At 62.7% G+C, this 55394-nt stretch carries 57 protein-coding genes (1 of these 57 cut by a window edge); 33 read left to right on the top strand and 24 right to left on the bottom strand.

Features of this window, described 5'->3' with window-relative positions; translation table 11 throughout:
* Positions 1–83 precede the first annotated feature (83 nt).
* Positions 84–761, bottom strand: a complete 678-nt coding sequence (locus AC4D1W_RS07725; RefSeq protein WP_490898489.1) for a DUF6518 family protein — start codon at positions 759–761, stop codon at positions 84–86.
* Between the two features lie 2046 nt (positions 762–2807).
* Between AC4D1W_RS07725 and AC4D1W_RS07720 the strand changes: the two genes are divergently transcribed.
* The 3 genes from AC4D1W_RS07720 (at position 2808) to AC4D1W_RS07710 (ending at position 4303) form a co-directional block, all read left to right on the top strand.
* A complete protein-coding gene (locus AC4D1W_RS07720) occupies positions 2808–3323 on the top strand; it encodes a DUF4265 domain-containing protein (protein ID WP_490898341.1) in 516 nt (171 codons plus the stop codon).
* A 60-nt stretch (positions 3324–3383) separates the two neighbouring features.
* Entirely contained in the window at positions 3384–3821 is a 438-nt protein-coding gene (locus tag AC4D1W_RS07715; RefSeq protein WP_490898340.1) for a hypothetical protein, read from the top strand.
* Between the two features lie 194 nt (positions 3822–4015).
* Entirely contained in the window at positions 4016–4303 is a 288-nt protein-coding gene (locus tag AC4D1W_RS07710; protein WP_490898339.1) for a hypothetical protein, read from the top strand.
* Positions 4304–4832: 529 nt separating this feature from the next.
* Here AC4D1W_RS07710 and AC4D1W_RS07705 read toward each other — a convergent pair.
* Positions 4833–5354, bottom strand: coding sequence for a hypothetical protein (locus AC4D1W_RS07705; protein WP_490898338.1), 522 nt, complete (start codon positions 5352–5354; stop codon positions 4833–4835).
* Between the two features lie 801 nt (positions 5355–6155).
* Here AC4D1W_RS07705 and AC4D1W_RS07700 point away from each other — a divergent pair.
* From AC4D1W_RS07700 to AC4D1W_RS07650, 11 genes are all read left to right on the top strand, one after another.
* Positions 6156–6590 (top strand): hypothetical protein, encoded by a 435-nt coding sequence (locus tag AC4D1W_RS07700; protein WP_490898337.1) that lies wholly within the window; start codon positions 6156–6158, stop codon positions 6588–6590.
* A 156-nt stretch (positions 6591–6746) separates the two neighbouring features.
* Positions 6747–7586, top strand: a complete 840-nt coding sequence (locus AC4D1W_RS07695; protein ID WP_490898336.1) for a hypothetical protein — start codon at positions 6747–6749, stop codon at positions 7584–7586.
* 290 nt (positions 7587–7876) lie between these two features.
* Positions 7877–8278 carry a VOC family protein gene (locus tag AC4D1W_RS07690; protein WP_490898335.1) on the top strand — a complete coding sequence of 134 codons (402 nt, stop codon included), beginning with the start codon at positions 7877–7879 and terminating at the stop codon, positions 8276–8278.
* Positions 8275–8679 (top strand): mycothiol transferase, encoded by a 405-nt coding sequence (locus tag AC4D1W_RS07685; protein WP_490898334.1) that lies wholly within the window; start codon positions 8275–8277, stop codon positions 8677–8679. Before AC4D1W_RS07690 ends, AC4D1W_RS07685 begins: the two co-directional genes overlap by 4 nt.
* Before the next feature lie 255 nt (positions 8680–8934).
* Positions 8935–9291 (top strand): YciI family protein, encoded by a 357-nt coding sequence (locus tag AC4D1W_RS07680; protein ID WP_490898333.1) that lies wholly within the window; start codon positions 8935–8937, stop codon positions 9289–9291.
* 896 nt (positions 9292–10187) lie between these two features.
* The gene (locus tag AC4D1W_RS07675) at positions 10188–10358 is read left to right on the top strand and encodes a hypothetical protein (RefSeq protein WP_490898332.1); all 171 of its coding nucleotides are present in this window, start codon (positions 10188–10190) and stop codon (positions 10356–10358) included.
* Between the two features lie 3 nt (positions 10359–10361).
* Positions 10362–10565: a hypothetical protein gene (locus AC4D1W_RS07670; RefSeq protein ID WP_490898331.1), complete on the top strand. Its 204-nt coding sequence runs from the start codon at positions 10362–10364 to the stop codon at positions 10563–10565.
* A 128-nt stretch (positions 10566–10693) separates the two neighbouring features.
* A complete protein-coding gene (locus AC4D1W_RS07665) occupies positions 10694–11419 on the top strand; it encodes an ATP-binding cassette domain-containing protein (protein WP_490898330.1) in 726 nt (241 codons plus the stop codon).
* Positions 11420–11651: 232 nt separating this feature from the next.
* Entirely contained in the window at positions 11652–11882 is a 231-nt protein-coding gene (locus AC4D1W_RS07660) for a hypothetical protein (RefSeq protein ID WP_490898329.1), read from the top strand.
* Positions 11879–12010 (top strand): hypothetical protein, encoded by a 132-nt coding sequence (locus AC4D1W_RS07655; protein ID WP_490898328.1) that lies wholly within the window; start codon positions 11879–11881, stop codon positions 12008–12010. The genes AC4D1W_RS07660 and AC4D1W_RS07655 overlap by 4 nt, the downstream gene beginning before the upstream one ends.
* Before the next feature lie 758 nt (positions 12011–12768).
* The gene (locus AC4D1W_RS07650; protein WP_490898327.1) at positions 12769–13059 is read left to right on the top strand and encodes a hypothetical protein; all 291 of its coding nucleotides are present in this window, start codon (positions 12769–12771) and stop codon (positions 13057–13059) included.
* On the opposite strand, the gene AC4D1W_RS07645 is transcribed toward AC4D1W_RS07650, so the two are convergent.
* From AC4D1W_RS07645 to AC4D1W_RS07635, 3 genes are all read right to left on the bottom strand, one after another.
* Entirely contained in the window at positions 13046–14305 is a 1260-nt protein-coding gene (locus AC4D1W_RS07645) for a D-arabinono-1,4-lactone oxidase (protein WP_490898326.1), read from the bottom strand. The genes AC4D1W_RS07650 and AC4D1W_RS07645 overlap by 14 nt on opposite strands.
* A gap of 84 nt (positions 14306–14389) precedes the next feature.
* Positions 14390–15904, bottom strand: coding sequence for an L-arabinose isomerase (araA, locus tag AC4D1W_RS07640; protein ID WP_490898325.1), 1515 nt, complete (start codon positions 15902–15904; stop codon positions 14390–14392).
* Positions 15901–16632 carry an L-ribulose-5-phosphate 4-epimerase gene (locus tag AC4D1W_RS07635; protein ID WP_490898324.1) on the bottom strand — a complete coding sequence of 244 codons (732 nt, stop codon included), beginning with the start codon at positions 16630–16632 and terminating at the stop codon, positions 15901–15903. The genes araA and AC4D1W_RS07635 overlap by 4 nt, the downstream gene beginning before the upstream one ends.
* A gap of 292 nt (positions 16633–16924) precedes the next feature.
* On the opposite strand from AC4D1W_RS07635, the gene AC4D1W_RS07630 reads away from it, so the two are divergent.
* Positions 16925–18550, top strand: coding sequence for a xylulokinase (locus tag AC4D1W_RS07630; protein WP_490898323.1), 1626 nt, complete (start codon positions 16925–16927; stop codon positions 18548–18550).
* A 39-nt stretch (positions 18551–18589) separates the two neighbouring features.
* On the opposite strand, the gene AC4D1W_RS07625 is transcribed toward AC4D1W_RS07630, so the two are convergent.
* The 3 genes from AC4D1W_RS07625 to AC4D1W_RS07615 all read right to left on the bottom strand — a co-directional run bounded on the left by AC4D1W_RS07625 (position 18590) and on the right by AC4D1W_RS07615 (position 21401).
* Entirely contained in the window at positions 18590–19645 is a 1056-nt protein-coding gene (locus tag AC4D1W_RS07625; protein WP_490898322.1) for a LacI family DNA-binding transcriptional regulator, read from the bottom strand.
* 65 nt (positions 19646–19710) lie between these two features.
* Complete coding sequence (locus tag AC4D1W_RS07620; RefSeq protein ID WP_490898321.1) at positions 19711–20745, bottom strand: FAD-dependent monooxygenase; 1035 nt, start codon at positions 20743–20745, stop codon at positions 19711–19713.
* Positions 20742–21401, bottom strand: coding sequence for a cyclodeaminase/cyclohydrolase family protein (locus tag AC4D1W_RS07615; RefSeq protein ID WP_490898320.1), 660 nt, complete (start codon positions 21399–21401; stop codon positions 20742–20744). Before AC4D1W_RS07615 ends, AC4D1W_RS07620 begins: the two co-directional genes overlap by 4 nt.
* Positions 21402–21554: 153 nt before the next feature.
* Here AC4D1W_RS07615 and AC4D1W_RS07610 point away from each other — a divergent pair, with 153 nt between their 5' ends.
* From AC4D1W_RS07610 to AC4D1W_RS07600, 3 genes are read left to right on the top strand one after another with little or no spacing between them, the layout of a single operon-like run.
* Entirely contained in the window at positions 21555–23036 is a 1482-nt protein-coding gene (locus tag AC4D1W_RS07610; protein WP_490898319.1) for a DUF1538 domain-containing protein, read from the top strand.
* Positions 23033–23383 (top strand): P-II family nitrogen regulator, encoded by a 351-nt coding sequence (locus AC4D1W_RS07605; RefSeq protein ID WP_490891338.1) that lies wholly within the window; start codon positions 23033–23035, stop codon positions 23381–23383. Before AC4D1W_RS07610 ends, AC4D1W_RS07605 begins: the two co-directional genes overlap by 4 nt.
* 38 nt (positions 23384–23421) lie before the next feature.
* Positions 23422–23811, top strand: a complete 390-nt coding sequence (locus tag AC4D1W_RS07600; protein ID WP_490891336.1) for a CBS domain-containing protein — start codon at positions 23422–23424, stop codon at positions 23809–23811.
* 66 nt (positions 23812–23877) lie between these two features.
* Here AC4D1W_RS07600 and AC4D1W_RS07595 read toward each other — a convergent pair whose 3' ends face one another.
* The 6 genes from AC4D1W_RS07595 to AC4D1W_RS07570 all read right to left on the bottom strand — a co-directional run bounded on the left by AC4D1W_RS07595 (position 23878) and on the right by AC4D1W_RS07570 (position 30936).
* Complete coding sequence (locus AC4D1W_RS07595; RefSeq protein WP_490898318.1) at positions 23878–24852, bottom strand: AEC family transporter; 975 nt, start codon at positions 24850–24852, stop codon at positions 23878–23880.
* Positions 24853–24889: 37 nt separating this feature from the next.
* Positions 24890–26218 (bottom strand): enolase C-terminal domain-like protein, encoded by a 1329-nt coding sequence (locus AC4D1W_RS07590; RefSeq protein WP_490898317.1) that lies wholly within the window; start codon positions 26216–26218, stop codon positions 24890–24892.
* Positions 26215–27855 (bottom strand): aldehyde dehydrogenase (NADP(+)), encoded by a 1641-nt coding sequence (locus AC4D1W_RS07585; RefSeq protein ID WP_490898316.1) that lies wholly within the window; start codon positions 27853–27855, stop codon positions 26215–26217. The genes AC4D1W_RS07590 and AC4D1W_RS07585 overlap by 4 nt, the downstream gene beginning before the upstream one ends.
* A 35-nt stretch (positions 27856–27890) precedes the next feature.
* The gene (gene kdgD / locus AC4D1W_RS07580) at positions 27891–28838 is read right to left on the bottom strand and encodes a 5-dehydro-4-deoxyglucarate dehydratase (RefSeq protein WP_490898315.1); all 948 of its coding nucleotides are present in this window, start codon (positions 28836–28838) and stop codon (positions 27891–27893) included.
* A 136-nt stretch (positions 28839–28974) separates the two neighbouring features.
* Complete coding sequence (locus AC4D1W_RS07575) at positions 28975–29859, bottom strand: LysR family transcriptional regulator (RefSeq protein WP_490898314.1); 885 nt, start codon at positions 29857–29859, stop codon at positions 28975–28977.
* Between the two features lie 93 nt (positions 29860–29952).
* Positions 29953–30936, bottom strand: coding sequence for a 2-hydroxyacid dehydrogenase (locus AC4D1W_RS07570; RefSeq protein WP_490898313.1), 984 nt, complete (start codon positions 30934–30936; stop codon positions 29953–29955).
* A gap of 256 nt (positions 30937–31192) precedes the next feature.
* On the opposite strand from AC4D1W_RS07570, the gene AC4D1W_RS07565 reads away from it, so the two are divergent.
* From AC4D1W_RS07565 to AC4D1W_RS07540, 6 genes are read left to right on the top strand one after another with little or no spacing between them, the layout of a single operon-like run.
* Entirely contained in the window at positions 31193–32788 is a 1596-nt protein-coding gene (locus AC4D1W_RS07565; RefSeq protein WP_490898312.1) for an ABC transporter substrate-binding protein, read from the top strand.
* Between the two features lie 40 nt (positions 32789–32828).
* Positions 32829–33830 carry an ABC transporter permease gene (locus tag AC4D1W_RS07560; RefSeq protein WP_490898311.1) on the top strand — a complete coding sequence of 334 codons (1002 nt, stop codon included), beginning with the start codon at positions 32829–32831 and terminating at the stop codon, positions 33828–33830.
* 9 nt (positions 33831–33839) lie between these two features.
* Positions 33840–34826 (top strand): ABC transporter permease, encoded by a 987-nt coding sequence (locus AC4D1W_RS07555; RefSeq protein WP_490898310.1) that lies wholly within the window; start codon positions 33840–33842, stop codon positions 34824–34826.
* The gene (locus AC4D1W_RS07550) at positions 34823–35872 is read left to right on the top strand and encodes an ABC transporter ATP-binding protein (protein ID WP_490898309.1); all 1050 of its coding nucleotides are present in this window, start codon (positions 34823–34825) and stop codon (positions 35870–35872) included. Before AC4D1W_RS07555 ends, AC4D1W_RS07550 begins: the two co-directional genes overlap by 4 nt.
* Positions 35869–36969 (top strand): ABC transporter ATP-binding protein, encoded by a 1101-nt coding sequence (locus AC4D1W_RS07545; protein ID WP_490898308.1) that lies wholly within the window; start codon positions 35869–35871, stop codon positions 36967–36969. The genes AC4D1W_RS07550 and AC4D1W_RS07545 overlap by 4 nt, the downstream gene beginning before the upstream one ends.
* The gene (locus AC4D1W_RS07540) at positions 36966–37688 is read left to right on the top strand and encodes a sulfite exporter TauE/SafE family protein (RefSeq protein ID WP_490898307.1); all 723 of its coding nucleotides are present in this window, start codon (positions 36966–36968) and stop codon (positions 37686–37688) included. The genes AC4D1W_RS07545 and AC4D1W_RS07540 overlap by 4 nt, the downstream gene beginning before the upstream one ends.
* A 7-nt stretch (positions 37689–37695) precedes the next feature.
* Here AC4D1W_RS07540 and AC4D1W_RS07535 read toward each other — a convergent pair whose 3' ends face one another.
* The gene (locus AC4D1W_RS07535) at positions 37696–38718 is read right to left on the bottom strand and encodes a 2-hydroxyacid dehydrogenase (RefSeq protein WP_490898306.1); all 1023 of its coding nucleotides are present in this window, start codon (positions 38716–38718) and stop codon (positions 37696–37698) included.
* Positions 38715–40031: an enolase C-terminal domain-like protein gene (locus AC4D1W_RS07530; RefSeq protein WP_490898305.1), complete on the bottom strand. Its 1317-nt coding sequence runs from the start codon at positions 40029–40031 to the stop codon at positions 38715–38717. Before AC4D1W_RS07530 ends, AC4D1W_RS07535 begins: the two co-directional genes overlap by 4 nt.
* A 104-nt stretch (positions 40032–40135) precedes the next feature.
* On the opposite strand from AC4D1W_RS07530, the gene AC4D1W_RS07525 reads away from it, so the two are divergent.
* The 5 genes from AC4D1W_RS07525 to AC4D1W_RS07505 all read left to right on the top strand — a co-directional run bounded on the left by AC4D1W_RS07525 (position 40136) and on the right by AC4D1W_RS07505 (position 44859).
* Complete coding sequence (locus AC4D1W_RS07525; RefSeq protein WP_490898304.1) at positions 40136–41056, top strand: LysR substrate-binding domain-containing protein; 921 nt, start codon at positions 40136–40138, stop codon at positions 41054–41056.
* A 192-nt stretch (positions 41057–41248) separates the two neighbouring features.
* Positions 41249–42253 (top strand): Bug family tripartite tricarboxylate transporter substrate binding protein, encoded by a 1005-nt coding sequence (locus AC4D1W_RS07520; RefSeq protein WP_490898303.1) that lies wholly within the window; start codon positions 41249–41251, stop codon positions 42251–42253.
* A gap of 48 nt (positions 42254–42301) precedes the next feature.
* Positions 42302–42907, top strand: coding sequence for a tripartite tricarboxylate transporter TctB family protein (locus AC4D1W_RS07515; RefSeq protein WP_490898302.1), 606 nt, complete (start codon positions 42302–42304; stop codon positions 42905–42907).
* 24 nt (positions 42908–42931) lie between these two features.
* Positions 42932–44449: a tripartite tricarboxylate transporter permease gene (locus AC4D1W_RS07510; protein ID WP_490891327.1), complete on the top strand. Its 1518-nt coding sequence runs from the start codon at positions 42932–42934 to the stop codon at positions 44447–44449.
* Between the two features lie 8 nt (positions 44450–44457).
* Positions 44458–44859, top strand: a complete 402-nt coding sequence (locus AC4D1W_RS07505; RefSeq protein WP_490891326.1) for a universal stress protein — start codon at positions 44458–44460, stop codon at positions 44857–44859.
* 86 nt (positions 44860–44945) lie between these two features.
* Here the strand turns inward: AC4D1W_RS07505 and AC4D1W_RS07500 are convergent, their stop codons facing one another.
* The 4 genes from AC4D1W_RS07500 to AC4D1W_RS07485 all read right to left on the bottom strand — a co-directional run bounded on the left by AC4D1W_RS07500 (position 44946) and on the right by AC4D1W_RS07485 (position 47979).
* Positions 44946–45212, bottom strand: coding sequence for a glutaredoxin family protein (locus AC4D1W_RS07500; protein ID WP_490891325.1), 267 nt, complete (start codon positions 45210–45212; stop codon positions 44946–44948).
* 35 nt (positions 45213–45247) lie between these two features.
* Entirely contained in the window at positions 45248–45934 is a 687-nt protein-coding gene (locus AC4D1W_RS07495; RefSeq protein ID WP_490898301.1) for a FadR/GntR family transcriptional regulator, read from the bottom strand.
* Between the two features lie 40 nt (positions 45935–45974).
* Positions 45975–47108, bottom strand: coding sequence for an L-talarate/galactarate dehydratase (locus AC4D1W_RS07490; RefSeq protein ID WP_490898300.1), 1134 nt, complete (start codon positions 47106–47108; stop codon positions 45975–45977).
* Positions 47109–47172: 64 nt separating this feature from the next.
* The gene (locus AC4D1W_RS07485; RefSeq protein WP_490898299.1) at positions 47173–47979 is read right to left on the bottom strand and encodes a carbon-nitrogen hydrolase family protein; all 807 of its coding nucleotides are present in this window, start codon (positions 47977–47979) and stop codon (positions 47173–47175) included.
* A 68-nt stretch (positions 47980–48047) separates the two neighbouring features.
* Between AC4D1W_RS07485 and AC4D1W_RS07480 the strand changes: the two genes are divergently transcribed.
* Complete coding sequence (locus AC4D1W_RS07480) at positions 48048–48545, top strand: DUF427 domain-containing protein (RefSeq protein WP_490898298.1); 498 nt, start codon at positions 48048–48050, stop codon at positions 48543–48545.
* Positions 48546–48548: 3 nt separating this feature from the next.
* On the opposite strand, the gene AC4D1W_RS07475 is transcribed toward AC4D1W_RS07480, so the two are convergent.
* Positions 48549–49661, bottom strand: a complete 1113-nt coding sequence (locus tag AC4D1W_RS07475; protein ID WP_490898297.1) for an alanine racemase — start codon at positions 49659–49661, stop codon at positions 48549–48551.
* Between the two features lie 101 nt (positions 49662–49762).
* On the opposite strand from AC4D1W_RS07475, the gene AC4D1W_RS07470 reads away from it, so the two are divergent.
* Entirely contained in the window at positions 49763–50497 is a 735-nt protein-coding gene (locus AC4D1W_RS07470) for a SurA N-terminal domain-containing protein (RefSeq protein WP_490898296.1), read from the top strand.
* A gap of 62 nt (positions 50498–50559) precedes the next feature.
* Here AC4D1W_RS07470 and AC4D1W_RS07465 read toward each other — a convergent pair whose 3' ends face one another.
* The gene (locus AC4D1W_RS07465) at positions 50560–51849 is read right to left on the bottom strand and encodes an adenylosuccinate synthase (RefSeq protein ID WP_490891318.1); all 1290 of its coding nucleotides are present in this window, start codon (positions 51847–51849) and stop codon (positions 50560–50562) included.
* A gap of 268 nt (positions 51850–52117) precedes the next feature.
* On the bottom strand, positions 52118–52369 hold the full coding sequence (locus AC4D1W_RS07460) for an Hsp20/alpha crystallin family protein (protein ID WP_490898295.1): 252 nt from the start codon (positions 52367–52369) through the stop codon (positions 52118–52120).
* Positions 52370–52511: 142 nt separating this feature from the next.
* Between AC4D1W_RS07460 and AC4D1W_RS07455 the strand changes: the two genes are divergently transcribed.
* Positions 52512–53378 (top strand): DUF72 domain-containing protein, encoded by an 867-nt coding sequence (locus tag AC4D1W_RS07455; protein WP_490891316.1) that lies wholly within the window; start codon positions 52512–52514, stop codon positions 53376–53378.
* Between the two features lie 95 nt (positions 53379–53473).
* Here AC4D1W_RS07455 and AC4D1W_RS07450 read toward each other — a convergent pair whose 3' ends face one another.
* Complete coding sequence (locus tag AC4D1W_RS07450) at positions 53474–54634, bottom strand: heparan-alpha-glucosaminide N-acetyltransferase domain-containing protein (RefSeq protein ID WP_490898294.1); 1161 nt, start codon at positions 54632–54634, stop codon at positions 53474–53476.
* 229 nt (positions 54635–54863) lie between these two features.
* Between AC4D1W_RS07450 and AC4D1W_RS07445 the strand changes: the two genes are divergently transcribed.
* Positions 54864–55394: the 5' portion of a response regulator transcription factor gene (locus AC4D1W_RS07445; protein ID WP_490898293.1), read on the top strand. The gene runs 240 nt beyond the window's last position; only the first 531 of its 771 coding nucleotides appear in the window; its start codon is at positions 54864–54866; its stop codon lies beyond the right edge, outside the window.

Below are 55394 nucleotides of genomic sequence, written 5' to 3'. Positions count from 1 at the left end.
ACGCCACTGAGAGACTCCGCTGCCTACGTAGATCCGGGGTGTCGCTCGTCTACATCAACTTTCTGAGCAGGATCACATCAGGGCTAGATGACAGTCCTGTACAGCAGGAGGAATGTCGCGGTACCGACGGCAGTGAGCCCGACGCTGAGGAGTATCGGAGCCAGCGCGCGTAACCGGAGGAAGCTCACCGTCGCTACGAATGCAGCCGCGACGATCATCGAGAGTATCCAATACACAGGGCTCGTCGTTTCGGCCACGTCCGTCAGGCCGTAGATGCCCTCACCGATAAGTACTGCAGGTACTGCTGAGGTTGCTATAGCAACAATCCATGTAGACCGGCTGCGCATCCACGCAGCAGCGAGCCCGATGGGCGGCCCAGCAACGAAACTCATCAGAACGAAAAAGTTACTCAAATTTAGCGACCAGAAGTACCCGCGAAGGCCGGAAACTACTGCGTATCCGACGTTGAGGAGGTAGAACGAGATCACCCCGAGGACAATCCCACTCAGGTATCTGCTCCGTGACCACCAGATCAACGCGAAGGTCATGATCGACCATCCACCAGCAGAATTTGTGAAGGAACTGAGCCACTCGGGTAGATACGCTTGCCCAAGCGACGTGAGTGCGCCCAGGAAGAACGATGACGGCACAACGATGGCTAACGAGCGAAGACGATCGGCTGCCCACCTAGCTCGAGAAAGGTCTGCACCTGCGGGCGGCTCGACGAACGCTCGCCCGATCCCCGTCCTTACCCCTCCCATCAACGAGTTCTTCTCTGCGGTCGGGTTGGTCTGTGGCATGGGCATGCTGCATAGCTTAACTGCGTGCGCAGCATCATCTACAGGCTCAACGGCCAGACCGGTGAAAAGCAGGCAGAGTTGTCCCCATCACTCACCGTCCTACCCGAGGGCTCCTCCATGGAAACCCTGGCCAATGCCACCAGGGCAGATGGTTACGCTTCAAATACCTCGTGGTGTGCGTGAGGTCGAGCAGTTCTACGTCCGTAATGCCGCCACAGAAGACCTTTAGCGGCGCCCAGCGAAACCGTTCTCAGAACCCGAAAGAGGGGCAGTGTCTCGTCCTCGTGTCTTGCATCCCATGGCTTGAAAGACACAACTCACCGTTCCATAGATGGCCCCCGGGCAGACCATCGGGCGGGATATACGGGACGGTCATGTTTCGGAGCGCGCGTACCGCAGATCAGCACAGCATGAGACCGGTAGGGGTTCGGCTTACGCGCCGCTGAGAGACCGGCTTACGAGAAACGTTCCAAACGATACTCCGCCTGCAGAACGGCAAGGCTATGGTGACGACAAAAGCGTGTGAGCGAACTTGGACCAACGTTGGACTATGCTCACGGTGAGATTTTTCTGCAGGTTCGACCGCGGTGCATGGTCAACTGAATGCGGTACCTAGTCGGCTCGTGACCGCCCCGATCTGAAAGTGACTTCAATGCCAGAAGACCCGGAGAAGAATTGGCTGCAGGGCCAAGACTCACCGCAATTACAACCCGGGCGGGACCTTTCTGAAGTCCCTCTATAGAGACTCCGCTGGGCTTTCACCAAGGCCAGCACCTTTTACGCGTCACAAGTTGCATGGTTTAGGGGCTACACCCCTAATACAGAATACGTTTCGAAGTCTTTCGGTACGACTCATGAGTTCTCCCTCTCTATACAGCCACCAGTTGAGGAGTGGGCTCTGCTTGCCGGCGAGATCCTCAATCAGCTCTCCAGTGCCAGGGACAACTTATTTAAGGACGTAGTGAGGCGAGCGAGTGGTTGGTCCGACCGAGAGATTAAGAAGAATCTCAGAGGGGGAGTTTACTGGCCGTCGTGCTTCGAGGAGGACCAGTGGAAATCCGTGGTGGAGAAGTACAACTTCATCCCCGAGGCAATCATGGACCGAATCCGATTCTTTCAGCCCTTCCTTGATTTGCGCCCTGGTGAAGAGACAGCAGATTGGGATTGGATGAGGGCTGGGGCGTCGACTTGGGCAAGGCAACTGAACAATCACGACAAACACGATGAGCCGGTGCGCGTAGCCGCTCACTACTATCTGGGCGGCCCGATCACTACTCATTCTGAGTTCATCCTCCGCGAAAAACCCCGGCAACGTTGGGACTATACAGACCCCCAATCAAACGAGCCGCTAATCACGATCTATTCTGAACCCACAGAGGACCTTCGCATCACAGTGCCATCAATCGACATAGTCTTGATGGCTAAGGGGCCATCAGAACTCAAATGGGACCCGCTCAACAGCGGCTTGTGGTCAGCGCTATGGGAAAGTCAATTAGTAATAAATACGGTGTATTACGGAAGAGAGAGGGCCCAGGAGGTAAGCATCCCTTTCATGGAATACGCTTCGGCAAAAAGTTGGACAGACTTTCGATACGTGCCTGGATCGGGTGGCGCGTATGATCTGTTTCTACGAGACAACTACGCTCAAGAGGCTCTGAATCAAGGGTTCGTATAAAGCGCCCTGAAGATATCTCCATAAAACGCGATCCGACATCCACCGATGCCCACGAATCGTCGAGATGAACCGGTCTGTGTGCCAAATCTCGGCAACGGCCCTCCCGGTCACAGCCGCCGCGGCAGCACCAGCCATCGGGCTCCACAATCTAGCCTCGGTCAAGGCACCAAGGCTACGGATCCCTGCCGCCGCACCGGCGCGGTGCTCGGACCGCTACTAGCTGGCGGCCTACTCGTGGGAAAGCTCACCATTCGATGAGCCGATCCCAGGGACAGCCCTGGGTGCTGTTTCTCCTGTGCCTGGAAGACATCTGCAGGAGCTAGTGTCAGCGTATGCCGCAGTACATCCAACACCCCTCCTTTGTCACCCAATGGCGAGACGGAACTCTGCAGCCACTGCCGGAAGCTGCCGCCTCCACGGAAACAGTCTGGTTCCCCGTACCTCCTGAACCGGACACTGAGGAAACATGGGAGGGGCTGCTTGCGCGACGCGAGGAAAACGGCGAACTAACGATTCTCGCTATACCTATGTACCTCTATGACCTCAATTTCGGTGACCGGGTCACAGCCGTTGAGTCGGCGGAGGGTCCGTACGTCGCCACCGGCATCGCCCACGATGCCGGTGCTTACACCTTCCGAGTATTCATGACCTCCGAATCGCCGAACGCATGGCATGTCCTATCAGCTGAATTGGCTGAGAGCGGATGCCTGGTTGACGTCATGTCTTCGAAGTTCGTTGCATACTCCTGCCCGGCCGATTTGTCTCAGAAGGTTGCTGACCGGCTCTTTCAACTTCAAGATGCCGGCCTCCTCGAATATGAGACTGGCCGGACGACCCCTGTCCGGTGAGGGATCCGAGATGCCTGCAGGGCACGTCTCCGTTATCTCGACTCTGAAAGATCTCTGATCATGACCCACCACATAAAGACCATGCTCGATCGTGTCGTGGCCGAGGTATTCAACGAAGACTTCGTCATTGTGAATCGCAGCTCCGACGATCCTGCCCGTTCTGCCAGTGTCCAGGTGGGCAGTCGCTTCCATGAGGAGCGTAGCGCAGTCATTCGAACCGACCCGGTGTGGGTGGAGGGCTTCATCCCGGAACTGAATGTTCAGACGGCCCTGCTAGTAGACGACTATGGAGAAGAGGGCGACGAAGAGTTGGAGGCCTACAGGGAGGCTGAACTGACGAAGCTTTGTCGCCTCATGCGTGCATACCTTTTGGGAGGAGGGCGGATAACGACGCGGCGTCGTCTGTTCCGTCGCGGGCGCTCCTTCATTCTCAAGATAGAGGCCGACGGTTTCAAATGGCGCTTGGGTCAGAACTACTCGGCTGGTCCGTATAACTGATGCGTCGGCTTTCGTGGCACGAGGAAGCGGAGTGAGAACCTAAGGTCGAACCTGGTTGACCATAAGTAGCGGCCCTTGCCGGAAAGCGCGGAAAAGTGAACGCGCGCTGAAGGATCTCCTTGCGGAATGCAGGGTCCTAGGGACACCCGATGATCTGCGTGCTTTCTTGCACCCTTAGCACTCATAGTTGAACCATGGATGACCAGGAATTGGATGCAGTGCTGAGAGGCTACAGCGAGGACTGGAGCCGTTACATGTCCCCTCCAGCAGCAATGCAGGGGGAAAAGCCAGTGCTTCCCACGGAGGCGCAAGCAGCCATCAATAAGCTGCAGGCCGAAGCAAGCCGCGTGCCCGATCCAGGTGGACCGCTCAGCAACTATAGCGATGCGCTGGCCGCATGGGCGGCGGCAAACCACCCCGACATCGACTGGCTAGAAATGCGGAGCCACATCCTTCACAAACTGATTTTCGATCACCGGTGACCCGCAACGAGTGCTCACTGGGAACCGAAGTGAGGCCCTTAAGGTCACTCCTGGTTGACCATAAGTAGCGAGCTTGGCCGAAAGCGCGGCTTGAGTAAGCGCCCTCTAAGGGATCGGGTCGAGCGCATGCTCTTGTTGTTGCGTATTGCGGGGGAAACAATGGCTAGATGGGGACAACCGGGGAGCGAGGCGAAGTTCGCCGCTCACGAACACTGCTAGTCTCGGCGCTTTTTGGCGTTGGGTTCGTAATTTGCGCAACGCTATTCACATCGCTGATGTCCCGGTACTTCTGGGTCGAAGATTCAGGAGTTAAGGAGGGGACCGCCACATTCGATTACCTGGTGAGCGTGACTCCCAGCGAGCAAGGTTTGTTTGCATTCGCGGGCCTACTGATCATCATGGGCGCCGTTACTTTGATCTGGCGACCTTCAGGACCTAGCCATTGGCGCGCAGCACAGGACTAGATTAGTTCGGTTGCGCGCCGCTCTGACGATCAGTGTCCCAAACGCTGAAAGATCGGGAAGGCGTGTCATGTGTTGCATCGGGCGTTGTCATTCAGAGCATCCGGCTCTCGTGTGCTTCGTGCGGATCGAATAACTCGATGCGTGAAAAATGCTGCCGCTCCGCCAGCGATCGTGCCGGCACTCGCCCCTACGACGACAGACATGATGACTGGAAACCGCATGGCTAACAGCGCCAGCACGAACCAACCCATCGTTGTTACAGCAGCCCCGATAGCGGCGGTGCCCGGCCGCGGCTGCTCCCTCGAAGTCGACATCAGCGCCTCAAGCCACAGTGCAGCCAAAGATCCAAGGCTGGCCAACGCACCGGCTATGGCCCCGATGATGAATCCGACTAGCCCGAAGAACACAACCTGCCTGCCGTTCATGCCCCAAGAGGCAAACTGATCGGCGACGAACACCGCCTGAACAGCCGATATGCCAACTACCGCGGTTGTTAGAAGGGCACCAAGTGCCGCTCCTGACAGCACTCCTCGCACAAGAACGGGACGCACAATAACCGCAACAGATTGCACCTCAACAGACCCCATGGGTGAGACAGTACCGTCAGCCAAGCCAGCCCAGACGCTACGGGCGGCGCAGGAACGAAATTGGCCTGATGTAGCTCGTGGTTGACCACAAGTAGCGAATGCGGGCCGCAGCACGGTCGTGATAAGCGGATCCCTATGAGGGATCCGGCCCTGGAGACGTTCTACCGGTGCCTTAGATGCCTTTTTACGCCGGGCTTACACTCCCGAATTCCACTTCTACCGCGCACCCGATTGCCTCCGAATAGTCGCGTTCCAGGCTATCGATGTCAGCTAGAGCTTTAAGGGACTCATCTAGCATCAGCCGAAGACTTGAACCATCAGGTGCGACCGAGACTACGTTGACCGCTGGGTCGGAGGTCAACAATTCACCTCCCTTCGCTCTTAGCTCTCCTGGTGAGCACGCGGTAGCTTCGACGTTGATATCTACATCGGGGAAGCGGGCTAGGAGGTTCTGCAATTGGGAGTCGACAGGACCATCCCAGTGAAGGACAATCCTCTGCCCGTTGAGGACTTCCACTGAGGCGAATCGAGGGTCACCATCCAGGGCCTTGCTCAGTTCACTGGCCGCGTGAGCGACCTGGCCATCAGCCGGGGTGCCTTCCAACCGTTCCGACGATCGTGGGGCCTCCGCCGGTGGGTCAGGCGGGCTGGAACCGGCCACCGCACACGCGCTGACACTCAGCACAAGGATCATCAGCAGTACACGCCAAAGCTTCACTCGGCACCCCCGGTGGATTGCCATCAAGACTGTGCTCTTAGGCTAGCCGCCGTCGCGTCTGAAGGGGTGCCTATTCTACGGGGATGGAAGCAAACGAGCCGTGGGCCGACTACAGTCGTGACCGCCTCCCACGTGGATGGTCCTATCCGCTTGGACAAGAAGACTTTCTGGTGGCACTTCGGCGCCAGAATATGAAGGTGCGAACGCTGTCATTGAGCTGGCTCGACACGAAACCGACAGAACCGTTGTATCTGCTGACGGCTGATTGGTTCGCCGATGCTCGAGCCAATTACTTCGGGATCGAGGAGCGGGCCTCTAAGCCGCTTCGCATAATTCATCATGCAGCGCCCTCTCCGTTGCGCCAAGAGGTGCGGGATGCGCTAACGAACGGGCATTTGCAAACGATGATGGAGTGGCTCCGAATAGCGACAGTTCAGGGAAACGCCTGGACGGCAAGTGATCACCATTGGCACCTCACTCGCACTGTGGACGGCAACATCGCAGTGGACGAGGCCTAATCCACCGCTCGTGCGGTGGGGGATCGGCGCGCTCTGGGGAATCGTTACTCGCGTTTGAACCGCCGTTACGGAATTGATGCTGGCCGATTGCCCGCCACAGCGTGCTGAACCTGAATAATCGGTTGTGTCTCTGTACCGATTCCGGGGGAATTCTCAATGAAGCTACTATCCAAACTCAGCATGGGCTTGCTCTCTGCCCTTGTTCTTTCCACGTTCTTCACCGCGCTCCCGGCTCAGGCCCAGCCGACGCCTCCCGCAACCAGCCCGTCCATTCACGAAGGTGCCCTGGTGGCATTCGACCCCGACGGCAGGCTGTGGGTCTACAGCGGTGATGCAAGGATCCCCGACGCGGGCATAGTGAGTAGAGCGCAGATCGGTCATGGCTGGACTGTCATGAGGGACATCAAGATCGCCGACTGGAACCAGGACGGAATCCAGGACATCATCGCCGTGGGCAAGAACGGCAACTTGTACGTCTATTACGGCAAACCGGCGGGCGGTTTCAACCGTGTCACCATCGGAACGGGATGGGGTTCCTACGACATCTCGGTCGACAAGTGGAAGAAGTCGGATCTGTACCCATCCATCATCGCCGCGAACCTGAATACCGGGAAGCTGTACAACTACCCGAATCTGTCCGGCACCACATTGTCTCCCAGAGTCGTCGAAGGCCGCGGATGGGGGCCTTCAATCACCCACCACCTCGTTGACTGGGACGCTGACGGTGGACTGGATGTTCTTGGCCAGGGAACGCCAACAGGAAACATGGTCCTGTACCGGACAGATGGTAACGGCAACTTCATCAACGAGCCCAGACTGGTGGTGGGCAGGGGCTGGGGATCGATGAACGAGGTCGAGTCGGCACCCACTTATCCCGGCCTGCTGGCCCGAACCACCAACGGAGATCTCTACTACTACGCGGCTTTCCGGGGCCGCTGGCTCGAGCGTCAACAAATTGGAACCGGCTGGAATGGCTACACCATAGCCGGATACTGATTCCTCCGAGAACCTCCGAGGACGCGTTCTGCGCGGCCAGCGTCGGCGGGAGTATCCACACGAGGGTCCCTCATCTGTCCGTTGAGGGATCTCCTTACCACCGTACAAGGCTGTATCTAAGGTCATGATTCCAAAAGCTCAGGAGGGCAATCGATAGGCGGAGCCCGCCCAAAGGTCGGTTCTTGTGTCGATGCCGGGCTCAGCGATGATTTCGGTGAAGTATTACCGTCTATCAAGCATTGAACGAATATCTGGACGAACAGACATCACAGGCGTCAGGAGTGCTCACCATGGCCGCACCTCTCATCTACATCAGCTTCCCCGGAACCGCCCGCGAAGCTCTGCACTTCTACGCAGATATCTTTGGGGGCGAGCTGGCCCTGCATTCCTACGAGGACTTCGGTAGGACCGATGGCCCGTCGAGCGCTGTCGCCCATGGCGTCCTTGACGGCGTCGTTAGCTTGGCAGGATCAGACACGCCGGAGGGAGAGAGATCGGTCCGGTGTGAAGGTCTCATGCTGTCGCTGCTGGGAACGGCTGAACCTGCGGTTCTTCATCAGTGGTTTGACAGGCTTTCAGTCGGTGGGGCGATAAGCGATCCTCTAGCCCCGAAGCCTTGGGGTGCCTCCGATGGCCAGGTTACTGACCGTCACGGCCTTCGCTGGCTCATCGGATATGAGCATGAGGCGTGAGCGACGCCCCTTTGCTTACCCAGCTCGTGAATGAGCGCGCCCACGTGCTCCAAGCCGTGGATGGGCTCGCTGAGAGCGAAATGAATCGAGTGATAGTCCCATCAGCTTGGACGATCACGCGATTGCTCAACCACCTCGCATTCGATGATGAGATGTTCTGGGTTTCCGCCGTTCTTGGCGGCGACCCCGAAGCGATAACGGACCTACACAACGGCTGGGCGTCCAAGCCGATGACGGGCATGGAAGCCATCAGCAGCTACAAGCGTGAAATCGCCCGGAGCAACGAAGTCCTTGCCAGGGTCGACCTCGATTCACCTCCCCGCTGGTGGCCGCAAGCGACGGAGTTCGACCCACCACCAATGTCCGACGCGCACGCGAAGTGGTATTTCGCGTGCTTGTAGAGCATTCGTCCACGCCGGCCACCTCGACATTGTGCGCGAACTGCTTGACGGGCACCAGCACCTCATCGTGGAATGATCCAACACTCCTGCGTCTCCATCGGGCACCGTATTCGGGGCCCACGGAAATCAGAGAAGCCCGCGAGGGGGTAGGGAGGAACAGCCCGTGTGAGGGCAGAAATGACGTCTCGGGGGGACTGCTCACGGACTTACAGCTCCCGGCCTGCTCCACCAACCAACCCATCGAAGGGAAGACCGATGCCCCAGTTCGCCATCCTTATTTACGCCGACGAGTCCCTCCATGCCGTGGACGCGGCTGAGGCTGAACTCGAACAGAATGACCAACACGCGCGAGACCTTCAAGACTCGGGCGCGATGTCCCTGGCCTATGCCCTCACACCTCGGGCTGCTGCAGTGTCTATTCGTCGAGACAGCATAACGGCTGGACCCTTCGTGCAAGCCGAGCAGTTCGTGGCAGGTTTTTACGTTTTGGAAGCTCCTGACCTGGACGCCGCCATGGAAATCGCGCGTCTGAACCCCGCAGTCCGCACGAACACTGGCGGCGTCGAGATTCGTCCGGTTCATAGCGGAGGCATCACTACTTCGGCCAAGTAAACGATACACGGGAGAGGATCCGTAGGGAGCTGCCTCCTGCCCACCTGTGCACGGCACAAGCTCCCCTCGCTTCGCTGCTTGTCGCGCACACACATGGACAGCAGGAACCAGCCTGACCGCCTGCACACACCCACCACGTCACCAACACTGGGAATCTCACCTCGAGCGAGCGGTGGCCGTGCACAGCCTAATTCCAGCGCGATGATGGGTCCATGAAGAGCGTGCCAGTCAAACCCGGAACACGGTTCTCCCTGACGATCGCCTCCATGAGCCAAAGTGGGACGGCTATTCCACTGCACCATGCGTGCCAAGGACCCCGGTGAGTGCCGATAACGGCCCATACGTCAGGCCACCAATTCCGGTGGGCTGGCGTAGAACAGCTCCGCAGGCTCGTCATGTTCTGGCTCGGTGGTCAGGGCGGGTTCGTTGGCTTCGAAATCGCTGCTGAAGTCCCTCATGAGTACTCGTTATTGCCAGTACGCGATGTTGGTTCAGCTGGACCGCGTTGCACCGAACCGCAGGATACGAAGGAGCCTTTTGAGTTTTCTGCGTGTGGATCGTTCATTCAAGGAACGGTTTCAATCAACGTGGCCGGTGCACCGGTCTAAATGCGGCTCAATGCTTCAGCGTCGCCTGCCTGGGCAGCGCCCAGCAGGTTGTCCGTCAGCGTGGAACCCCACTTTCACCTTTCGATCAGGGGGTGCGGCTACTCGCCGCGACGTCCTTACTGGGGGGCGGAGTGGCGCAGCCCCACATGTACGTAATTGACGGCGCACCCAGAGGGGTCACGCACCTTTTCAAACTTTCTGGGACCGTTTCGAACTGTGGCAGAAAATTAGCGGGAGCGGTCTTTCCTGCCACTGTTGCGCGCTGAAGGCGAAGAGGACGATCAAGGTATGGAAATCGTCGTCGTACTGGTTCTGCTAGCCGCTCTCACAGCGGCCGTCCTCCGCGCCGTCCATGCCGACGGCAGGGGGAACACTCCCCCGGTCCTTTCCCACCGGGGCTGGGGAGATGCCGCGCTGCCGAGCCGCTCCTACTCCAATTCCACGCCGGAGGGTGTGTAAGTAATGGATCTGCTCATCATTTTCGGTGTGACTCTCGCACTGTTCGCCCATATCGGTCGCAGCTCGGTTCCGGCGTCAGAGCGTCTGCCGCTCTCCTCCTGGCGGCTCTCTGATGTGGTGCGGAACGCCTGGCTCGGCCTGGTCGTGTGCTCTCTGCAGACGCCTCTGGACCGCACGCTGGAGGAGATGTTCCGCGAGTACCACTGACCGATGCGGGCGCAACATAACGTCAAACAAGGTATCCCGTGACAGTATCCTTCGCCGCGCGGGCTAGGTTAGGGGTTATCACTGGCGGGCACAGGGGTGCCCGGACACCTGGATGCTACGGAGTACCGATGAGTCCCAGCCCGGTTCCACCCCATCACACGGCAGTAAAACGCGCTTCGACGCCGCTGCCCGTCTCCTTCGTGAAGCTGCACGCCGAGGGCGTGCGCAATGTCAGTCTCGATATTCGCGCCGGCGAGGTGCTCGCGTTTGTGGGCAACGAGAACGACGCCGCATCTCGCCTCCTCCGCGCGGCTGCCGGCCTCGATCACCCGCAGTCCGGATCGGTACTGGTGGGCGGAGAGCCTGTCCGGCGCACGGACGACCGCTGTTCCTGGACTCCCCGGGATGCCGACCTTCAGCTGAACCACTCGCTCCAGGCAAACCTCGCGTTGGGCCTTCGCAAGAGTTCAAGCGCCAGCGAGGGCAAGGCGAAAATCGCCGAGCTTCTGGACCTTGCCGGCCTGCACAGGTTCGCGAAGCTGTTGCCGACGGAAGTCACCGCCGAGATAGTGCGGCGGGCCGCTTTGGCTCGCGCCCTCGCGGGCGGGCCCGGCGTGATGCTCCTCGACCACCCGTTCGCCGCCGTCGAAGGCGCAGCCCGGAACGTGCTGTACAACGTGCTGCAAACCCTCCACCGGGCGCTCCCCACCACCGTTCTCCTGGCAACGAACAGTATGGAAGAGGCGGTCCGCCTCGCTGACCGGGTGGTGGTGCTGGGCCGGACAGCGGCCGAGGACGTCACCGGCGCACTCTCCATCCGCGAGATCCTGGAGGGGCAGCGCAAGCAGCGCTGACCCGTCCGGCTCGGGTTCAGGGCCTCGCTCCGCGATAGCATTTCGGCCTCCTGGTGGCATCCCGGCCGATATCCGTTGGCCCAAGCGCTATCCGCGAGCGAGGGCTGTGGAAAGTCAAAACCGCAACAGGCAGGTGCTCGGTACTCTCGTCAACGAGAGAACGGACGGGCATGGCTGAGAACGGCGCTAACTATGGAGCAGACACCGGAAAACCCGGGGGTCGGGTTTCTGGATGATGAGAAGGCTGCTTGGACTGATTGCACCAGTCATCGTCCTCGCGCTTGCAGCCCTGATCTACCTAATGTTCGCCTCCGTTCCAGCAGACGAGGGCTGGATGATCGACGTCGTCATCGTGTATGGGGCCGCGCTGCTATGCCCGATGGGACTGGTGGCTTTGGCTGGTTATCTCTGCGCTTATTCGACCCGCGGCAGTCCAGCGCCACGACCGGGAAGGTCTCATTGATCATCAATCTCCTGCTAACTGCAGTCCTGATCATCCCGGCGATTTCCATGCTTTCCTTCTTCCTCGACTCTGCGCCCACCATCATTCCGGAGCTTTTCGCATGGACGGGAGCCCGGTTGCGCGGCTGATACTGAATTTGACCGGGATACATCTTCGAGCCTTTTGTGTAAACTAGTAAGCACACTTACGGTCGGGTGGCTCGTATTCAACGCGCCGACGCCTGGAACGTGGAGCTGTGTAGCGCCCGTCGCCCGTGCAGCGTTGGGAGATATCTGTGCAGAGCACTAACAACTGGTTCAAATACACCGCAGGGGCGGCGCTCTTCATCGGAGCAACGTTCGCCGCCGCTCCGGTCGCCCATGCCGAACACAGGCCTGGCGATGCTCCTGCCGCCCCGTCGAGCCCTGCCCCGGAGCCCATTGACCCGACCTTGGATCCGGAGGAACCAGCAGGTCCGGAGGAACCAGCGGACCCGGATGCACCGGAGGAACCAGCAGACCCGGATGCACCGGAGGAGCCAGCAGATCCGAACGGACCGCAGGAACCAGTGGATCCCCCCACAGGGCCTAGCAATAACCCGTCCCCGGAGTGGGAAGGCCCGCTTGATCCGGATCTCGATGAGCCCGACCCGGCACCGCCAACGACTGCTCCGCCAACAACTGCTCCTCCAGAAGTGGTAACTCCTGCACCTGAGCCGGAACCGACGGAGGAACCCGCACCAGCGCCTGCGCCCGTCGAGCCGCCAGCGCCCGCGCCCGTCGAGCCGCCACCGCCACCCGCACCGGCGCCACCGCCACCGCCGGCTCAACCGGCCCCGGCCCCGGCTCCCCAGCAGTTGGTTCTTCCCCCTCCGCCCGCCCCGGTGTTTCCGCCGCCGTTGGAGTTTGTGCCGCTTGAACCTGTTCCGGAACCCGTTGCGGAAGAAACCGAAGAACCCGAAAAGGAGATCGCACCGTTTGCGATGCCTCCGTATGCCTGGGCGCCGATGTATCAGGCTCCTACGCCCTCTGATACACCGGCTCCGATCACACCAGCCGCCGGAAGCGAGGAACCGGCCTCCGAAGCAACCGGCTTCCCGCTGCTGCCCGGTATCAGCGCCGCGCTGCTCCTGCTGGCCGCGGGCGTGGTTATTGTCGGGAAGCGTTCGCAGGGCCCCAGGGGTTTCAGCGCCCCATAACGGCTTCGGTGAACGGGTTGGTGAAGACACCTTCGGGATCGAGCCGCTTCGCCAGGATCCGGAAGTCCTCCAGCCGCGGATAGAGCCGGTCAAGATCGTGGGCGCCGGCAGTGAACAGCTTGCCCCAGTGCGGCCTTGCCGAGTACGGCTCCAGCGCTGCCTCAAGAGTCGGCAGGAACGCTTCGACGGCGGGTTGATCCTGGATCCAGGTGAAATGCAGGCCGACGGCGTCGGTTCCGTAGCTTGAGCTCAGCCACAGCTCATCGGCGGCAACCGTTCGGATTTCGTTGACCTGCAGGAGAGGCGCGATTTCGGCGCTGAGCTCCCTGACCGCGCGGATGGCGGCTACAGCATGCTCGCGGGGAACAAGGTACTCCGACTGGAGCTCCACACCGTTGCTGGGGGTGAAGTCGAGCTTGAAGTGGGGCAGCCGGTTGTACCAGGGGCCCGCCGCACCCAGCTGGGGAGTGCATCCGATGGCCGGCAGCCCGGGCAGAGGGTGTCGCTCATCCTCCGCGGGAAGCGCACCAAACAGAGTCGCCGCCAGCGGCGCATCTCGGTCCGGCCGACGCTTCACCCACACCGAGTCGGCCACGTCCGGATCGCGCCACGTAATGAAGACACTGACGCTGTACGCGGCGCCGGTCACGCCGTCGAAATTCTGCACCAAATTTTCCAGCGGCAGTTTTTCAAAAACGGTTTGCTCTACCTCGAAGGCCGGCTCAATCTCCAGATCGAGGCTCGTGACGATACCCAGTGCGCCAAGGTTGATTACCGCGCCCTCATAGTCGGGGTCTCCGGCTTCGAACCGCATCAGGTCACCGCTGCCGGTCACCAATTCCAACCCGACGACGGCTGCCGCCAGGCTGCGGTTCCGGTTGCCGGAGCCGTGGGTCCCCGTTGCCACGGCCCCTCCCACCGAGATGTGCGGCAGCGAGGCGAGGTTCGCCAGCGCTAACCCTTCCCTCTCGAGCTCACCGGCCAACTCGCCGTAGCGGATTCCGGCGCCTACGGTCACGGTGGAGCGGTCCGGGTTGATCGTTACCGGGCCGGACAGCGCCGCCGTCGACAGCAACTCGGCGGTCCCGTCAGCGATGTCGTTGAAGGAGTGGCGCGATCCCAGTGCACGGATTGACGTTGACGCGGCAACAATCCGGCGCACCTCGTCCACTGTGGCGGGGTGATGCAGGGTTGAAGCGCTGTAGGCCAGGTTGCCCGCCCAGTTGGTGCCGACGTCGTTCGTCATCAGTTTCTCCTACACGTGAGTTGGCAGGACACACCCCTAATGCACGGGGATAAGGGGCGTGCCCCTGCCGAATGAACTACAAGACTAAAGCTTCTGCGCCAGCCGGTAGTAGGCCGAGTTCCACCGCAGCTCGCGCTGGAACTCACGCAGCGTCGTCGTGCTGTCGATGCGGAGCAGTTCGGTGCCGGCAATGTCGGCGAAGTCCTCGAATACATCGAGGCCGACGGCGGTGCTCATTACGGTATGGTGCGCAGCCCCGGCACTCAGCCAGGCAGCAGCCGACGTCGCCAGGTCCGGCTGCGGCTTCCAGACGGCGCGTGCCACCGGCAGGTTCGGCAGAGGTGCGTCCGGCGGGACCACCTCGACGGCGTTGGCCGTGAGACGGAAGCGGTCCCGCATGTCGGACATGGCAACTACGACGGCGTCGCCTGAGTCCGTATCGAACACCAGGCGCACCGGGTCCTCCTTGCCGCCGATGCCCAGGGGGTGCACCTCAAGGGTGGGCTTTGACGTGGTGAGGGTGGGGCAGATCTCCAGCATGTGCGCGCCCAGGATCTTCTCCTCCCCAGGCACCAGGTGGTACGTGTAGTCCTCCATCAGCGATGCGCCGCCCGGCAGTCCGGCGCCCATCACCTTGGCTGCGCGGACCAGGACGGCTGTCTTCCAGTCGCCTTCGGCGCCGAAGCCGTAGCCTGCGGCCATCAGGCGCTGAACTGCCAACCCGGGAAGCTGGCGCAGTCCGCCGAGGTCCTCAAACGTCGTCGTGAACGCACCGAAGGAACCGCCCTCGAGGAAGGACCTGAGCGCGAGCTCCTGCCGCGCTCCGTACCGGAGGGACTCGTGACGGTCGCCTCCGCGCCGCAGCTCAGGAACGACGTCGTACGTTGCCTCGTACTCTTCGACCAGCGCGTCGATGTCCGCGTCGGACTGCGCGTCCACCACCTCGACGAGCTCGTTGACACCCCAGGTATTGATGGAGACCCCGAAGCGCAGCTCGGCCTCGGTTTTATCGCCCTCGGTGACGGCGACGTTGCGCATGTTGTCGCCGAAACGGGCAACCTTGAGTTCATGGACGGCGGCCCAGCCGGCGGCCGCGCGGGACCAGGTAGCGATCTGTGCGGTCACAGCGGGGTTGGAGACGTGCCCGACGACGGTCTTCCGCGCCACCGAGAGCCGGGTCTGGATGTAGCCGAATTCGCGGTCACCGTGGGCAGCCTGGTTGAGGTTCATGAAGTCGAAATCGATGTCAGCCCAGGGCAGCTCGACGTTGATCTGCGTGTGCAGGTGAAGCAGCGGCTTGCGCAGCGTATCGAGCCCGGCAATCCACATCTTGGCGGGACTGAACGTGTGCATCCAGGCGATGACGCCAATCGTCTTGTCGCTGGCATTCGCCTCCAGGGCCATGCGGCGGATGGAAGCAGAGTCCTTCAGAGTCGGTTTCCACACCACCTTGACCGGCACATCGGACGCGCCGATCATCTTCACGATCTGCTGGGACTGCTCGGCCACCTGGCGGAGTGTTTCGTCACCGTAGAGGTCCTGGCTGCCGGTGAGGAACCAGATCTCGTACTGGTCGAGCGAGGTGTTCAGGGTAGTCATAGTGCGGCTCCGGTTCCTGCGGGCGTGGACTGCCCGTAAACGTTCTGATAGCGGTCAAAGAGGGATTCGATGTGGCGCTGCTCGATGGGCAGCGGGTCGCCGAGCTGACGGGAGATGTGGATGGTGCGGGCCACGTCCTCGAGCATGACGGCGGCTTTGACGGCGTCGCGCGCGTCCTTGCCGATGGTGAACGGTCCGTGGTTCTGCATCAGAACCGCCCGCGAGCGGTGGCCGGTCAGCGTGTCGACGATGCCGCGGCCGATCGAGTCATCACCAATGATCGCAAACGGGCCCACCGGGATTTCGCCGCCGAACTCGTCCGCCATGGCGGTGATCACGCACGGGATGGACTCACCGCGGGCAGCCCACGCCGTCGCGTAGGTGGAATGGGTGTGGACCACTCCCCCGACGCGGGGCATGTTGCGGTAGACGTACGCGTGGGCAGCGGTGTCGCTGGAGGGTGAGCGCTCAGAACCGGGTGTGCCTGCGATGACGTTGCCGTCGAGGTCGCACAGGATCTGGTTCTCCGGCGTCAGGTGGTCATAGTCCACACCGCTCGGCTTGATGACGAAGAGATCCATGCCGGGCACGCGTCCCGATACGTTTCCACCCGTCCAGACAACAAGGTTGTAGCGGACCAGCTCGCCATGGAGCGTGGCCACATCCCGGCGGACGGCGTTGATGGCGTCCAGTTCACGATCAGTGAAGGACTCAGTGGTGCTAGTCATGCGTTGACCATCGCTTTCGAGTAGGCGGCCCGGAGGAGTTCCTTGAATCGCTGCATCAGGTCTTTCTGGCTGCGGCGACGGTAGCTGCCGAATTTCACGGCGGCTATGCACTGGGAACTACCTAATGTGACCGTTCACACTATATGCTGGAGCTCACGTTTGATGTCAAGCATGGCAGGGTCGCGACACTTCCCATTGACGGATCGGTCAGAAAAACAGGCCAGTTCCAAAATGGCTAGGGCTTGGCCTTTCTCTTAGCAGCCGTGACCTCTTATCTAAGGAGACTTTGCTCATGACCGACCCCAAGGACGTTATTGCCGGCGGCCGTGCCTGCCTCGGAATCGAGCTCGGATCGACGCGCATCAAGGCGTGCCTGATTGGTGAGGACCCTTCGACGGTCCTGGCTGTAGGCAGTCATGACTGGGAGAACAAACTCGTCGACCGCCTTTGGACCTATTCGCTGGAAGCCGTCTGGACGGGCATTCAGGCCGCCTACGCGGATCTGGCCGCCGACGTCGAAGGCCGCTACGGCACACGCCTGGGCAGCCTGAGCGCGATAGGTGTCTCAGGGATGATGCATGGTTACCTGGCCTTCGACGACAGCGACGAACTCCTCGTTCCCTTCCGTACCTGGCGCAACACCAACACCGGGCCGGCGGCGGCCGAGCTCACCGAACTCTTCGGAGTCAATATCCCGCTGCGGTGGTCAGTTGCACACCTGCATCAGGCCCTACTGGACGGTGAACCGCATGTGTCGCAGATTCGCTCCATCACAACCCTTGCCGGCTATGTGCACCGTGAGCTGACCGGGCGCAAGGTCCTTGGTGTGGGGGATGCGTCCGGGATGTTCCCCATCGACTCCCGCACCAATGACTACGACGCCGAACTGCTGTCCCGCTATGACAACTTGGCAGCCCAAACTGCACCCGGCCTGAAGCTTTCCGAACTCCTCCCCGACGTACTGGTGGCGGGACAACCGGCAGGCGAGCTGACAGCTGAGGGAGCCGCCCTCCTTGACCCCACGGGCAGTCTCCAGCCCGGTGCCCTTCTGTGCCCCCCGGAGGGTGACGCCGGCACCGGGATGGTGGCAACTTGCTCGGTTGCCCCCCGCACCGGCAACGTCAGCGCCGGCACGAGCATCTTCGCGATGGTGGTACTCGAACGTCCGCTGGATCGGGTGCACCACGAACTGGATCTGGTGACAACTCCTTCCGGTGACCCGGTAGCGATGGTGCACTGCAACAATGGCGCCAGCGAGCTCGCCGCGTGGGTAGGGCTCTTCTCCCGCTTCGCTGCCGCCTCCGGAGCCGTGTCGGCGTCCGGTGCTGCTCTCGAGTCGGATGACGTCTTCAACACGCTCTTCCGTGAGGCACTCGAGGGCGCACCCAACGCCGGTGGCCTGCTCGCCTACAACCACCTCGCCGGGGAACCGATCGCCGAAATCGCTGAGGGCCGGCCCCTGTTCCTACGGACGCCGGACAGCGAATTCACGCTTGCCAATTTCATGCGCGCCCAACTCTATGGAGTTTTCGGTACCCTCGCCCTGGGTATGCGCGTGCTCAGCGGCGAGGGCGTTGAGCTGGACCAGATGTTTGCGCACGGTGGCATGTTCCGCACAGCCGGTGTGGCGCAGCGCTTCCTCTCGGGCGCTCTCGCCGCACCGGTTTCCGTCGCGGCGACGGCCTCCGAAGGCGGCCCTTGGGGGATCGCGGTGCTGGCTTCGTACGCCTCAGCCAACGTCGCCGGCAATGAGCTCAACCTGGACGCTTACCTGCGTAAAAACGTATTCGCCAGCGCCGAATTCGAAACGACCGAACCTCACGCGGCCGACGTCGCCGGCTTCGCAACCTACCTCGACCGCTACCACAGAGGCCTCCAGGTCGAACGCGCCGCGATCAGCGCCCTGCCGGTGGAATGATTTCGAATGATCCATCACCGTGCGCTTTCGCGAGGCGTTCTATCTGGGCCCTGCCGCTGACTGGCGGACTATAAGTTCGGGGACTACGGTTCGCGGCGCGTTCTCGACGGGCGCGCCCAACTGCACGAGCAGGTGGGCCACGCACCGCCGTCCCAGTTCCGGGAAGTCCTGGCGAACTGTGGTCAACGGCGGAGCGAAGTGGGCGGCGTCGGGCATGTCATCAAAGCCGACAATGCTGATGTCTTCGGGAACCCGCATGCCGCGCTCGCGGCATGCGTGCATGAACCCGAGCGCCATCTGGTCGTTTGAGGAGAAGACTGCGGTGGGCGGGTCCTTCGCGAGGAGCTCCTCGCCCATGCGGAAACCGCTGTCGGAAGTCCAGTCGCCTGTAACGATCCGCGACGCATTGAGTCCCCAGTCCGCCATCTCGGTGCGGAACCCGCGAATTCTCTCCTTCGATTCCACCCACCCGGCCGGCCCTGCGACATGTCCCACCTTCCGGTGGCCCAACTGCAGCAAGTGCCGGGTTGCGAGCCGCGCGCCGGCGACTTGGTCAACCGAAAGCCCGTGATCATCGGCGGGGGATGTCGAGTGGACCGTCACCATCGGGAGTTTGACCGACAGGTGCCCCAACTGGCGAAGGGTGGCTTCCTGTGGTGCAAGGATGATGAGCCCTTCAACCGCGTGATCGACCAGCCGCTCCAGGACCTCCTTGAAAGCCGCCTCATCGAGCGACGTCAGGGTAGCGGTGTCTACCAGGTAGCCTGCGCTGGCGGCTGCGGATTCGATTGCTGCCCGAGTAGAGGCAGGACCGAAGTAGGTGCCATTCGTGACCAGGACACCGATCATGCCGGAGCGGCTGGTGACCAGCGAGCGGGCTGCTCGGTTCGGGCGGAACTGCAGTGCCTCCATCGCCTCCAGCACCCGCTGCCGAGTGCTCTCACGCAGGCTCGGGTGCCCGTTGATGACGCGTGAAACGGTCTGGTGGGAGACGCCCGCCGCCTTGGCTACGTCGCGTATGTTGGCGGCGCGCTTGCGCGGAGCGGGCTGCAGGGACGGAGCCGCCGATGAAGTCGGCTCATTGTTTACGGTCACATGTCAAACGGTACTGGATGCGGGGAAGCTCTTGGGTACGGTTGCGCCCCCCGCGCTCAGCGGCTTCAGGTGCGCAACCTCAATGCCGTTAGCCCTCGCGTCGGCACCCTGTGGACGAGGGCATCGATTGCTGCGGATCCAGCGGCGACAAGTTGGGTGCGCGGGCGCCGGGACCTGTCGTAATCGGCCAGCGCGCTGTCCACCCCTTCGTGCAGTTCAAATTTTCCTGCCAGCACCAGCGCGTCGAGAATGGCTTCATTAGCACCCCGTCCGAGATCCGGCGTCATGGCGTGGGCAGCATCGCCGACAAGAACCGTCCTGCCGAGGTAATACCGAGGCAAACGCTTCGCCAGGTGGTGAATCTCGTGCCGCAGGAGGGATTCCCGGTCAATGCTCTCCACTGTGGAGGCTACGGGGCCGCACCAGTGTCCGAACAGTCGCTTCAGCTCTTCAAGAGCCGAGTGCGGCGATGCATCTTGTGCCGGCGCGAGGACCGCCGTTGCGTACCAGTTTGTTCCTCCGCCGGGGCGGCCGCTGACCCCGAAACGACGTCCCTGGCCCCAGTATTCGGTGAGTCCCGTCGTCGTCGTTCGTGCCGTGCCCCGCCACACCGTGGTTCCGGTAGCGACCGCGGCGTATCGGTGTCCGAACAATGCCTGGCGGAGGTTGCTGTTCACGCCATCGGCCGCTACGACAAGGTCTGCCTCCTCATACGCCAGCGGGAGATCACGCGCCGCCAACGGTTGTCCGAAGGCGAGCGCTTCCTCCGGCAGTGCGGCCCGGAGGAGGGCGACGAGCGCCGAACGGTTGATCAGCACGGAGGTTGTGGCGTGCTTGCGTGGTGTGAGCGGCACGGATCTGCGGGTGCGTATCTGCAGTTGGGTCAGCGGAACGGCTCTCTCCACAACTTCCTCGCCGAGGCCGACAGCTTCAAGTCCCTTGAGAGCCGCACGGTGCAGCACAACCGCAGTGCCTGAAGTCCTTAGCTCCGGCTGCTGCTCCAAAACCTTCACTGACCACTGTGAATGGCGCAGGGCAACAGCCGCGGAAAGACCCGCCACTCCGGCGCCTACAACGATCGCCTTCCGGCGTGCAGTCATACCGAGTCGGTCGGAGCAGCGCGGTCGTCGACGGCGGCCATGGCTGCGTCGATACGTTGGATCGCGGAGTCCAACCGTTCTACCGTTGCCCACAGGCCGGGCTGCTGTTCCCGGATCTCCTCCAGCGTGAGGCCGGAGGACCGCAGCGTGGCCAGGTCGAAGCTGACGTTGGTACGTGCGCCCGTCACAGCTGCCCTGAGGGCACCGAACGCAACAACGACGTCGGCAATCAGAGCGGGATTGCCATTGTGCGCGAGCCAGGACAAGTCATTGATGGCGTCGATGGCGTGGTCGCCGAGCGTTGCCGACGATCGGGCTGCACCAAGGGACGCTTCCCGTATTGCGTTGTCCCGCTCCTCGCCCGGTTCCAGGCGAAACGCCGCCCCGAACGCGCTCGAAGCAGAAGCGTCATCATCTGCCGAACCGAGCGCAACCTGCCGGAGCTTTTGCGCCCGCGTGAGAATTTCCTCCAGCTGAGCCTGCTGGTTATCCTCCCCGTCCGTGTAGCCGGCAACCATAGAGGTCAACGACGCCGCAATGGCGAGCATTACCCCTGCTCCGGCACCGCCGCCCGGCGAGCCCACGGACTCGGCCAGGGCACCCGTCCACTCCTCCACGGTCGATTCCTGAGTTGTGATTTCTTCTGAATCTGCCATGGAGCAAGTCTGTCCTACGCGGCGGTTGAACGGTACTTCAGCGCGGTGCCCCGCCGTCGGGTCGGAATCAGAGTAAGTGTGGACACCGATCTGCCGTCCCAGCGACACTGAAGTGCCACGGAACTCGCAGAATCGTCACCGGGAGAGGACCCGATGGAGCACCTCAGCCGCTTCGCGAATGAATTCGTAAAGGCACTGAGTAGTCTTCTGCCCATCGTTGTCGTGGTGACGGTATTCCAGGTGCTGGTGTTCCGTAGGGTGCCCGATGACCCGTGGACTCTGGTCACGGGACTACTGATAGTGGCCGTTGGTATCGCCGTGTTCCTGCAGGGTCTTGATTTGAGCGTATTCCCCGTGGGGAGGAACCTGGCTAACCAGTTCGTCCGGAGCGGCGCGCTTAGGCTGCTGCTGCCGTTTGGTTTCGCGATCGGCTTCGCTGCCTCGATTGCCGAGCCGGCCGTGATCGCCGTGGCCGAACAGGCTGAACTTGTCAGCGAAGGGCGCATCAACGGGCTGATCCTGCGCTTCGTCATCGCGTTCTCGGTAGGGCTGGTTCTGGTTCTTGGCGTCCTGCGGGTGCTGCGCGGTTGGGCCGTATACAAGCTGCTCATCGCCGGATACGCGGTCGCTTTGGGACTCACCTACATTGCCCCGGCGGAGATCGTTGGTTTGGCTTACGACTCCGGCGGTGTCACGACCAACATCGTGAGCGTTCCCCTGATTGCGGCTATCGGACTCGGTCTTGCCAATTCGATCCGGGGCCGCAGCCAACTGGTGGACGGCTTCGGGCTGGTCGCTCTGTGCGTGATGGTGCCGGTGATCGGTGTGCAGCTGTATGGAACGTGGGTCTATTCCTTCGGCGGAGCCGGGGCACTTCCGCAGGCTGACTCCGGTAACGAGTCTCCAGACGGTGTGCTGGGCATGATCCTTGAATTGGCGGAAATGATCCGGAATGTCCTGCCGATCGTCGGGGTGGTCCTGTTCTTCCAGTACGTCGCGCTCCAGCGCAGGCTCGCCCGGCCCTGGCGCGTGGTGGTCGGTTTCATCATGGTCCTGGTGGGTCTCTACGCGTTCGTCCTGGGACTCAAGCTCGGACTGTTCCCACTCGGGACGCTCATGGCCAACCAGCTCATCGAGCAGGGAACCCCGGCCCTGATTCTGCTCTTCGCCGTGCTCATTGGCTTCGCGGTCACTATGGCCGAGCCCGCCCTGGTAGCCATAGGCGAACAGGCCCAGGACGCTTCTCCCGGCAAGATCAACGCCGTTGCTGTCCGCATTATTGTCGCTCTTGGAGTCGGGCTCGGGATCGGTTTCGGGGTCTACCGGATCTTGGTGGGCGGGCCGTTTCACTACTTCATCATGGCCTCTTATGCAGTGGCGATCGTGCTGGTTTTCCTGGCCCCGAAGTACATCACCGCGCTGGCGTTCGACCTTGGCGGGGTGACCACCTCGGAGGTGACGGTTCCATTGGTAACGGCCCTGGGTATCGGACTTGCGGCGGCTGTGGAGGGTCGGAACGTGCTGATCGACGGGTTCGGGCTAATCGCCTACGCTTCGATCTTCCCTGTCATTGCTGTGATGGTGTATGCCATGTTGATGGAGAGATTTCCCCGCTTGAGGAGGGAACTGGCATGAAGTTTACCGCTGTCGTCGTGATCGCCCCCGATGAGTTGGAGGACAAGGTAATAGATCGTGCCCACCGCGCCGGTGCAACGGGTGTGACGATCCTGCCGGGCAAGGGCATCGGAAGTGAGGCCCGGAAGACCTTCTTCGGATTGACCTTCGAAGGGACCCAGTCCGTGCTGCTCATGGTCGTCGGCTCGCACCTGACGGCGCCGATCCTGAAGGAACTGCACCAGGTACTGGTCAAGGGCACCGAATCCCACGGTCTGGCGTTCGCGATTCCAATCGAGCACCTGACCGGCATCGATATGCGCCAAATCGTCAGCTTCGAAGAGCACATGCGCCGGGACGAAACCTGACTAAGGTTCCACGAAGACCCCCGTTACGAGGAGGAAGAATGCTCACCGTCAAAGATGTCATGGTGCCCCAGGTCGTGACGATCTCCCCCTACAGCACCCTGCGTGAAGCGCTGTCCATGATGAGGGACCGCCAGGTGAAGAGCCTTGTGGTGGACCGGCAACACGCCCATGACGCCTACGGCATGCTCAGCTACAGGGAACTTCTGGATACCGTCGTGGCCCAGGAAGGCGATATCGATCTCCTGAACGTTTACGACGCCGCCACCATACCCGCGATCACCGTGAACGAGGACCTGTCCGTGCGTCAGGCAGCCACCCTGATGAGCCGCTACCACCTCAGCAGATTGGTGGTGGTGGAGGGGAACCAACTCATAGGCCTCCTGGCCATGAATGACATCCTCGCCCGCCTCATGGAGGATCTCATCTGAGGCTCAGGGAACCGACAGCTCAAGCACCGCAGCCGCGTCCCTGCTGGCGCGCACCATACAGTCCGCTCACCCGAGCAGCAAAGCCACGAGGAGGGACGCCGGCAGCGCCAGGAGTGAGCTCATCAGGATGATGTCACGCACCAGTGTCACCTTGAGACCGAACTGCGAGGAGAACAGGAACACGTTCTGCGCCGTGGGCAGGGCCGCCATTGCCACGACGCCGAGGAGCGCCGTGCCCTCGACACGGAACAGGTAGTACGCAACCGCCCAGGCGATCACCGGCATGAGCGCCAGCTTCACCACACTTCCAAGCACGACGTCGGCTCGCAGGCTCCGCTGCGCCAGCGGCTTCTGCCCGCGCAGGCTCATCCCGAAGACCACCAGCAGCAGCGGAATGGACGCCTGGCCCAGCATCTCCAGCGGAATCCAGATGATGTCCGGCAACGTTAGCGAAGTTGCTGCGAACAGGGCGCCGGCCGCGGTACCGGTGGTCACAGGGTTGGCGACCGAGCGCAGTACGGTCCGCCCGAGTGTCGGTGCAGCACCGGCAGACTGCGATGATCCGGCCGAGCCGGGCACCGCCGTCGTTGTTTTCCTACCGCACCACGCGAAGATGGTGAGGAAGACCGGTGCGATCACCAGCAGCTGGGCCAGGAGCACCGAGACCACCGGAGCTGAGCTGCCGACCGCATACAGGGCGATCGGGATGCCGATGTTGCCTGCGTTGACGTAGCAGGAGGCCATGGCACCCACCGCCGTCTGCGCTGCCGGACGCTTGAGCGCGAAGCGGCTGAAAAGCGCGTAGATCGCGCTGGTTGCGGCAGCCACGACCAGCGCGATCGGCGTATAGATGCCGAGCACCTCGGCGAGTTCCGTCTCGGCGAGGAGGATGAACATCAACGCCGGGTTGGTGATGTAGTAGATCACCGGCGTGAGGCCGTCCTGCATGGCCCGGGTCCGGGTAGGGAGGAGGATCGACGCCACTACACCTACGCCAACCAGCGCCAGCACGACGCCGAACCCGAGGAGAACCCCCTCCACTACCCCTCCTGCCCCTACCCGGTAAATCCAAGCCGCATCAGCGGACCAGGCAAGGCCTCTTCGGATCGAAGGTCCACTCGGGAATCAGATACTGCATGGACGTCGCATCATCCCGCGCGCCCAGCCCGTGCTCGAGATAGAGGGTATGCGCCTCGTCGAGCCGTGTCCTGTCGAGTTCGATGCCAAGGCCCGGTGCGTCAGGAACCCGGATCTCGCCGTTGCGGATCTGCAGCGGATCCTTGGTCAGACCCTGACCGTCCTGCCAGATCCAGTGCGTGTCCAGTGCGGTGATCTCCCCCGGAGCTGCAGCGCCCACGTGGGTGAACATCGCCAGCGAGATGTCGAAGTGGTTGTTGGAGTGCGATCCCCAGGTCAGGCCGAACTCATTGCACAACTGCGCCACCCGAACGGAACCGGCCATAGTCCAGAAGTGCGGATCGGCCAGTGGGATGTCGACGGCGTTGGTGCGCACGGCATGGGCCATCTCGCGCCAGTCAGTCGCAATCATGTTGGTTGCAGTCTGCAACCCGGTTGCGCGCCGGAACTCAGCTACAACCTCACGGCCTGAGAACTTGCCTTCAGCACCGCAAGGGTCCTCGGCATAGGCAACGACGCCACGCATCCGCTTGCCGAGCCGGATGGCGTCCTCAAGCAGCCAGCCACCGTTCGGGTCGAGCGTGATGCGCGCATCCGGGAACCGCTCCTTCAGCGCAGTCACGGCGTCCACCTCCAGGTCTCCAGCCTGGACACCGCCCTTGAGCTTGAAGTCGGAGAACCCGTACCGGGCCTGCGCGGCCTCGGCGAGGCGAACCACAGCCTCGGGGGTCATGGCCTCCTCACGACGCACGCGCTCCCAGCTGTCGGATCCTTCCGGCTCCCGAAGGTAGGGCAGGTCCGTGAGGTCGGGGTTGCCGATGTAGAAGAGGTAGCCGAGCATCGGCACCGCGTCACGCTGCTGTCCGTCGCCGAGCAGTTCTGCGACAGGGACACCAAGGAACTGGCCATGCAGGTCCAGCGACGCCGACTCGATCGCGGTTACGGCGTGAACCGTGGTCCGCAGGTCGAAGGTCTGCAGTCCACGGCCACCGGCGTCACGATCCGCAAAGGCTGCAGCGACCGAACGCAGGAGGCTACGGAACTGAGCAATCGGCTTGCCGGCAAGGAAGCGCCCGGCCTCCTCGATGGTGGACCGAATGGCTTCCCCGCCCGGCACCTCGCCGAGGCCGGTCCGGCCGTCGGAGTCGGTGATGATGACTACGTTGCGGGTGAAGAACGGCCCATGCGCACCGGAGAGGTTGAGCAGCATGGAGTCGTACCCCGCAACGGGGACAACCTCGACGCCCGCAATGGATGGCTGGGTACTCAAGCGTCCTCTCCCGTCGCTTCTACTGTTCCTTCAGGCCCTCCATTCTCGGCGACGACGTTGCCGTCAATCCGCCGGTTGAGCTTCCAGGGGTTCGCCTGCTGCACAGGCGCCGGCAGAAGGTCCTCCGGGATGTTCTGGTAAGCAACCGGACGCAGGAAACGCTCGATGGCCAGGGTGCCGACCGAGGTAGTGCGCGAATCCGAGGTCGCGGGGAACGGGCCACCGTGCACCATGGCGTGCCCTACTTCGACGCCGGTGGGCCAACCGTTGGCGAGGATGCGCCCCACTTTGCGCTCGAGCACAGGCAGTACACCTGCGGCAGTCGCATAGTCGGACTCGGTGAGGTGGAGGGTAGCCGTCAGCTGCCCTTCCAGGCGCTTGGCGGCCGCCACCAGTTCCTCCGTGGAGGAGTAACGCACCACGAGGGAGGCTGCACCGAAGATTTCCTCGTGCAGAACCGGGTTGCTGAGGAACGTTTCGGCCTGCGTCCCGAAGACCGCAGGCGCCGGGGCGTTCTCCGTGCTTCCCTTTGTTCCCTGCGCAACCAGTTCGACGCCGTCCTGCGAGCCCAGAGCCTCCACACCTGCGTTCCAGGAATCTGCGATCCCACGGGTGAGCATGGTCTGACCGGCGGCCGGTGTGAGTGCTGCGGCGACTGCAGCCAGGAAATTGTCACCGGCGTCGCCCGTTGGGACAAAGATGAGGCCGGGAGAGGTGCACAGCTGACCGCTGGAGGCGGTCAGGGAGGTGGTGTACGCCTTGGCGAGCTCACCAAGATCACCCTGCAGCGCCCCCTCGAAGAAGATGACCGGGTTGATCGAGCTCATCTCCGCGTAAACCGGAATGGGTTCCGGACGTGACGCAGCCGTGGACATCAGAGCGGTTCCGCCCGAGCGGGATCCGGTGAAACCGACCGCCTTGATCGCCGGGTCAGCCACGAGCGCCTGGCCGATGCTGGCACCGGGTCCGTAGATGAGGGAGAAGACGCCCGGGTGGAGTCCGGCGTCGTTCACTGCTTCAGCGATCGCGCGGCCAACAATCTCGCTGGTACCGGGGTGTGCGTTATGGGCCTTGAACACGACCGGGCAGCCGGCAGCCAGGGCCGAAGCGGTATCGCCGCCGGCAGTGGAGAACGCGAGCGGGAAGTTGCTCGCTCCGAAGACGGCGACAGGGCCCAGGGGCACCTTGCGCTGACGGATGTCAGCACGCGGCATCGGCTTCCGGTCCGGCTGCGCGGGGTCGATCCGCACGCCACGGTGATCGCCCTGGCGAACCACTGTTGCGAACAGGCGAAGCTGCCCGGTGGTGCGAGCAAGTTCTCCGCGCAGGCGTTGCTCGGGCAGCCCGGTCTCGAGCATCGCCCGTGCCACCACCTCGTCACCCGCGGCCTCAATCCTGTCTGCGATTCCGTCAAGGAAGGCTGCATGAGTATCGGGGTCCAGCTGGCTGAAGGACTCGAAAGCCTCCTCAGCTGCGGCGGTGGCGACCTCAAGCTGCGATACGTCAATCAGCGAGTAGGCGGGCTCCAGCGTTTCGTTGGTGGAGGGGTCGAAGCCGTTGACAGTCTTGGCGTTGCCGGAAGTGGTCTGCCCGGCGATGATCGAGTGGCCCTGAAGAGTTGCGTTCTGGGTAGGCATGAAAGCTCCTTACGGATGGATGACCGGTTGGTTGATCAGGCGGTGGTGAGAGCAGCAGGTGCTGGACGAATTCCCGCTGCATCGATGAGTGCGCTCAGGTCTGCGAGGTCAGCGTCGGTGAGGTTCTGCAGCGGCGGGCGTACGCCACCTACGTCGCGGCCGACGACCTTGAGTCCACCCTTCACAATGGAGACGCCGTAACCGCGCACCCGGTCACGGATGTCGAGGTAGGGCAGCACGAACCGCTGCAACTTCTCGGTGACGGCTGCATGGTCCTGCTTTCGTACGTCACGGTAGAACTCAAGCGCGAACTCTGGCACGAAGTTGTAAAGCGCCGATGAGTAGGTACTCATTCCCAGCTGCAGCAACGGAAGTGCGAACGTCTCGGCCGTGGGCAGGCCGCCGAGGTAGAACAGCCTGTCGCCGTTCTTGACGTAGACCTTGGTGAGGTGCTCAATGTCGCCGATAGCGTCCTTGAACCCGATGAAGTTCGGGTGGCGCTCAGCAAGACGGGCGACGGTGTCCGCGGAGTAGATGGCGTTGGCGCGGTTGTAGACGATCACGCCGATCGATGTTGCGGAGCATACGGCGCTGACGTGGGCAAGGAGACCGTCCTGGTCGCATTCCGTGAGGTACGGCGGGAGAAGCAAGAGGCCCTCGGCGCCGGCAACTTCCGCGTCCTGTGCGTTCTGCACGGCCTGTGCAGTGGAACCACCCGCGGAGGCGAGCACGGGAACTTTGCCGCCGACTTCCTCGACTGCGACGCGGATGACCTGCGCCGCCTCGCCCGGGGTCAGGCTGAATCCCTCGCCGGTGCCGCCGGCAGCGAAGAGGCCTGCGACGTCGAAGCTTGTCTGCCATGACAGGTGCTGCCGGTAGGCATCCTCATCAAACGCCAACTCGGGCGTGAAGGCGGTCACCGGGAAGGACAGCAGGCCGTCCTTGAGCTTCTGAGCGAGTTCGTGGGGCGCGTACTGGGCCACTATGCATCTTCCTTAGGCAGTTCGCCACGACGGCGAGTGTTGGTGCTTCTTGCTGGGATACTTCAACACTAGGAACTCAGATGATGCATGTCTAAGCCCACTTTTGTATGGATTGATGCTCTCGGGGTATCAGCGTCTACAGGTCCTTGGTCCTGATGAGTTCGAGCAGCCTGCCAAGGGCAGGATTACGGATTTCCCTGCTCCAGATGGCATGAAGCTCGACGGCGTCGGGCTCGATATCTGCCAGGCGGAGGTAGGAGACGCCCTCCACGCTCAGCATGCTCGCCGATTCCGGCACAAAGGCCACACCCCTGCCGGCTGCCACCAGCGCCACCATCGTGACGACCTGGCTCACCGTATGCACAACATTTCCGTGCTCCACCGGGATGTTGCGGACCACCAGATCGTAGAAGTATCTGGCCTTGGTGGGCGAGTGCATAATCAGCGGCACCCCCTTCAGATCCGTCACCGTCAGCGACCGGTGCAGCCGGTCGAGCTCGTGCCCGGACGGAACAGCCAGCAGCAGGTCCTCGGTGAACAACAGGTGCGACTCGAAAATGTCCGCATCAAAGGTCGGCCTCGCGAGACCGAGGTCCAGGTCCCCGTCGGCAATTGCCGCCACCTGTTCGCCGGTGACAAGCTCCTGAAGCTCGACATCGACGTCGGGCAGTTCCGTTGCAATCTCCGTCAGCAGCGGACCAAGGAGACTGAAACCCGAAGCAGCGGTGAAACCGACACGGAGCTGGCCGGACTTGCCCGCCGCAATGCGTTGGGCCGTCTTGGGAGCCCGTTCGGCAGCGACAACGAGCTTTCGGGCTTCAACCAGGAAGGCGCGACCGGCAGCAGTGAGTGAGACCTTCCGGTTGTCGCGCTCCAACAGCTCTACGCCGACACTGCGCTCCAACTTCTGAATCTGCCGGCTCAGCGGTGGCTGGGTCATATTGAGTCGTTCGGCGGCCCGCCCAAAGTGGAGCTCCTCGGCAACTGCGATGAAGCTTCGGGCTTGATCCAAGGTAAACATGATGCCTCACGTGAATGACTGGGCGCTGTCAAGCGCTTAACGTGCATCATAGTATCGGTGAGGCCACCACGGCCGTTGAGTGCCGACCCCAGGCTAGACCGGGGTTACCAGCTTTCCTTCATGCACATAGCTGCGCAGGTTCTCAAGTGTCAGGTCCGCCATCGCCGTGCGGGTTTCGCGGGTGCCGCTTCCCAGGTGTGGGAGCAGGACCACATTCTCGAGTTCCAGCAGCTCGGCTGGGACGTGCGGCTCGGACGCGAAGACGTCCAGCCCCGCTCCTGCCAGGCGGCCATCCGTCAGAGCGGAAACCAGCGCCGCTTCATCGACGACGGTCCCACGGGCGATGTTGATCAGGTAACCGTCGCTTCCGAGTGCTGCCAACACCCCGGCGTCCACCAGCCCTGCGGAATCCGGCCCTCCAGCAGCGGCGATGACCAGAACCTCCACAGCCTGCGCCAACTCGGTCGGCGATGAATGGTAGGTGTAGTCCGAGCCTTCGACGGGCCGGCGGTTGTGGTAATGAATCTCGCATCCGAATGCATCGAGCCGGGCCGCGATGGCCTTGCCGATGCGGCCCAAGCCAAGGATGCCTACCTTCTTGCCTGAAGCTCGTGTGGTCAGCGGGTAGGACGAAGTCGACTCCCAGCCTCCGCGGCGGACGAAACGATCCGCAGCGCTGATGCGGCGCAGTACGTCGAGGTAGAGCGACAGCGCGGTGTCTGCAACACACTCGGTCAGCACGTCCGGCGTATTGCTGATGGCGATGCCGCGTTCCTGGGCCTGGGCTACATCGGTCGCGTCATAGCCGACACCGAAATTTACGATCACTTCAAGGTTTGGCAGCCGTCTCATCAATCCGGTGTCTACCCCGTACCGGCCGGAACAGACGGCGATTCGAATCCCCTCCGCATGGTGCGTGAGGAAGTCCAACCGTCCGTCTCCGTCCGGGAGGCGCAAAGCACCGAACTCATCGGCAAGTGCGGCAGCGACGGCGGGATTGACCGGACCTACCTGCAGGATGTGCTCGCCAGTGATTGAGGGAGGGTTCCCGGACCGCGCTGCTGTGTCGATGCTCATGGGGCGACACTAGGAAAATCGTTCATTCCGGTCCAACACGCAATTAGCATGGATCGATACCTCCGAGGTATAGATCCATAAGTTCCGCTCAGTGGCGCGGAAATCGCGTCTGTTGCTCCGTCGTCGGCTTGCGCGCCGTCCGCTTCACAAAGAACCCACCCCTTGACGGGCCGTGACGGCGATCACAAGCTGAGTCCAGCCGGCTTCATTCAAACTCTCTACCCGGCACTCACCACTCGCTTCCTCGGAGGAAACAATGACGTTTGAACCCTCAACCGGGTCACCTGAACTGGCGGGCACGGGCAGGCGCCGCCTAACCCTCGCCCTGACATCCGTGACGATCGGCGGCTCCATGGTGCTGAGCGGCTGCACCGTAGCCAACTCGGGCGATGGCGAAGGAGGACCCGCTGAGGCCTCAGACACGCTGCGAGTCGTCCTTCAGCAGGAGCCGCCCACGCTGGAACCCTGCGAATCGAACCTGACGAGCACCGGCGTCGTCGACCGCTCCACGATCACGGAACCGCTCGTTGAGCGAAACCCGTCCTCTGGGGAGCTTGAACCGAAGCTCGCCACGGAATGGAGCTCCGAAGATGACACCACCTGGACCTTCAAGCTGCGCGAAGGCGTGACCTTCCATGACGGCAGCGACTTCACTGCAGAGGATGCGGCGCACACCATCGAACGCGCCGTCAACTCCGAGTTGGGCTGCAATGTGGAGGGCTACGTGTTCGGTGATGACGACCTCGCCGTCGAGGTTGTCGATGACACCACACTGACCGTAACCACCGCCGCGCCGGACCCGATCCTTCCCTTGCGTCTATCCTTCCTGGAAGTTGTCCCGAGCGAGACCTCGGCTACCGAGAAGGTGCGTGAGCCGATCGGCACCGGCCCGTACCAGCTCGAGGAGTGGCAGGCAGGACAGAAGATTACTCTCTCTGCCTACGACGGATACTGGGGCGAAAAGCCCGCTTTCCCGAAGGCCGAATATCAGTGGCGTTCCGAGGGCACCGTGCGCGCTGCCATGGTGACTTCCGGCGAAGCAGACATCGCAATGGGCATCGCTCCGGAGGACAACATCGGCGACCTTGGGGTCCCGTACCCGAACAATGAGACCGTAGCGCTCCGGATGCACAACGACAAGCCGCCGTTTGACGACATCCGAGTACGTCAGGCGGTCAACTACGCAATCGACAAGGAAGGCATTGTTGCCAGCCTTTATGGTGGCCGGGAAACCGTCGCAGCCCAGCTGGTGCCCGAAGGCATCGTCGGCCACAACACCGAGCTTGAAGGCTGGCCGTTCGATCTGGAGCAGGCCAAGTCCCTTGTTGCAGAAGCGAAGGCCGACGGCGTGGACACCAGCGCACCGATTAGCCTGATCGTCCGCAACGCGCAATTCCCCAAGATCCAGGAACTGGGCCAGGTGCTCCAGGAACAGCTGACGCAGGCTGGACTGAATGTCGAACTGAAGATGCTCGAAACCAGCCAGCACCTTCAGTACCAGGTGCGGCCATTCGTTGAGGACGAGGGCGCCATCCTGCACATGACACAGCACGGCAACCAGGCCGGTGACGCCGCCTTCACCGTTGACCAGTACATGATGACCGACGGCGCTCAGAGCGCATTCGGGACCCCCGAGCTGGACGCCATGATCGAAAAGGCCAACGCTGCCACCGATGAGGATCGGCAGAGCGCATTCGAGGAGATCTTCGCTTACCAGAACGACGAAGTTGTCCAGTTCGCCCACATCATGCACCAGACCGGCATGATCGGGAAGGCCGCCAATATCGACTATGAGCCGAACTCGTCCTCCGGTGACGAACTGCGGCTGGCTGAAATCAAGCCGGCCCAGTAGCCACCCAACACCCAGGAGAGTGGAATAGGAGAGGGAAGCCATGCTGACCTACTTACGGAAACGCATTGTTTCCAGTGCATTGCCGCTGGTGGTCGTCATCATCGGAGTCTTCGCCCTTGCGAGAATGACCGGAAACCCAGCCAGCCTGTACCTGCCGCTTAACGCAACCGAGCAGATGCGGGAGGACTTCGCGACCCGAAACGGCCTTGACCAGCCGCTGTGGGCCCAGATGGTCGATTACTTCGGCGGGGTACTCCAACTGGACTTCGGCACTTCCCTCCGGACGGGAGAGTCCGCGGCAGCCATGGCGCTGCGGGCTTTCCCGGCCACCCTTCAACTGGCTGTCACCACCATGGTGCTGGCCATCGTCCTTGCCGTCATTGTCGGCAGCTGGGCAGCGCTCAAGCCCAATGGCATCGCCGACCGGATTGCCAGCTTTGTATCCATGGCAGCGGCTTCCATCCCGGATTTCTGGCTGGCGATTGTGGGCATCTGGATTTTCGCAATCACCCTGGGGTGGCTGCCTACCTCCGGCGTCGGCGGGTCTGAAGCCTGGATCCTACCGATCGCCACACTGATGATGCGTCCTTTCGGGGCGCTCGTCCAGGTGGTTCGCGGAGCAATGGTGTCAGCCCTCTCCGAGCCTTATATCAAGCTCGCACGCAGCAAGGGCGCTTCGCAGAAGCGCGTCATCACCCGACATGCTCTGCGCAACGCCGCCGCACCGGCGCTCACAGTTGCGGGCGATCTCATGGTCGGCCTCATCAACGGTGCGGTTGTCGTGGAAACTATCTTCGGCTGGCCAGGAATCGGCAAATTGATGATCGATTCGATCCTTCAGCGGGATTTCGCCGTCCTTCAGGCTGCCGTGCTGCTGACGGCCATCGCCATCTTCGTGCTGAACATCCTGATTGACCTCGCCTACGCCCTGTTGGACCCGCGGGTCCGGCCCGCGGGCACCGGCACGCGCCGGAAGAAAAAGGCACGGACGAACGAATCTTTCCCCGCTGACACAGCGCCCAATGCCACAGCCAGGGCCTAGGAGAACACGATGATTGAAACTTCGGGCACCGCAGCCGAGCGCAAGGGCGGTCGAAAGGTAAAGGATGGCGCCACAGCGGCCAAGCACAACCATCCGAGCATGTTGCGCATGCTGCTGCGCGACAAGTTTGCGTCCGTCGGCGCAGTCATCCTACTCATTGTGGTGGCGACAGCCGTCTTCGGCCCCATGTTGATGGGCGAGCTTGCCACACGCCAGAATCTTCTGTTCGCGAACAAGCCACCGTTCGACCCCGCGAACGGGTGGGAATACCTGCTGGGCTCCGACTCCCTCGGACGCTCCGTCCTGGCCAGGCTGGTGGTTGCAACCAGGACTACCCTGATGGTCGCTATTCCCGCTGTGATGGTTGCCCTGCTGATCGGTTCGCTATGGGGAATCTGGGCGGGTTATCACCGGGGCTGGAGGGAGAACGCCTCGATGCGCATCGCCGATGTAATCATGAGCTTCCCCTCGCTGCTGCTGGCCGTCGTCGTGCTTTACGTCTTCAACCCGTCTATCGCGAACATCGTCCTGATCCTGGCGTTGACCCGCATACCGATCTACCTCAGGACTGCACGGGCCGAATCAGCCGAACTGCAGAGCCGCACCTTCGTGGACGCTGCTCGCACCTTCGGCGCACGACCGAACGCGATCATCCGTCGGCACGTCATACCCGTTGTCACTCCAACCCTCCTCACGCTGGCCACGCTCGAGTTCTGCTACGTGATGCTCGCCGAGTCCTCGCTGTCCTTCCTGGGGATCGGCATCCAGCCGCCGGACGTTAGCTGGGGGCTGATGGTTGCCCAGGGCCGGCAATACCTTCAGACGGCCTGGTGGCTTTCCATCTTCCCGGGCATCGCGATTGTGGTCACAGCGATTGCTGCCAACATGCTCGCGGCCTGGCTCCGCATCGCGACGGATCCCGGGCAGCGCTGGCGACTGGCACTGCCGGGCCGGAAGAAAATCGTGACCCGCCCCGCCGCCAAGGAGTCCAAGTGACCAAGACTGAGACCACTGAACATATCCGCTCATCCGACGGTTCACACCCGGTAGTACTGCGTGTGGACGGACTCGACGTCGACATTCGCACTCCGTTCGGTACGGTACGGGCAGTCAGCTCAGCCGGTTTCGAAGCCCGTGCCGGCCAGACCCTGGCGCTGCTCGGTGAGTCAGGGTGCGGCAAGTCAATGACTGCGAAGGCTATTGCCGGACTACTTGATCCGGTAGCGCACGTGGCCGGGGGCTCGATGCAGCTCGAAGGCAAGGAACTCGCCGGGATGGGAGCCAAACAACGACGCAAAATTGCGGGTGCGGAACTGGGGATCGTCTTCCAGGACGCCCTCACCGCGCTCAACCCGGTCTATCCGGTGGGCGTTCAGATCGGCGAAACCTTCCGGATTCACCGCGGTCTTTCCGCTGCCGACGCTCGGAAGGAAGCAATCGCCCTGATGGCTCGCGTGGGGATCCCGCAACCGGAGTCACGGGTTGATGCATACCCCCACCAGTTCTCGGGCGGCATGCGCCAACGCATACTCATCGCAACGGCGGTAGCGCTCAGCCCTCGCCTGCTCATCGCAGATGAGCCGACGACCGCGCTCGACGTCACAGTCCAGGCGCAGATCATGGATCTGCTGCGCAGATTGCGGGAAGAAGAGGACATGGCGGTAGTGCTCATCACGCATGACCTCGCCGTGGTCGCGGAGGAAGCTGACACCGTCTGCGTCATGTACGCGGGCACCGTCGTGGAGTCCGGGCCTGTGGAGGAGGTCTTCGCCGACCCCCGTCACCCATATACCAAGGGACTACTGGAGTCCGTGCCGACGGACGCGGAGCGCGGCGCCATCCTCTCCTCGATCCCCGGCAGCCCGCCCGAGCTGAAGAACATTCCACCTGGCTGCGTGTATCAGGACCGCTGTCCCCTTGCCCAGGAAGTCTGTCGCGCGGAGCGCCCCGCCCTGCGTTCAACAGGAACCGACCGTTCAGCAGCGTGCCACTTTTCCGAACTACTCGATTCCCGGAAGCTCCTGAAGGAAACCACGTCATGACCGCACAACTTGAGGGAGTAAACGAGCCCGGCACCGCAGCCCTTGAGGTTCGCGATGTCACCAAGATCTTCCATGTCGGCCGGAGTGGATCGGGCAGCAACGAGCTGCGCGCTTTGGATGGCATCAATCTCTCCGTCGGCCGGGGTGAAACGCTCGGCCTGGTCGGCGAGTCAGGTTGTGGAAAATCAACCCTCGCCCGAACCCTGATGCTGCTGGAAAAGCCAGACGGCGGAACCGTGACTTTCGACGGGAAGGATCCATTCAGCCTCAGGGGCAAGGAGCTGCTGGCTTGGCGGCGCAGGGTCCAGATGGTCTTCCAGGACCCGTTCGCCTCGTTGAATGCCCGGATGAGCGCCGGAGACATCATCTCGGAGCCTTGGGCAACCCATCGCGGTCTGTTCAATTCGGCACGGGAACGGGAGGCACGCCTCCACGAGCTACTGGAACTGGTTGGGCTGCGTACATCTGATGCGAAGAAGTCGCCGCAGGAATTTTCCGGCGGCCAGCGCCAACGCATCGGCATTGCCCGCGCACTGGCGCTGAACCCGGAGTTAATCATTCTGGATGAACCTGTTTCCGCCCTGGACCTTTCGGTGCAGGCGCAGGTGCTGAACCTGCTCAACGAGTTGCAGGAGAAACTGGGCGTCAGCTACATCTTTATCTCCCACGATCTGTCTGTTGTCCGTCATGTCACCGATCGCGTGGCTGTGATGTATCTAGGCCGGATCATCGAAACGGGCGCCACGAGCGACGTTTTCGAACGACCCCTTCACCCTTACACCGCAGCGCTAATGTCCGCCTCCCCCAAGCTGAACCCGGCGGACCGGCCCGCCGAGCGGATCGTCCTGCGCGGGGAACTTCCGTCACCGATCGATCCGCCCTCAGGTTGCCGGTTCCGCACGCGCTGCTGGAAGGCCCAGGGCATTTGCGCCCGCGAGGCTCCCCCCGCACAGACCGCTGCACAAGCCGGCCGGGTGTCACTCGGCATCCCGCAGCTGCACTCTATGGGGCACGGGCCGCAGCATGCAGCGGAGTGCCACTTCCCGCTCGCCGATACGGTTGAAGCGGGACTCACGTCTGCTCCGGTCGGTACGTGAGTCCTGCCGAATACGTTGTCCTGGCCTTCGCGGTCTGCGCTGCGACCGCCATACAGGGATCCATCGGATTCGGCGCGGGATTGATCGCCGCTCCTGTCATTGCACTCATTGCACCGGAACTACTACCTGCGCTTGTGGTGATGCTCGCTTGTCTGGTCACCCTGCTGGTCACTGTCCGTGACCGGGCCGAGCTGGATGTGAGAGGGGCGGCATGGGCGCTCGCCGGCCGTATTCCCGGCAGTGTGCTCGGCGCGTGGCTAGCGGTCGCCATGTCCACAGTGGCACTCTCCTGGCTGGTGGCGGTCAGCGTCCTGGCTGGCATCGGGTCCGCTTATCTTGGCTGGCGGCCGGCACCGACGCGCCCGGCCTTGATGATGGCCGGTACCATCTCCGGGGTCATGGGCACTGCGACCGCCATCGGCGGGGCTCCCATGGCTATCGTTTGGCAGGGGCAACCACCGGCGCGCCTCCGTGCGACGATGAGCGCGTTCTTTCTGGTTGGCTCGCTGGTGTCGGTGCTCCTGCTGAATGTAGCCGGAGCCGTCGCCGGCACCACCCTGGCGGCTTTCCTCTGGCTCTCGCCTGTGGTGTTCATTGGTTTCGCGTTGTCGCGGTGGGCCAACCGGTTCATGGACGCCGAGCGTCTGCGGACCATTGCGCTGGCCGCTGCAGCGGGTGGGGCCATACTTCTGATCGTCCGCCTTCTGGCCGACGGATAGTCCGGCGCTAACGCACCTGGTTCCGGAGGGCCTTCCCGGTGGCGAGCCGATTCACGTTGTAGGCGATGTCATCGGCGCGCAGCTCGAACGTGGAGCGTGCGTGACCGGAATAGTGCGGCGTGAGCAGGGCGTTAGGGAGTTCAGTGAACGGGTAGTCAGCCGGTGGAGTGCGACCAGCCTCCGGCGCGCCCCACCACACATCGATCGCGGCGCCGCCGATCTGTTGCTCCAGCAACGCGTCGTATAGGGCAGCCTGATCAACCACCGGGCCCCGCGCGACATTGATGAGCAGCGCATGTTTCTGCATCGCCGCCAGTTCTACGGTACCGATGAGGTCCTCGGTCTCGGGCGTAAGCGGAACGGTAACCACAACGACGTCGGACTCTGCCAGCAGGCGCGGCAAGTCGCCGACACCGCCTACCCAGCGTGGCTTCGCGCCGCCCTCGGGCAGTGGCGTGTCGGGGCGGTGCCGCACAGCCACCACCTCCATTCCGACAGCGGCGGCAAGACGGGCCACCTCGCTGCCGATACCTCCGAATCCGATGACGCCAATGGTCATGCTGTCCAGGGTGCGGTGCAAAGGCACCCGCTCGTCGGTAGCGATGGTCCGCCATACACCGGCTCGAAGTTCCTCGCTGACACTCTGGAGCCGCCGTGTGAGCGCCAGGATAGACATCAGAACATGCTCGGCGATGGGCCGTTCGTGGTGAAAGGTGTTGGCGACTGCCGTGCCCGCCGGCAAAGCGTCAACCGCGACCCGGTCCAGCCCGGCTCCCGTCACATGCACCAGCCGCGCACCGCAGGCCGCAGCCTCGGCGGTGTCCATTCTGGAACAGACGACGACGTCGGCCGCGCCGGTCGCTCGCAAGCTTGCCTCCGGTGGGGCGTCAGCTACGAAATGCCAACGGTGGTCCGGCGCACCAGCCATCAGCCTCTCGGCAAAGCGGGAAATAATTGGGTCGGTCACCACCACGTCCAGTACCCCAGCGTCATGCTGGGCTAGTTCGGCAGGCCCTGACTCGAGGCTCACCACCGCGGGCTCTCGAGGCGGTAGTCAGGCTGGATACGACGCATATATCCGGTGTCGTCACGTTCCCTGATTCCGCTGTCCAGGTACTGCCGGTGCAGCCGCTCCAGGGCGTCCGGATCCAGTTCGACTCCCAGTCCCGGAGCCGTCGGAACGGCGACGGCTCCCTCCCGGATGGTGAGGGCACCGGGCAGGACAATGTCCTCATCCTCGCGCTTCCATGGCCAGTGAGTGTCACAGGCATAGTCGAGGTTGGGAGTGGTCGAAGCCAGGTGCACCATGGCGGCCAGGCTGATGCCCAAGTGTGAGTTTGAGTGCATCGACAGCCCCAGTCCGAACGTTTCTGCGATTCCAGCCAAGGTCTGTGTTCGGCGTAATCCTCCCCAGAAGTGATGGTCCGAAAGCACTACGTCCACTGCACCGGCGGCAACGGCCGGGGGGATGTCATTGAAGCTCACCACGCACATGTTGGTGGCCAGCGGCAGCCCGACGTTGCGACGCACTTCCGCCATGCCCTCGATTCCAAGCGTGGGATCTTCCAAATACTCCAGAACACCCTCAAGTCGTCGGCCAATACGGATCGACGTATCCACTGTCCACGCGGCGTTCGGGTCGATGCGCAGCGGCATCTCGGGAAAGGCTGCGCGGAGTGCTTCAACAGCGGCGGCTTCATCGTCGGGTTCGAACACGCCGCCCTTCAGCTTGAGCGCTGTGAAACCGTAGTCGGCGACCATGCGCCGCGCCTGTTCAACTATGCCTTCGGCGTCGAGCGCTGGTCCCCAGTCATCGTCACCCTGGTCAGGGTGTCCTGCCCACTTGTAGAAGAGGTAGCCGCTGAACGGCACCGCTTCACGGACCGCGCCGCCGAGAAGCGCGCTGACCGGCAGACCGAGCACCTTGCCCTGAATATCAAGCGCTGCGACGTCGAACGGAGAGAGCACTCGGTCCGCTGTGGATGAGCCCGTGACCATGCCGCTCATTCCGTGGCCGCCCTGCGTACTGTCCGCCGTCAGTGCGCGAGCCACCCTGATACGCAGGTCGTTGATATTGAAGGGGTCGGCTCCGGTCACCGCTTCTGCCGCCAGGCGAAGGCGAGCCAGATGACCGGCGTCTCCGTAGGTTTCACCGAGTCCGGTGAAACCTACGTCGGTATGCAATTGGAGGATAGCCCTCAGCGCGAAGGGCTCGTGCACCCCTACCGTATTGAGGAGCGGTGGATCCGCAAAGGCCACCGGTGTAACCGTGACGCCTGTGATGGTGATCTGTCCGGCGTACGGCGACGGGTGCCGGAGCTCGGCGTCCAGGGAGGCTGACATTGGGGGTCCTTTCGCGGGTGGCGCTGGGTTGCCTTCACGCTAAGCCCCCTTGATCATTGCTGTCCAAGCTAAAATAAGCACGAAACCATGCAAGGAGTGAATCCATGTTTTCGCTTATTCAGCTGGAGTCCTTCGTCGCCGTCGCCGAGGAACTGCATTTCGGCGCTGCCGCAGCTCGACTCAACATGACCCAACCGCCGCTCAGCCGCCAGATTCAGTTGCTGGAACGCGAGCTTGACTCCCAGCTTTTTGAACGCAGCAGTCGGAAGGTCGAGTTGACCGCAGCGGGGAAGGTATTGCTGCCCGCGGCCCGGCGGGTCCTTGACCTCTGCGCCAAGACATCTTTGGACGTGCGCCGGGTTTCGACCGGCGATGCCGGCACAATAGTGGTCGGCTACACGGCCATCGCAGGCCAAGTGGCGTTGCCGGGGATTCTCCGCAGGGCAGGCGCCCAGATTGCCGGCGTGTCCTTTGTCCTCCGCGAAGCAGTATCAGTTGATCAGCTGGACGCTATTACGCGGGGGTCCATAGATATCGGACTCTTGCGCCCGATCGTGGCCCGTCCGGGGGTGATCACCCGCCCCTTCCTGAACGACCGCCTGGTGGCAGCACTCCCGGTAGGACATGCGCTGGCGACCGGGGAGGGCGTTTCCCTCCGCCAACTGGATGGTCAGCCTTTGATGATGTACTCCACCGCCGAGGCGCGCTACTTTTACGACTTGGTCATGCGCCTATACGAAAGCGCCGGAGTGCACCCCCGAGTCACTCAATTCGCCAGTCAGGTTCCTGCCCTGCTCGCCTTTGTGGCGGCAGGCCTCGGCGTCACGCTGGTGCCGGCATCCTCCAAGGAGTTTTCGCCTTCCGGAGTCCACTTCGAGGAGCTGAGGGGGCCGGCCAGTCTCGCGGAATTGAATCACGCGGATCTGCACGTCGCGTGGAACGAATCGACGACCAATCCGGCAGTCCTGCGTTTGTTGGACATCATCTTGGAGGATCAAACCGGAAGCGCCGAAGCCATCTCGTAGGTTTCTTCCAGCGCTGCGTGCCTTTCACGGCCGCAGTGATGCGTCGCGAGCATCACTTGATGCAATTGTGGGCTTGGACACGCATAACTCCTGCTCCGTAAAGTCTTCTCAGGGCCAAGCCGTGAGTGCCATCACATTTGCTCAGAGCCCCCTAGCCGAACAACGCCGTTCCCGAATGAGGAGTACCAACTCGTGAAAGCATCACTTACCCGCCGCGTCCTGATCGCGACATCCGCAACTGCCGGTGTGCTCGCGCTGTCAGCCTGCGGCGGAAATGTAGGCGGCGGCAGCGCCGCGCCCACCGAAGAGTTCCCCAGCGGCCCCGTCACCATCACCGTTGGTCAGGATGCGGGCGGTTCAACCGACCGCATCGCCCGCTCGGTAGCCGAGGGCATGGCCGAGGACCTCGGCGTTGCAGTACCCGTAGTCAACAAGGCAGGCGCGAACGGCGCTGTGGCCACCAAGGAAGTTGCCGGCATGGAGGCGGACGGCCATAACCTGGTTCTCCTTAACGCCTCGCTGATCACCATCACGCCGCTCGCGGTTGGTGAGGATGAAACAGTGTCCCTGGATAACCTCGACGTGATCGCCGGCCTGTCACAGGACGACTACGTTCTGGTTGCGAGCCCAGAGTCCGGTTTCGAATCCCTCGCCGACATCAAGGAGAGCAGCGGTGACCTGAACTTCGGTACCACCGGCGTCGGCACCGGCTCCCAGCTGGCGCAGGCAGTTCTGTTTGCTCAGGCCGACATCGACGGCACCGCCGTACCGTTCGATTCCGGTTCGCCGGCCCTGACCGCCGTCATGGGCGATCAGGTCGACGTTGCCACGATCCAGCTCGGTGAAGCCCTACCGCAGATCGAGGCAGGCGCGGTCACTCCGATCGTCACCTTCGCCGGTGAGCGCAGCGAATTCCTTTCTGACGTCCCGACCGCCATCGAAGAGGGCTACGAAGTCCCTGTTTCCCAGTACCGCGCGCTGGCCGCACCGAAGGGACTCCCGGAGGATGTAAAGGCTCGACTGGTTGAGGCCGTTGAAGCCGCGCAGGCTAGTGAGACCTACCAGGAATTCAACGAGCAGAACATCCTCGCACCATGGGAAGTTTCCGGTGAAGAGGTTGTCGAGGAGTGGAATACTCTCGCCGAGAAGTACAAGGCACTGGTCGAGGAATACGACATCTCGCTCGCCGGCGAGTAACACCTCGTCACAGGCCGAGCCGAGACCTCAGTTGAAATGAGCACTGCAATGAAGCCTAAACGCACTCCCGGAGCCGCTCCCAACGGCTCGACCGACGCGAAGGGCGTCGATGAAGTCAAAGAAGTAAGACACGCCCATGACTTCGAAGATGCGGGCACACCTGTCCTGTCGCCGGAGGACCTTGCTGCCGAGTGGGAAGCGGATGCTGCTCCGCCGGCCGGCCCGGTCGCGAACCTCGCATCCTCCCTCGTGGCGGCCGGTGTGGGCGTGGCTGGCATGATCATTGCTGTTGGTCTCGGCCTTGGCTCGCCAGGCACGCCCAGTCCAGGGACCTGGCCGTTCGTCATCAGTCTCATCATCACCGTTCTCGCCCTCGCGCAACTGGTCGTTGGCCGGCGCGGGGGCCTGGACGGGGAGAAATTCTCCCCGCTGTCGCGGATGGCCGGCTACGGATTCGCGACGCTGCTCGCCATGGTCTGGCTGATGCCGGTCATCGGCTTCGAAATTCCATCCCTGTTGCTGTGCTTCATCTGGATGAAATTCCTCGGCGGAGAAACCTGGCGGGCGGCATCGATCTACTCGGTGCTGGTCATCGCCGCCTTCTACGCAATCTTCATCCTCGGCCTGGGGACCTCGATCCCCCACCTCTTCTAGCCCTGAAGCACAAAAGGACCCGCCATGGATTACCTGAACCCGGTCATTGACGGCTTCGGCGTCGTTCTAGACCCGCAAAACTTCCTCTACTGCCTGATGGGCGTAGTGATCGGCATGCTCATCGGCGTGCTGCCGGGCCTCGGCCCCGCAGCAACGATCGCCATCCTGCTGCCGCTCACGTACGGCATTGAACCCGTCACGGCGATCATCATGCTCGCCGGCATCTTCTACGGCGCCCAGTACGGCGGAACCATCACCTCCGTCCTCCTGCGCCTTCCCGGCGAAGCCAGCTCCGTGGTTACCGTGTTCGACGGCTATGTGCTCGCAAAACAGGGCAAGGCCGGAACCGCCCTCGGTATCGCCGCCATCGGCTCCTTTATCGGTGGCACCGTGGCGATCATCGGACTCACCTTCCTGGCTCCGCTGGTTGCCAGCTTCGCGCTCGATTTCGGTCCACCGGAATACACCGCCCTTGCCCTGGTGGGCATCCTGCTGGTCGCGACGATCAGCGGCGGAACCAAGATCAAGGCGCTCATTGCCGCAGCGGTCGGCCTGCTGCTGGCAACCGTCGGCCGCGATGTGTTCACCGGCGCCGAGCGCTTCACCTTCAGCAACCTGAGCCTTGCCGACGGCATCGACTTCGTCCCCATCGCCATGGGTCTCTTCGGCCTCGGCGAAATCCTCTACAACCTCGAAGAGCGCCACCGGGCAGTCAGTGCGCCGGCCAAGGTCGCCAACGTCTGGCCGTCCCGTGCAGATCTCCGCAAGTCCTCCGGGGCGATTGGCCGCGGCTCCGTCCTCGGGTTCTTCCTCGGGATCCTCCCCGGCGGCGGCGCAACCATCTCGTCCATGGTGTCCTACGCAGTGGAGAAGAAGCGGGCCAAGGACCCCACACGCTTCGGCAGGGGCGCCGTGGAAGGTGTCGCCGGGCCTGAAACCGCCAACAACGCGGCAGCGACCAGCTCCTTCATTCCGTTGCTCACCCTGGGTATCCCCGCCAATGCCACCATGGCGATCATCTTCGGTGCCTTGCTGATCCATGGCATCACACCGGGACCCCAGCTGATCACGGAAAACCCGGACCTGTTCTGGGGCGTTGTGAACTCGATGTACATCGGCAACATCCTGCTGCTGATCATGTCCATCCCGCTCGTCGGCTTGTTCGTGAGGATTCTGCGCGTTCGCGCCGCCATCCTGGCTCCGATCACCGCGTTGATCACCATCCTGGGCGCTTACACCATCCGCAACTCCATGTTCGATGTGCTGCTAGTGGTGCTCTTCGGCGTCCTGGGATACCTGATGAAGAAGTTCGGCTTCGAGCCGGGGCCGCTGGTGCTGGCGTTCGTGCTCGGCGAGCTACTCGAGTCCAACCTGCGACGCTCGCTCCTGGTGTTTGGCGGAGATGTGTCCGGGTTCTTCACCCGCCCGATCTCGGGAACGCTGCTGCTGGTCTTCGTCATCGTAGCCGTCAGCCCCATGATCCAGTCCGCCCTAACCAAGCGCAGGCAGCGCAACACCGACCGCGTAACCGCAGATTTCTAGGAGAAGTTATGAGCATCATGGTTGGGTACGTACCCACTCCCGTCGGCGAAGCCGCCGTCACCGCCGCGGTTGCGGAGGCGAAGCTGCGCGATCAGGAGTTGCTGATCGTCAACTCTGTCCGCGAAGGATCCCGCGTGGACAAGTCGGTTGCCAGCGACGAGGACCTTCAGCGGTTGAAGAAGTCCGCCGACGACGCCGGCGTCTCCTCCCGCGTACTGCGCCCCTCCCACAGGGATGACCTTGCAGAAGAAATCCTGGAGCTGGCCGTAGAACATGACGTCTCGCTGATCGTCATCGGCTTGCGGCAGCGCTCACAGGTGGGCAAGTTCATCATGGGTTCCCACGCCCAGCGGATTCTCCTGCAGGCAGACCGCCCGGTCCTCGCGGTTAAGCCGGCGGAACGGAGCTAGCTTCCCGCACGGACACGGCATCGAGCCGGCAGAAACGACCAGCTTCTCGCGAAGGTCCAGTCGTTCCTGCTGGCTCGATGCCGTTTTCAGCTGCTGAGCAGGTTCAACCCGCGAAGCTTCTCCTCTACCTCTGCGTTGGTCGGCTCGACCTGATGGTCGCCGTCGGGATAAACCACAACCGGGATGTTCGTCCGCCCGGAGATACCTCGGGCCTCTTCAGCCGCGTCAGGCACTTCTTCGAGGTTGACGTACTCATAGCTGATGCCGAGCTCGTTGAGCTGCCTCTTGGTTCGGATGCAGTCGCGGCACCAGTCCGCACCATACATTCGGATTGTTTCTGGGTTCGCCGTCATGAGGCCATCCTACGACTGAGGAGTGGTTAGTCAGGCTACCCGTCCAGGCGGGACCGCGAGTTGGCCAGGTGCAGGCGCATTGCGGCGGCCGCGGTCAACGCATCTCCCGCACAAATCGCGTTGCGGACGGCAACATGTTCGACGGCGACGCGCTGCAACCGCTCAGACTGCCCGCCGTCGTCGGCTGGTTCAAGGCGCTGCGGAGGCATTGCAATCATCGCCGGCCCCAGGGCCAGCAGCGCATCCACGAAATAGAAGTTACCGCTGGCCTCCGCCACGGCCCTGTGGAAGGCGAAGTCACAGGAGACTGCCGTAGCGGGGTGGTTGCCTGCGGCGTCGAATGCCGCGAGCGCGTCATCAAGGGCAGAGATCATCCCGGGGGTTGCGTTCGCTGCGGCGAGCGCAGCGGCCTCGCTCTCAATACCTGCACGGAACGCCAGGAGCGCGCGCCGCTCCTCGATGGTCCGGGGCCGTCGCATGCCTCCGGTTGATTCCTCGTCCGCGGACGGCGGGGTGAGGGCGAAGCTGCCGCTCCCCCGCCGCGTGTACACCAGACCTTCGGCCTGCAGCCGGGACACAGCTTCCCGGACGACCGTGCGGCTGACGCCGAACTCGCTGATGAGAGCGCTCTCGCTGGGCAGCTTCTCACCGGAGGGAATGATGCCTTCGACAATGCGACGGCGGAGGCTATCGACGAGCGAGACGGCCAGCGTTTGTTTCATGCTGTCAATGCTGGCACGTGGTCAGTGCCGGCACGCACGCTCAGCGCGTGCCGAACTCGACACTGTCAGTGGTCCACGCGCGTGCCTGGTCACTGAAGGTCACGCCCAGCCCCGGGCGGTTGGGAACCAGCATCCGCCCGTCACGTGTCTCGAGGCGCTCGTTGAACAGCGGATCCAGCCAGTCGAAGTGCTCCACCCACGGCTCGCGGGGGTAGGCCGCGGCAAGGTGCAGGTGGATTTCCATGGCGAAGTGCGGAGCAAGGTCCAGGCCGGCCTGGTCCGCCAGCGTGGCGAGCCGGAGGAACTGCGTGATGCCCCCGACGCGGGGCGCGTCGGGCTGGATGATGTCGCAGGCCCGGGTTGCGATGAGCCGCTCGTGCTCGGCGACGGAGGCGAGCATCTCGCCGGTGGCGATGGGGGTATCAAGTGCCAGTGCCAGCGCGGCGTGCCCCTCGGCGTCGTACGCGTCCAGGGGTTCTTCGATCCAGACCAGATCGAACTGCTCAAGTTTGCGGCCCATGCGCAGGGCGGTGGCGCGGTCCCACTGCTGGTTCGCATCCACCATCAGCGGTACGTCGGGGCCGATGTGCTCCCGCACGGCCGCCACGCGTCGCAGGTCCTCTGCGGAGTCCGGCAGGCCGACCTTGATCTTGATGCCGCCGATGCCCTCGGCGAGTGACTGGGTTGCTCGCTCCTTGACCTCATCGATCGAGGCGCTGAGGAAACCGCCGGAGGTGTTGTAGGTGCGCACCGAGTCCCGGTAGGCGCCGAGCAGCTTGGCTAGCGGCAGTCCGGCTCGCTTCGCCTTGAGGTCATACAGCGCGATGTCGAGTGCGGCGAGCGCCTGGGTGGCGACGCCGGACCGGCCCACGGACGCACCGGCCCACAGCAACTTGTTATACAGCTTGGCGATGTCGTTGGGGTCTTCGCCGATCATTGCTTGGGCGACTTCCCGTGCGTGGGCGTACTGCGCCGGCCCGCCTGCCCGCTTGGAGTAGGAGAACCCGAGACCGGAGACGCCCTGCTCAGTGAGGATCTCGGCGAACAGGAACACCACTTCCGTCATGGGCTTCTGCCTGCCGGTGAAGACCTTGGCGTCGGAAATGGGCGTGGCCAGCGGCAGCGTGGCGGTAGAGAGTTTGACGTGGCGGATTGCGTCGGGCGTGTAAGTCATCGCGGAACCTTCGGGAGAACGGGACGGATGACTTATCGTACAACTTACCTACTTGTCATACAAGCTAGTGCGCTTCGACAATCTCCTCGTTCTGCGCGAACCGGCGATTCCGCAGCACCGGCAGGAACTCACGCACTTCCTCGATACGCTTCCGATTCACCTCAACCGTCACAACGCCCTGTTCCTCGTCGTTCAGGAAAACCTGCGGCACCCCCATCGGGTCAAGGATGGCCGAGTGCCCGATGGTGTGCGACGACGATGTCCCCGCCGCGGCGATCCACACCGTGTTCTCGATGGCCCGGGCCCGCAGCAGCGTCTCCCAGTGCTCGACCTTGTGATCCCCCTTGAACCACGCGGCAGGCACCAGCACGACGTCGGCGCCACGGTCCGCGAGTGCCCTTGCCTGCTCCGGGAAGCGGAGGTCGTAGCACGTCATGAGTCCGACGGTCAGGTCACCGACCGGCACCACTGTGAGGCCGCCGTCGCCCGGTTTGATGCGCTCGGACTCCCGGTAGCTGAACGCGTCATACAGGTGCAGCTTGCGGTAGGTATCCACGATGCGGCCCGTGGAGTCAATGAGCACCAGCGTGTTGTACGGGCGCTCCTCGCCGCTTGACTCGTACCCGCCTGCGACGATGGCGATCTTCAGCTCCGCGGCAAGGAACGAGAGCTGCTGGACGAAGATGGTCCAGCCCGCATCCACGGCGTCGGCGAGGGCGCCTTCCACTTTTCCGATGGAAAACATCGACTCCTCGGGGAAGACGATCAGTTCTGACCCTTCCTGCACTGCCTGGCGCGCGAGCTCCCGCATCGTCGCGACATTGGCGGAGACGTCCCCGATCGGCCTGAATTGTCCAACACTGATCTTCATCGCGGGCCCTTTCGGGTAGGAACTGGGGCTCATTCAAGGGTACCGAAGAGTACGGTGGCGCTATGGGTATGAACAAGGTAAAACGCGAGCAACCGGGGCCGGACCAGGAGTCGGTGTGGGACTTCCCGCGCCCGCCCCGCATCGAGAACTATCCCGGCGTCGTCGTCATCGAGTTCGGCGGGCGGGAGATCGCGCGGACTCATAGCGCCCTGCGGGTGCTGGAGACGAGCCACCCACCCGTGTTCTACGTACCGGACACGGATTTCGTGCCGGACACGCTGCACCCGGTCGGCGGTACCAGCTGGTGCGAGTTCAAGGGAGAGGCCACCTATTACGACGTCGTTGCCGGCTCTGCGAGCGCCGAACGGTCCGCGTGGACCTACCTCCAGCCCACGGCCGGGTTTGAGCGGCTCGCCGGAACCGTCGCGGTCTACCCCGGCAGGATGGACCGCTGCCTCGTCGACGGCGAGGAGGTGCGCGCCCAGCCCGGTGACTTCTATGGCGGCTGGATCACATCAAGGGTGGTGGGCCCGTTCAAGGGCGCGCCGGGGACCTGGGGCTGGTAGCGCTCAGAATTGCGGGTGCCACACCTCGGTCGCGTTGCCGTGGACGGCAAGCGCCGTCCGCCACCGGTCAAACACGGAACAGGGGTGCGAAATACCGAGGTCAACGGTGTCGCCCACCCTCAGCGATGCGGCGTCGTCCACCACCGTGTGGTGATCGAACAGCCGAACGACGACGCCGGTTGGCTCAGGCAGCGCGGCACCGTCTCGGTGGTGCGCCACGATGGTGGGCAGGCCGGCGTCGTACGCCAGCTCCCGCTTGCCCGCGCCCAGGACGGCCCGCCCCTCCTCAGGCACGGAGACGACGACGGCACGCACCACTGCGGCGGCACGCAGGCCGGGCAGCGGCGACACGTCCGCGTAGGTGCCGTGGTCATGGATGACGTAGCAGCCGGAGCGCAGCACGTTGAGTGCGCTCTCGGGAAGGTGGAGCACCGCACGGTCCTGGAACGCGGATCCTCCCACAGTGAAGAGAGGTTGCTGGACCTCGAACTGGCCCTGCAACGCATCGAAGATCTCCCTGGCGGCCCGGCAGTGTCCGTCGATGACGGCGAGGTTCTCAGGCGTGCGGATATTCGGCGCGATCCCTTCATAGGCGCTGACGCCGGCGAGGCGGAGCCCGGGGGCATCCCTGACCGCTGCGGCCAGGGCGGGTGCTTCCGCGGCGTTGCGAATTCCGGTTCGCCCACCGGCCACGCCGACGTCGACCAGTACAAACAGGGGCCGGTCGGCGTCGTGGAAACCCTGTGCCAGGGCGGCAATTGCCTCTTCGGAGTCAACGAGGCTGTGGATCTCGAGGTGGGGATTGAATTCCAGGAGCCTGCGCAGGTCATCTATCAACGCAGGGAACACCACTTCATTGGCGATGAGAATGCGCCGGGCGCCCCAGGTCACAGCGAGTGCGGCCTGCGCCGGCGTCGCGACCGTCACTCCCCAGGACCCGGGAAGCTGGCGCTGGACTATCTCGCGGGTCATCGTTGTTTTGATGTGGGGAGCGAGCACCATCGAGTGTCCGGCCGCCCACTGCTCCTTGAGGGCAATGTTGGCGTCAATCGCGTCAACGTCGAGCAGCAGTTGCGGCAGGCTTGCAAGGTGGATATCCGAAGGGAACTGCGCCATCTTCCGCATCCTACCGTTCAGCGTCTATCCAGCCAGCACTGAGCCGATGTACATGGGGCGCTGCTAGAGTCGCAGGTCGGTAATCAACAGTAGGAGTGTTTGTGAAGAAGAAGTGGCTCATGAGCCTGGCCCTGGCGAGTGCGCTCGCTTTCGCGACAGGCTGCGGAGGGGACACCGAGGCTGAACCCGCCCCGAGCGAGAGCGCCGCAAGCACCCCGGCGGAAGCCCCCACGCCGGACCTTGAGGGAGTTCCCGACGTCGTGGCAACCGTCAACGGCGACGAGGTGACCAAGGAAGAGTTCACCACCGCATACGAGGGCACCTTCCAGCAGATGGCAATGCAGGCGCAGGTGACCGGACAGGAAGTCGACCAGGAGCAACTGAAAACGCAGACGCTCGACAACCTCATCGGCACCAAGCTCCTCATCCAGGAAGCCGACGATCGTGGGATAGAAGCCAGCGAGGAAGCCATCAAGGCGACAACGGACGAACTGGTCGCGACGAACCAGTTCACCTCCCCCGAAGAACTCTTCACAGCGCTTGAGGAAAAGGGCATCACCAAGGAAGAGGCCACCGAGCAGATTCGGCAGCAGGTCCGCCTCGACGCGCTGCTCGCCGAGGAGACCGGTGACACCGCGCCGACCGAGGAGGAACTGAAGGCAGCCTACGAGGAGGCAAAGGCCTCCGGCGCAGCCGCACAGGGCTCCGAGATCCCGCCGTTCGAAGAGGTAAAGCCGCAGCTTGAGCAGCAGGTTACGCAGCAGAAGCAATCCGACGCGGCACTCGCGCTGGTCGAGAAACTTAGGGAAAGCGCCGACGTCGACAGCAATCTCTAGACCGCAGGCAGCAAAACGGCTAGGTTCTCCAGGAACCTAGCCGTTTTGCTGTGTTGACCCGGCTATCCGCCGATGAGGTCGTTGATCACGATCGTCTGGTCGCGGTCCGGGCCTACGCCGATGGCGGAGAAGCGAGTGCCGGACATCTTCTCGAGCGCCCGCACGTAGGTCTGGGCGTTCTCCGGCAGGTCCTCGATGGTCCGGGCTCCGGTGATGTCCTCGGTCCAGCCGTCGAAGTATTCAAAGATGGGCTTCGCGTGGTGGAAGTCGGTCTGCGTCATGGGCATTTCGTCGTGGCGGACGCCGTCGACGTCGTACGCCACGCACACCGGAATGCTCTCAATACCGGTCAGGACGTCGAGCTTCGTCACAAAGTAGTCGGTGAATCCGTTGACGCGGGAAGCGTGGCGCGCCAGCACGGCGTCGTACCAGCCACAGCGCCGCGGGCGTCCGGTGTTCACGCCGAACTCTCCGCCGATCTTCTGGAGGTGGATTCCCATGTCGTCGAACAGCTCGGTGGGGAACGGTCCGGCGCCGACGCGGGTGGTGTACGCCTTGATGATGCCCACCGCCCGGTTGATGCGGGTGGGGCCGATGCCGGAGCCGACTGAGGCGCCGCCGGCGGTCGGGTTTGACGACGTCACAAACGGGTAGGTGCCGTGGTCAACGTCGAGGAACGTCGCCTGCCCGCCCTCCATGAGGACCACCTTGCCGGCGTCGAGCGCTTCATTGAGCACGTAGGTCGAGTCGATGACCAGCGGGTGCAGCCGCTCGGCGAAGGAAGTGAAGTACTGGACGATTTCCTCGACCTCGACGTCGCGCCGGTTGTAGACCTTGACCAGCAGTTCGTTCTTTTGCTTCAGCGAGCCCTCAACCTTCTGGCGAAGGATCGACTCGTCAAACACGTCCTGCACACGGATGCCCAGGCGGGCGACCTTGTCCATGTACGCCGGACCGATACCGCGGCCGGTGGTTCCGATGGCCCGCTTTCCGAGGAAGCGTTCGGTGACCTTGTCCAGCACCTGGTGGTACGGGGCCACGAGGTGCGCGTTCGCGGAGACGCGCAGCTTCGACGTGTCAGCGCCGCGTGCTTCAAGTCCGTCGATCTCCTGGAACAGCGCCTCCAGATTGATGACGCAACCGTTGCCGATGATCGGCACGGCGTTGGGGCTGAGAATGCCGGCGGGAAGGAGCTTGAGCTCGTACTTCTCACCGCCCACGACGACGGTGTGCCCGGCGTTGTTGCCGCCGTTCGGCTTCACGACGTAGTCCACGCGCCCGCCGAGCAGGTCAGTGGCCTTGCCTTTGCCTTCATCGCCCCACTGGGCTCCGACAATCACAATTGCTGGCATGGGATCCTCCCCCATTGTTTGGCGACAGAAGTGCGCGCCGGGTGCCGCGCGAATTGTGCCGCCGTGCATGAGAACGCCCCAAGGCTTCCGCAAGCGTTCTCCGCTTCGAAGTCCGGGGCTCTTACCACGCAAGTTTAGCGGACAACGCGTACGCAGACTCCTACCGTTACCCGATCTCCACACCCCGGCGTCCAGTGGTCGCGTGGGGGAATCGATCTACTCGCTGCTGCGGGTTACGAGAATCTTCCGGGAGTGGCCTTCGTCCCGCTCAGACACCGGGATACCGGACTTCTAGAATCCCGTCGGTGTAGGAGGCCTGGATATCTTCTTCCTGCACCGCCCCCGGCAGAGTCACTGTCCGGGAGAAGGTACCGTACCGAAACTCGGACCGGTATCCGCGCTTGTCCTTGTGCTCGGTTTTCTCCTGGTGGCTGACCTCGATGGTCAACTGGTCTGCGGTCAGCGTGATGTCGGCATCCTTGTCAGGGTCAATGCCCGGCACCTCCGCCTTCACGACCATGGAATTGCCGTCCCGATACTCTTACAGCCGAAGCCAGGACCCCGCGGCGCCGGGATATTAAGCCTCTCGAAGGTGGGCGGGACCGGCGGGACTGGGGTGATAACGGGTTTCGCCGGCAAGGAGCGCAAGGTACGTTCTGTGCATGGACCAGACCGCCCCTCGAGCCCGTATCGGCATCTCCGGGTGGCGGTATGCTCCCTGGCGGAAGTCCTTCTACCCGGCCGGCCTCCCGCAGCGGCTCGAGCTAGAGTACGCCGCGTCCCAGCTCGACACCATCGAGATCAACGGGACCTTTTATTCACTCCAGCACCGGGACAGCTTCGTTCGCTGGCGTGACACCGTGCCCCACGATTTTCGATTTTCCGTCAAGGGCCCGCGGTACATCACGCACATGCTCGGGCTGCGAAACGCCGAGACTGCGCTGGCCAACTTCTTTGCCTCAGGCGTCCTTGCTCTCGGGCCGAAGCTCGGCCCGGTTCTCTGGCAACTGCCCGCCACCCGCCGGTTCGATGCGGATCTCCTGGACACTTTCCTTTCGCAACTGCCTCGCACGACGACGGCAGCCGCCTCCCTCTCCCGCGGGCACGACGAGCGCCTCAAGGACCGCGACTGGGTCACGACGGATGCCGACCGGCCGATCGAGCATGTGCTCGAACCACGTCACGAGAGTTTCGGCAGCGAGGAATGCTACGAGATCCTGCGACGCCACGCCGTAGCACTGGTGGTGGCCGATTCGGCAGAGAAGTGGCCGCAGTTCCGCGAGGTGACCGGCGCCGTCGTCTATGTCCGGCTGCATGGCAGCACCGAGCTTTACACCAGCGGTTATACGGATGCCGAGCTGGATGAGTGGGCGGCGCTGTGCGCGGGCTGGCTGTCGGGGCAGACGTGCCCGGACGAACGCGGCCGCGACGTCTACGTGTACTTCGACAATGACGTGAAGGTCCACGCACCGTTCAATGCGATCGGCCTCGCCGAGCGCTTGAGCCGGCCAGCACCTGTGACCGGGTAATGGGTGCATCCTATTTGGTGCTCGGCTTGCCTCGATCGCAGCGCAGTGTTCTGGCACGAAACGTGCACAGCTGGGCGGGATTCAGCCGAGCTGTTTTAAGGGTTGGTTAAGAGGCCAGTACGGGTGCGTCTTGTTGCAGTTGCGACTAAGCCTTCGAGCGGCCCGTGATGGTGGGTTCGTCGCCACAGAGAAGCGAAGATCGCAGCGACAACGATTTGGAGGATGAGGGAAGCATCGGGTTGTTCTTCCAGAAAGCCGGTTGCGAGGACAAGCAGGTGGGCCGAGTAGAGGGTCAACGTCATACTGCCCATGGCGGCCAACGGCATCAGTGGCTCGGTGGTGAAGCGGGCGAGGAGCAGCACCGCCCCCAACGCGGCGATGGACGTGCCCGTGGTGTTTAGCATTTCCAGGACCGTGGTGGAGTAGGGGGCCACCATGGCATGCCACCACAGTGAAGTAGTCGGCAGGTATTCCTCAGGCCCCCAGATCAGCATCTCGTCAATCATCTCCGCGCTCAGGCTTGGTGACGACTCCAGTAGGCGGTCGATCCCTCCGAGTGGACCCAAGAGGAGGCCTGAAAGCAGCCAACTGGTGACGGTCAAAACAAGCCCTGCCAACGTCACGCGGATCTGTACTAGGCGAGACCTGAGATCGAGTCTGCCGATGGCTAGTCCGGCGCAGATATAGGTCATGTAAGGCAGCGCTGGATACTCGCCGGTGAAGAGCAGCTGACTGACCAGCACACCGGGTTCCGTGAAGAGCATTGTGAAACTGGGATCGAAACCAGGTTCGGGCATAAAGTCCCGCAGTGCCTGCACAGTGAGAGGGCCCGCCACTGCAATCCCTGCGGCAAGAAAGGCCAGTGATTTGGCGGAGAGTCGAAGCACGGGAATCGCCAGCATGAACATCACCCCGTAGTAGGCCAAGATGATGGAGGGCGGCGTATCAACGTAAGCGATAGTGAGCCCCAGGGCCGTGATGAGACCGGCACGGACCGCCACAGAGCCTCGGGTTGCCTTGAGTGCCGCGCCCTTCACTGGGCGCTGGCTCCCGGAAGTGAAAGCGAGTGACACTCCGGCCAGCAGGGCAAACAAGGCAGCAGAATGGCCGGCGAACACTGTCCATAGGACGGTCGGGGCATCGTCGTCATTGGTGCCAGGGAGAATGTGGATAATCATCAAGCCGATGAGGGCGACACCGCGTGCTGCATCGACTCCAAGCATTCGCGACCTTCTCACAGGGTCAGAGAACCGCATGTAATTCTCCTCTAGTCGTACTTGCACAAGCAGTAGGGAGGTCCGCCTCGAAGAAACAGGAATCCCGTAACGGCTTCTAGTCCAGCAGGCGGCTCTATGCCTGAGTTATAGGAGTCCTGTGAATTTGCCTTTAAAGATCGCCAACGTATTGACCCCGGCTTTGTCCCAATCCTTACTTGTTGGCATCGGCAGCGTTGGACCCTTGCTATGGAGGAGGGAGAGTGCATTCATGACCTCGAACACATCGGATTCAATAATGACGCATTTACCCCTACTGCGGCGTTCCGATGGGTCCCGCGTGCGTGCTCTGGTGATCGATGATGAGCCCGCCCTTTCTGAGGTGGTCAGTGCGGTGCTCAGATTGTCGGGGTGGGACGTCATGGTAGCGGCCGACGGCCCCTCTGCTGTTCGACTAGCGCACCAGTTCCGCCCGGACGTTCTGGTGCTGGACGTGATGCTTCCCGGGCTGGACGGTGTTGAGGTTCTCCGCAAGGTCCGGGCCTCAAATCCATCCATTGCCGCACTTTTCCTGACCGCAAAAGGTCGTGTGGAAGACCGGATTACCGGTCTTACTGCCGGAGGTGATGATTACGTCACTAAACCCTTCAGCCTGGAGGAAGTCGTCCTGCGCTTGCACAGGCTAGTCCAACGCGCAGGAATTACAGCCATAGACAGGGCCGAGCTGGTGGTTGGTGACCTGACGATGAATCTGAATACACGCGAAATCAGCCGGGCCGACCAAAGTATCCAGTTGACAGCG

This window comes from Arthrobacter sp. TJ-170 (assembly GCF_058269305.1).
Note: the sequence above shows the minus strand (reverse complement) of the source record. Positions and strands in the feature narration are given on the sequence as shown.

What these genes read in the sequence shown, in the direction of transcription:
- AC4D1W_RS07515 (WP_490898302.1), top strand. Translation starts at nt 42,302, where the DNA reads ATGAAGCCTAAACGCACTCCCGGAGCCGCTCCCAACGGCTCGACCGAC.
- AC4D1W_RS07680 (WP_490898333.1), top strand. Translation starts at nt 8,935, where the DNA reads ATGCCCCAGTTCGCCATCCTTATTTACGCCGACGAGTCCCTCCATGCC.
- AC4D1W_RS07500 (WP_490891325.1), bottom strand. Translation starts at nt 45,212, where the DNA reads ATGACGGCGAACCCAGAAACAATCCGAATGTATGGTGCGGACTGGTGC.
- AC4D1W_RS07480 (WP_490898298.1), top strand. Translation starts at nt 48,048, where the DNA reads ATGAACAAGGTAAAACGCGAGCAACCGGGGCCGGACCAGGAGTCGGTG.
- AC4D1W_RS07505 (WP_490891326.1), top strand. Translation starts at nt 44,458, where the DNA reads ATGAGCATCATGGTTGGGTACGTACCCACTCCCGTCGGCGAAGCCGCC.
- AC4D1W_RS07630 (WP_490898323.1), top strand. Translation starts at nt 16,925, where the DNA reads ATGACCGACCCCAAGGACGTTATTGCCGGCGGCCGTGCCTGCCTCGGA.
- AC4D1W_RS07610 (WP_490898319.1), top strand. Translation starts at nt 21,555, where the DNA reads ATGGAGCACCTCAGCCGCTTCGCGAATGAATTCGTAAAGGCACTGAGT.
- AC4D1W_RS07575 (WP_490898314.1), bottom strand. Translation starts at nt 29,859, where the DNA reads ATGTTTACCTTGGATCAAGCCCGAAGCTTCATCGCAGTTGCCGAGGAG.
- AC4D1W_RS07555 (WP_490898310.1), top strand. Translation starts at nt 33,840, where the DNA reads ATGATTGAAACTTCGGGCACCGCAGCCGAGCGCAAGGGCGGTCGAAAG.
- AC4D1W_RS07510 (WP_490891327.1), top strand. Translation starts at nt 42,932, where the DNA reads ATGGATTACCTGAACCCGGTCATTGACGGCTTCGGCGTCGTTCTAGAC.
- AC4D1W_RS07485 (WP_490898299.1), bottom strand. Translation starts at nt 47,979, where the DNA reads ATGAAGATCAGTGTTGGACAATTCAGGCCGATCGGGGACGTCTCCGCC.
- AC4D1W_RS07690 (WP_490898335.1), top strand. Translation starts at nt 7,877, where the DNA reads ATGGCCGCACCTCTCATCTACATCAGCTTCCCCGGAACCGCCCGCGAA.
- AC4D1W_RS07600 (WP_490891336.1), top strand. Translation starts at nt 23,422, where the DNA reads ATGCTCACCGTCAAAGATGTCATGGTGCCCCAGGTCGTGACGATCTCC.
- AC4D1W_RS07670 (WP_490898331.1), top strand. Translation starts at nt 10,362, where the DNA reads ATGGATCTGCTCATCATTTTCGGTGTGACTCTCGCACTGTTCGCCCAT.
- AC4D1W_RS07495 (WP_490898301.1), bottom strand. Translation starts at nt 45,934, where the DNA reads ATGAAACAAACGCTGGCCGTCTCGCTCGTCGATAGCCTCCGCCGTCGC.
- araA (WP_490898325.1), bottom strand. Translation starts at nt 15,904, where the DNA reads ATGACTACCCTGAACACCTCGCTCGACCAGTACGAGATCTGGTTCCTC.
- AC4D1W_RS07605 (WP_490891338.1), top strand. Translation starts at nt 23,033, where the DNA reads ATGAAGTTTACCGCTGTCGTCGTGATCGCCCCCGATGAGTTGGAGGAC.
- AC4D1W_RS07700 (WP_490898337.1), top strand. Translation starts at nt 6,156, where the DNA reads ATGGAAGCAAACGAGCCGTGGGCCGACTACAGTCGTGACCGCCTCCCA.
- AC4D1W_RS07455 (WP_490891316.1), top strand. Translation starts at nt 52,512, where the DNA reads ATGGACCAGACCGCCCCTCGAGCCCGTATCGGCATCTCCGGGTGGCGG.
- AC4D1W_RS07570 (WP_490898313.1), bottom strand. Translation starts at nt 30,936, where the DNA reads ATGAGCATCGACACAGCAGCGCGGTCCGGGAACCCTCCCTCAATCACT.
- AC4D1W_RS07545 (WP_490898308.1), top strand. Translation starts at nt 35,869, where the DNA reads ATGACCGCACAACTTGAGGGAGTAAACGAGCCCGGCACCGCAGCCCTT.
- AC4D1W_RS07475 (WP_490898297.1), bottom strand. Translation starts at nt 49,661, where the DNA reads ATGGCGCAGTTCCCTTCGGATATCCACCTTGCAAGCCTGCCGCAACTG.
- AC4D1W_RS07450 (WP_490898294.1), bottom strand. Translation starts at nt 54,634, where the DNA reads ATGCGGTTCTCTGACCCTGTGAGAAGGTCGCGAATGCTTGGAGTCGAT.
- AC4D1W_RS07695 (WP_490898336.1), top strand. Translation starts at nt 6,747, where the DNA reads ATGAAGCTACTATCCAAACTCAGCATGGGCTTGCTCTCTGCCCTTGTT.
- AC4D1W_RS07710 (WP_490898339.1), top strand. Translation starts at nt 4,016, where the DNA reads ATGGATGACCAGGAATTGGATGCAGTGCTGAGAGGCTACAGCGAGGAC.
- AC4D1W_RS07675 (WP_490898332.1), top strand. Translation starts at nt 10,188, where the DNA reads ATGGAAATCGTCGTCGTACTGGTTCTGCTAGCCGCTCTCACAGCGGCC.
- AC4D1W_RS07720 (WP_490898341.1), top strand. Translation starts at nt 2,808, where the DNA reads ATGCCGCAGTACATCCAACACCCCTCCTTTGTCACCCAATGGCGAGAC.
- AC4D1W_RS07525 (WP_490898304.1), top strand. Translation starts at nt 40,136, where the DNA reads ATGTTTTCGCTTATTCAGCTGGAGTCCTTCGTCGCCGTCGCCGAGGAA.
- AC4D1W_RS07665 (WP_490898330.1), top strand. Translation starts at nt 10,694, where the DNA reads ATGAGTCCCAGCCCGGTTCCACCCCATCACACGGCAGTAAAACGCGCT.
- AC4D1W_RS07490 (WP_490898300.1), bottom strand. Translation starts at nt 47,108, where the DNA reads ATGACTTACACGCCCGACGCAATCCGCCACGTCAAACTCTCTACCGCC.
- AC4D1W_RS07585 (WP_490898316.1), bottom strand. Translation starts at nt 27,855, where the DNA reads ATGCCTACCCAGAACGCAACTCTTCAGGGCCACTCGATCATCGCCGGG.
- AC4D1W_RS07660 (WP_490898329.1), top strand. Translation starts at nt 11,652, where the DNA reads ATGATGAGAAGGCTGCTTGGACTGATTGCACCAGTCATCGTCCTCGCG.
- AC4D1W_RS07725 (WP_490898489.1), bottom strand. Translation starts at nt 761, where the DNA reads ATGGGAGGGGTAAGGACGGGGATCGGGCGAGCGTTCGTCGAGCCGCCC.
- AC4D1W_RS07560 (WP_490898311.1), top strand. Translation starts at nt 32,829, where the DNA reads ATGCTGACCTACTTACGGAAACGCATTGTTTCCAGTGCATTGCCGCTG.
- AC4D1W_RS07620 (WP_490898321.1), bottom strand. Translation starts at nt 20,745, where the DNA reads ATGACTGCACGCCGGAAGGCGATCGTTGTAGGCGCCGGAGTGGCGGGT.
- AC4D1W_RS07615 (WP_490898320.1), bottom strand. Translation starts at nt 21,401, where the DNA reads ATGGCAGATTCAGAAGAAATCACAACTCAGGAATCGACCGTGGAGGAG.
- AC4D1W_RS07460 (WP_490898295.1), bottom strand. Translation starts at nt 52,369, where the DNA reads ATGGTCGTGAAGGCGGAGGTGCCGGGCATTGACCCTGACAAGGATGCC.
- AC4D1W_RS07565 (WP_490898312.1), top strand. Translation starts at nt 31,193, where the DNA reads ATGACGTTTGAACCCTCAACCGGGTCACCTGAACTGGCGGGCACGGGC.
- AC4D1W_RS07705 (WP_490898338.1), bottom strand. Translation starts at nt 5,354, where the DNA reads ATGGGGTCTGTTGAGGTGCAATCTGTTGCGGTTATTGTGCGTCCCGTT.
- AC4D1W_RS07715 (WP_490898340.1), top strand. Translation starts at nt 3,384, where the DNA reads ATGACCCACCACATAAAGACCATGCTCGATCGTGTCGTGGCCGAGGTA.
- AC4D1W_RS07530 (WP_490898305.1), bottom strand. Translation starts at nt 40,031, where the DNA reads ATGTCAGCCTCCCTGGACGCCGAGCTCCGGCACCCGTCGCCGTACGCC.
- AC4D1W_RS07645 (WP_490898326.1), bottom strand. Translation starts at nt 14,305, where the DNA reads ATGACGAACGACGTCGGCACCAACTGGGCGGGCAACCTGGCCTACAGC.
- AC4D1W_RS07465 (WP_490891318.1), bottom strand. Translation starts at nt 51,849, where the DNA reads ATGCCAGCAATTGTGATTGTCGGAGCCCAGTGGGGCGATGAAGGCAAA.
- AC4D1W_RS07635 (WP_490898324.1), bottom strand. Translation starts at nt 16,632, where the DNA reads ATGACTAGCACCACTGAGTCCTTCACTGATCGTGAACTGGACGCCATC.